The sequence below is a fragment of the Streptomyces sp. LARHCF249 genome (assembly GCF_052871255.1).
This window is the reverse complement of sequence record NZ_JBIXJQ010000013.1, coordinates 115097-170504: the sequence shown is the minus strand read 5'-3', so window position 1 is coordinate 170504 and position 55408 is coordinate 115097. Positions and strand designations below refer to the sequence as shown.

Here is a 55408-nt window from a genome sequence, read left to right as displayed (position 1 = left end):
ACAGGTCCCCGGGCTCCAGGTCCCCGTCGAGGAACCGGCCGGCGACGAAGCCGATGGCGCCGAGCGCCGCCACCAGCAGGAAGGCTCCGAAGCCGCCGAAGTACCCGGCGAACGCCAGGGCCATGCCGGCGAACAGGCCGGCGATCGCCATGCTCATTGCGTGGCTCCTCTCGGCTACTGGAGCCGGGGCTCCGGCTCCTCGTCGGGCTCGTCGGGCAGCTTGACGTCGCTGACCGCGATGTTGACCTCGACGACCTCCAGGCCGGTCATCCGCTCGACCGCCGAGATGACGTTCTCACGGACGGCCCGGGCCACGTCCCTGATCGACACGCCGTAGTCGACGACGATCTCCAGGTCGAGGGCGGTCTGGACCTCGCCGACCTCCGCCTTGACTCCCCGGCTGACGGAGGCCTTCCCGCTGCCGCCGGGGACGCGGTCGCGGACCGCGCCGAAGGTGCGGGAGAGCCCGCTGCCGCTGCCCATGGCGTGCACGCCGACCACCTCGCGCGCGGCGAGCCCGGCGATCTTCTCGACCACTCCGTCCGCGATGGTGGTGCGGCCCCGGTCGGCGGGCGCCTTGCCGGGGCTGCCCGATGCGGATTCGGTCATCGCATGTCCCTTCGCGCGTGCGGACTCACTCCGACACCACGGTAAGCGCGCGACGCCGCCTGCGCCCTGGGACTGGCCCGACGGGGCTGAAAGAACGGGGCTCCGCCCCGGACCCCGCGCCTCAAACGCCGGCGGGGCTGGTTTTTGGCTGAGCTGCGGCACTACATGAGCCGCGCCGGGCAGGCGGCATCAGCCACGTCCAGCCCCGCCAAGGCGCCGCGGGTCAGTCCGAGAGGCCCGCCAGGTCGCGCAGGCGGCGGGCCTGGGCGGCGCGCTCGGCGGCGCGCTGCTCGTCGTACGGGCGCGACTGCGCACCCCGCAGCAGCGCCTTGGTCTCGATCACCGCGTCGCGCGGCGGCGCCAACAGGGCCGTGGCGAGGTCCTGGACGGCCGCGTCCAGCTCGTCCGCCGGGACCACTAGGTTGGCCAGGCCCACCCGCTCCGCCTCCTCGGCATGCACGAAGCGGCCCGTGGCGCAGATCTCCAGCGCGCGGGCATAGCCGACCAGCGAGGTCAGCGGCTGGGTGCCGGTCAGGTCGGGCACCAGGCCCAGGCTGGTCTCGCGCATGGCGAACTGCACGTCGTCGGCGACGACGCGCAGGTCGCACGCGAGCGCGAGCTGGAAGCCGGCGCCGATCGCGTGCCCCTGCACCGCAGCGACGGAGATGATGTCGTTACGCCGCCACCAGGTGAACGCCTCCTGGTACTCGGCGATCGTGGAGTCGAGCAGTTCGTCCGAACCGCGTGCCAGGTCGAGGAAGGACGGCTCGCCCTCGAAACCCTCGGGGGTGAACGCCTGCCGGTCGAGCCCGGCGGAGAAGGACTTGCCCTCGCCGCGCAGCACGACGACCCGGACGGTGCCCGGCAACGACCTTCCGGCCTCCGCCAAAGCCCGCCAGAGCGCGGGGGATTGAGCGTTTCGCTTGGCCGGATTGGTCAGTGTCACCGTGGCGAGCGTGTCGTCGACGGTGAGTCGTACGCCGTCCTTGTCGAGCAGAGTCATCTGATGCCTCCGGTGTGCAGTCGGCCGCAAAGCCAGCCTAAGTGACTGCACAGTAACCACCCAGTCGACCTGGCGGTCGACCGGGGGTCACCGGAGGAATCGTCGGACCATGTGGAGCCTGTGGAACGTTCGAGCGTTGGAACCGATGGGACCAGGGTCAGGCCGTAGCCGCCTTCTTGCCCCGCGTCGCGCCACCGCGACCGCGCAGCGAAACCCCGGACTCACTGAGCATCCGGTGGACGAATCCGTAGGACCGGCCGGTCTCCTCGGCCAGCGCCCGGATACTCGCCCCGGAGTCGTACTTCTTCTTCAGGTCTGCCGCGAGCTTGTCGCGCGCGGCGCCGGTTACCCGGCTGCCCTTCTTCAGAGTCTCGGCCACCCGTGCCTCCTCATGGGAAGTGCGCTCTGGACTTCTCATGATCACCCCTCCCACGCTTCCTGGCCACCCATTCCGCAAGGTCGGTACGGCCGCATTTCTCGAGGGGTGGACACCCGAGCAGAACGGAATCTTCTCTTCCGCCACATGACCTCCGTCACACCCTGTCGCCCTCATCGGGAATCACCAGGTCAGGGGCGGGACGCGAGCAGACGAACGGCCCCGGTCGCGCACTCTTGCGAGCGCGGCCGGGGCCGTCGTACGACGCGCAACGGTACGAGACCGTCTCACTCAGATGATGGATCACCCCTGAGCCGAATGATCCATAAGGAATTGGATCAGGCGAGAGAGACCAGATCCCGGTAGTCCGGGCCCCACAGGTCCTCGACGCCGTCCGGGAGCAGGATGATCCGCTCCGGCTCCAGCGCCTCGACCGCGCCCTCGTCGTGCGTGACCAGGATGACCGCGCCCTTGTACGTGCGCAGGGCGCCCAGGATCTCCTCGCGGCTGGCCGGGTCGAGGTTGTTCGTGGGCTCGTCGAGCAGCAGCACGTTCGCCGAGGAGACGACCAGCGTGGCCAGGGCCAGACGGGTCTTCTCGCCGCCGGAGAGCACGCCGGCGGGCTTGTCCACGTCGTCCCCGGAGAAGAGGAAGGAGCCGAGCGTCTTGCGTACGGCGACCAGGTCCAGGTCGGGCGCGGAGGAGCGCATGTTCTCCAGGACCGTGCGCTCCGGGTCCAGGGTCTCGTGCTCCTGGGCGTAGTAGCCGAGCTTGAGGCCGTGGCCGGGGGTGACGACGCCCGTGTCGGGCTTCTCGGTGCCCGACAGCAGGCGCAGCAGGGTGGTCTTGCCGGCGCCGTTGAGGCCGAGGATGACGACGCGGGAGCCCTTGTCGATGGCCAGGTCGACGTCGGTGAAGATCTCCAGCGAGCCGTAGGACTTCGACAGGCCCTCGGCGGTCAGCGGGGTCTTGCCGCAGGGCGCCGGGTCCGGGAAGCGCAGCTTGGCGACCTTGTCGGAGACGCGGACGGCCTCCAGGCCGGACAGCAGCCGCTCGGCGCGCTTGGCCATGTTCTGCGCGGCGACGGTCTTGGTGGCCTTGGCGCGCATCTTGTCGGCCTGCGAGTTCAGGGCCGCGGCCTTCTTCTCGGCGTTCTGGCGCTCGCGCTTGCGGCGCTTCTCGTCGGCCTCGCGCTGCTGCTGGTAGAGCTTCCAGCCCATGTTGTAGACGTCGATCTGGGAGCGGTTGGCGTCCAGGTAGAAGACCTTGTTGACGACGGTCTCGACCAGGTCGACGTCGTGGGAGATCACGACGAAGCCGCCCCGGTAGTTCTTCAGGTAGTCGCGCAGCCAGACGATCGAGTCGGCGTCGAGGTGGTTCGTCGGCTCGTCGAGGAGCAGGGTGTCGGCGTCCGAGAAGAGGATCCGGGCGAGCTCGACGCGGCGCCGCTGACCGCCGGAGAGGGTGTGCAGCGGCTGGCCCAGGACCCGGTCCGGGAGGCTGAGGGCGGCCGAGATGGTCGCGGCCTCGGACTCGGCGGCGTACCCGCCCTTGGTGAGGAACTCGGTCTCCTGGCGCTCGTACTGCTTGAGCGCCTTCTCGCGGGTGGCCCCGGCGCCGGTGGCGATGCGCTCCTCGTTCATCCGCATCTTCTTGATCAGGACGTCGAGACCGCGGGCGGACAGGATCCGGTCGCGGGCCAGGACGTCGAGGTCGCCGGTGCGCGGGTCCTGCGGGAGGTAGCCGACCTCGCCCGAGCGGGCGATGGAGCCGGCGGCGGGCTGGCCCTCGCCCGCGAGGCACTTGGTGAGGGTGGTCTTGCCCGCTCCGTTGCGGCCGACCAGGCCGATGCGGTCGCCCTTGGCGATGCGGAAGGAAGCGGACTCGAGGAGGATGCGGGCGCCGGCGCGCAGCTCGATACCGGTGGCGGTGATCACGGAAATGCTCCAGGGCGGTCGGGACGGCGGAAGGGGGGCAGGACGCGAAGCTTCGACGCCGCTAATCCGCGAGGAGATTTGCCATGAGAGACATTCTACCGGGGGTGTGCAACTGGTTTCGGGGCCGGCGGGCGCCCCGGGCGCCCACCTCCGTGTCCCCCGTTCGGCTCATCGGCCGCACCGCGGGCCGGGGCGCGCATCCGGATGAACGGGCTGATACTCGCCGCAGGGGCGGCCACGCGGTCCCGCTGGTCCCACACGTGGAGGGCGGTGCGGCATGCAGTTCGACGACGACGCCGATCTGGACACTTCCGAAGTCCAGGACGTGCGCGGCAGCCGCGTCCCGGGCGGGAGGGCCACGATCGGCGGCGGCATCGTCGGACTGATCGCGCTGGTCATGGGCCTGCTGTTCGGTGTGGGGCCCGAGCAGCTGGGGCTGTCCTCCGGGGACCCGGAGCCGGCGCCCGCCGCGTCCTCCGTCAGCCAGGTCGAGCAGACCTGCAGGAAGGGGCGGGACGCGAACGCCCGGGAGGACTGCCGGCTGGTCGCCGTGGTCAACAGCACACAGGACTTCTGGAGGCAGGAGTTCACCAGGCGCGGCGGTACGTACAGCCCGGCGACCACGTTCTTCTTCAAGGACCGGGTGAACACCGCCTGTGGTGCGGCCACCTCGGCGGTCGGGCCCTTCTACTGCCCCGCCGACCGGCGGGTCTACCTGGACCTGGCGTTCTACGACGAACTGCGCACGAAGTTCGGCGCGAGCGGCGGCCCCTTCGCCCAGGCGTACGTCATCGCCCACGAGTACGGGCACCACATCCAGAACCTGACCGGGACGCTCCAGCGGGCCCAGGACGGGCAGCAGGGCGCGGCCAGCAACGCCGTCAAGGTCGAGCTCCAGGCGGACTGCTACGCCGGGGTGTGGGCGCACAACGCGACGAGGACCCCGGACGAGTCCACCGGCCGGCCACTGATCACCTCGCTCACCGACGCGGACATCAGGGACGGGCTGGACGCGGCGGCCGCGGTCGGCGACGACCGGATCCAGGAGAAGATCCAGGGCCGGGTCACCCCGGAGTCGTGGACGCACGGGTCGGCCGAGCAGCGCCAGCAGTGGTTCTACCAGGGCTACCGCACGGGCGACATGGCCCAGTGCAACACCTTCCGCTGACTGTCGGCGGCGCCTGCCATGCTGTGACGTGGGTCACCGTCACGAGAGGGAGTGATCGTCATGGCAGGCGTTCCGTCCATCTGCCCCACGCTGGTCTACCGCGACGCCAAGGCAGCCATCAAGCTGCTGACCGAGGCCTTCGGCTTCAGCCAGGTCGCGGTGTACGAGGGTGAGAACGGCTCGGTGGTGCACGCGGAGCTGGCCTACGGCAACGGCGTGGTGATGCTGGGCAGCAAGGGCACCGGCGGGGTCTTCGACCAGGCCATGGGCGATGCCGGGCCCTCGGGGGTCTATGTCGTGGTCGAGGACGTCGACGCCCACCACCGGCGGGCCGTGGAGCACGGTGCGGAAGTCCTGATGGAGCCCACCGACCAGAACTACGGCTCCCGTGACTACATGGCCCGGGACGGCGAGGGCAACATCTGGAGCTTCGGGACGTACGCGCCGCAGGTCTGAGACCCGCGGCGGGTACGCCCCCGCCTTCGCCGCCGTCCTCGTCCCCGCTCCTACGGGGCTACGCGCCGCCGGTGTGGACCTGGAAGGCGGCCCGGCGGACCGCCTTGGCCAGGGCCGGGTCGGGGTGGGCGGCCGCCAGTGCGACCAGGACCTGCACGGTGCGCGGGTGGCCGACCGCGCGGACCTCGTCCAGCAGCCTCGGCACGGTGGTCCGGACGGCGGAGTCGAGGTGGCGGGCCAGCAGGTCCGCTTCGCCGTGGTCCGCGATGGCGGCCGCGGTGTCCACCCAGAGCCAGGTCGACTCCTCGCGGGTGAGGACGTCCTGCGCCTCGTCGGGGTCGACCCCGTCGTGCTCGGCGAGCCAGAGCAGGGCGTAGGGGCGCAGGGCGGGCTCCCGTACGGCGGCGCGCACCTCGGGTTCGGCGGGGGCGCCGACCACGCGCAGCGCCTCGAAGGCGAGGCCGCGCAGCAGGGCGTCCTCGCCGCGGGCGGCGTTCAGGAGCTCGCCGACGGCGTGCCGGACGGGCCGGGCGGCGAGCCAGGCGCGGTACTCGGCCCGGGCCGGGCCGGGGGTGAGCCGGGCGCAGCCGTGCAGCATGGCGGCGGCGGACTGCTCGATGTTCCCCGCGGGGCTCTGCGCGGCCACGCAGATCTGTTCCAGCTTGACCCAGACCGCCCAACTGCCCAGCGGGGTGAGGGCGGCGCGTGCGGGGCCGAGGGTGACCGCGTCCACGGCGGCGAGTCCGCCGAGCGCCCAGCGCAGCAGCCGGGCGAGCGGAACGGGCCGGTTCTCGGCGGAGCCGGCGGCCCCGGCCGCGGGCTCCGCGTCGTAGGGGACCTCGCACCGCTCGTCGCGCAGTTCGGTGACGCGCTGCCCGAGCAGGTCGAGGAGGTCGGGGACGGTCACCGGCCCGGCGGACAGCTGGAGCAGGGACAGGAGCTGGGGCATCGCCTCGACGACCTCGGCGACGGCCGCGGGGGCGATGTCGGCGGGGGCGGGGTGCACGAGGGACCAGGCGTCGAAGAGGGCGACCCAGCCGCGCAGTACGGCGGTGTCGTCCCGGTCCCAGGCGCGCAGGCGCCAGCCGGGCCGGGCATGGCCCCCGTGCACCTCGACGAGACCGGCGAGCCGGGCGCGGTCCCAGCCGACTCTGATCTGGCCGTGCGTCAGGTTCAGCTCTCCGGCGGCGCGTTCGACGTCCTCGGCGCGCAGGGCGCCCGTGAGGGCGGGCCGGCCGCTGTCGCCGGCACCGAGGTTGAGTTCGGCCCAGCGGGTCAGGCGTACGGCGTCTGCGAGCGAGGCCCGGGCGCGGTTCGCGAGGTCGGCCGTGGCGGGTGTACCCGCCGGGGGCCTCGGAGCGGGCCGGGTACGTCGGTCCGTCACCGCCTTGCGGGCCGCGGCGACGGAACGCGGAGAGACGAGTCGGAGTCTGGAGTCGCGAGCCAACTGCTCATCAGGCTTTCGGGACGTCACGGAAGCAGTCTCGCCCGTCACTGGCCGAAAGCCCAAACGGAACCAGCCGTTTCCGAGGAGGGCCCGAGGTGCAGACCGGGGCAACTCACCCGCAGGACTCCCGCCGCCACATCCCCTTCACACAAACGGTCACATCAGGGAGGTCAGAAAGCGGCGCAGGGCCTCCTCGTACCTGGCCGGATCGGCGTTCCACATCGCGCCGTGGCCCGCCTGGCGCACGGTGTGCAGGCTGACGAGGTCGGGGCGGGCCGCCGCGAGCCGCCGCGAGGGCTCCCAGGGGGCGAGGGTGTCGTCCGGGCCGTGGAAGATCAGTACGGGGACGCGCAGCGCGCCCGGGTCCGCCAGGGGCGGCCGGTGGTCGGCGCGCAGTCCCGCGCGGCCCTCGGCGGCCCGGACCGCGAGCGGGAGCACGGGGGCCGGGGTGCGGCGCGCCGCCGCGAGCGCGCGCAGGGTCGCGTGCCAGTCGAGTACGGGAGAGTCCAGCACCAGCCCGGAGATCCGGCCGGCCAGCGCCGAGCGCTCGGCGGCGCGCAGGGCCATGGCGGCGCCGGTGGACCAGCCGTGCAGGATGACGCGGCGGGCGCCGTAGCGCAGGGCGTAGCGGATGGCGGCGTCCAGGTCGCGCCACTCCGACTCGCCGAGGTGGCCGAGGCCGTCCGGGGAGGCGGGGGCGCCGAGGTCGCCGCGGTAGGCCAGGTCCAGGACGGGCAGCCGGTGCCGGTGCAGGAAGGGCATGACCACCATCGGGTGCTCCCGGCTGGTGCCGAGCCCGTGCACGGTGATGACCCAGGTGTCGCGGGCCGCGGGCACGAACCAGGCGGGCAGGGCGCCGAGCTCCCCGGGGACGTCCACGTCGGCGTGGTCGAGCCCGAGGGCGGTACGCGGGTTCCCGAGGTGGACCTGGGGGGTCAGGGTGACCCGGATGCCGGGGTCGAGGCTGCCGTGGGTGACGGCGAGCAGGCGGCGTACGACGGCGTCGGGGTCGTGCTCGGCGTCGGGGAGCACGGGCCCGACCACGGCGTGCACCCCGGGGGCGTCGAGTCCGTACGTACCGGGGCGCAGGGAGCCGAGCGAGCGGGTGAGCACGACCCGGCCGGCGGCGGTGGAGTGGACGCTCAGGCGAGGGCTGCCGGGCAGCGGGCGCCCGGGCTCGGGCCGCAGGGCCGCGTCGGCGGCGTACCGGCCGGCCGCGACCGCGGCCACGCCGGCGCCCAGGAGGGTCGTGGTGACGGCCGCTGCCGTCGCTGTCGCGGTACGCACCGCTCCAGTGTCGGGGCGCGGGCTTCGGCGGGCCACCGGAGGGAATCGTTCCGGCGGGCGCCGAAACCGAGGTGATCTAGCTCTCTTTCGCTGTCGCGGACGAGTGGGCCGACAGGCCGGAGGTCTCCCGCGGAGGGGTGCGTTCACCCCGCTTTGACGTGCATTTATCGAGATACCTACGCCAGAATCGGGACGAATGGCCCGATCACTCCCCTCACGGAGACACCATTAGGCCCGCGGTAGTTCACCTTCCGTTCATCCAGGTTGCCTACGGTCGCCGAGCCACTGACGTCAAACAGAAGCCTGGGTAAATGGAGCACATAACGCTTCTCCTCGGGATCGTGATCATCACCGCTCTCGTGTTCGACTTCACGAACGGTTTCCACGACACAGCCAACGCGATGGCTACCACCATCTCGACCGGCGCCCTCAAGCCCAAGACGGCGGTGGCCATGTCCGCCGTGCTCAACCTCGTCGGAGCTTTCCTGTCCGTGGAGGTCGCCAAGACGATCTCCAAGGGCCTGGTCAACGAGGAAGGCATCCAGCCAGAGGTGATCTTCGCCGCCCTGGTCGGCGCGATCCTCTGGAACCTCCTCACCTGGCTGGTCGGCCTCCCCTCCAGCTCTTCGCACGCCCTGATGGGCGGCCTGATCGGTGCCGCGGTCGCCTCGGCCGGCCTCGGCGCGGTCAACGGCGACACGCTCGTCACCAAGGTGCTGATCCCGGCGATCGCGGCCCCGCTCGTCGCCGGTTTGGCGGCGATGCTGGCCACGAAGGTCACGTACAAGTTCGGCAACAAGGTCGGCGAGAAGACCTCGGCCAAGGGCTACCGCGCCGGTCAGATCGCCTCGGCCGGACTCGTCTCCCTCGCGCACGGCACCAACGACGCGCAGAAGACGATGGGCATCATCACCCTGGCGCTCATCGCGGGCGGCGCGATCGCGCCCGACGCGAACCCGCCGGTGTGGGTCATCCTCTCCGCCGGTCTCGCGATCGCGCTCGGCACCTACCTGGGCGGCTGGCGCATCATCCGCACCATGGGCAAGGGCCTGACCGACCTGCAGCCGCAGCAGGGCTTCGCCGCCCAGACCTCGGCCGCCACGGTCATCCTGGCCTCCTCGAACCTCGGCTTCTCGCTCTCCACCACCCACTCGTGCTCCGGCGCGGTCATGGGTGCGGGCCTGGGCCGCAAGGGCGGTGTGGTCCGCTGGTCCACCGCGACCCGCATGTTCATCGCCTGGGGCCTGACCCTGCCGGCCGCCGCCCTCGTCTCGGCGGGCGCCGAGCTGGTCATGCGCACCGGTGACGTCGGCATCGCCGCCGTCACGGTCTTCCTGGTCGGCTCCTGCCTCGCCATCTGGTTCATCTCGCGCCGCCAGGTCATCGACCACACCAACGTCAACGACGTGCCGGCGGCCGGCACCGAGGAGCCGGGTGTCGTCACCACGGCGATCGCGGCCGTCACCGTCCCGCCGACCGTCGCCGCGGCCGGTACGACCGCCGCCGTGACCGACGAGGACCTCAAGGCCACCATCCCGGCCTCGACCGCGACGCCTGCGGCTCCGGCCGCGGCGGTCTGACCCCGAGAACGACAGAGGAATCAGCGGTATGAAGATCGACTGGGAAGCACTCGGCTCCGTGTTCGGAGTCAGCCTCTCCGCCACCGTCGCCCTCGTGGCCCTGTTCACCCTCGGCCTGGTGGGCCTGTCCAAGCACGAGGCCGCCACCGAGCAGGGCGGCGCGGCCACCCTGGCCCGCAGCGGCGCGTACGCCTGCTTCGCGCTCTGCGCGGCGGCCGTGGCGTACGGGATCTACCTGATCGTCGTCTGAGACGTCACGCGTGAAGGCTCCCCCCGGGTTTCTCCCGGGGGGAGCTTTCGCGTACCCCGCCGCCTCCCGGCCGCCGCACCGCCGCAGGTCAACGGCGAGTTGACGGGCATTCGCGGTGCGTGGTGGACTGCCCGAGCCAACACGGCGGCATGGAGAGGAAGTCCGGTGCGAATCCGGCGCGGTCCCGCCACTGTCACCGGGGCACTCGGCCGAGTGCGACCCGGGAGCCAGGAACTCTCGCCACCGGACACGTCGAACCAGGGCGCGGACCCTGAGTGAGGACATACCTGCCACCATGCGTGCCGATCGCGTCTTCGCGTACGGCGTCACGGCGGGCCTGATCGGCGACCGGATCCTGGGGGATCCGCGCCGAGGGCACCCCGTGGCCGCCTTCGGACGAGCCGCCGCCGCAGTCGAACGCGCCCTGTGGCGCGACGACCGCGCCCGCGGCCTCCTGCACACCCTGGTCTGCGCCGGGGGCGCGGCCGCCGCCGGCGCGCTGGGCGCCCGCGCCGTGCGCTCCCGGCCCGCGGCCGCCCGTATCGCCCTGACCGCCGCCGCCACCTGGGCCGTCGTCGGCGGCACTTCGCTGGGCCGCGAGGCCCGCGCCATCGGCGGCGCGCTGGCCGCCGGGGACGCCGAGGTGGCCCGGGAGCGGCTGCCGCACCTGTGCGGGCGCGACCCGCACGCCCTGGACGAGCAGCAGATGGCCCGCGCCGTCGTGGAGTCGGTCGCGGAGAACACCTCCGACGCGGTGGTCGGTGCCCTGGTGTGGGGCGCCGTCGCCGGGGTCCCCGGACTGCTGGCCTTCCGCGCCGTGAACACCCTGGACGCGATGGTCGGCCACAAGTCCCCCCGCTACCTTCGCTACGGCTGGGCCTCGGCCCGGCTCGACGACCTGGCTGGCTGGCCGGGCGCCCGGCTGACCGCGCTGGCCGCCGTACTGGCCGGTCCCGACCGGCGGGGAGCCGTACGGGCCTGGCGTGCGGACGCCGCCGAGCACCCGAGCCCGAACGCCGGCCCCGTGGAGGCATCCTTCGCGGGGGCGCTCGGCGTACGGCTGGGCGGCACCCTGGCGTACGGGGGGCGGGTCGAGCACCGGGCGGTGCTGAACGGCGAGGCGGGGCGGCCGGTGGAGGTCGCGGACATCGAGCGGGCGGTACGGCTGTCGCGGCAGGTGACCTGGCTGGCGCTCGGGGCCTGTGTGGCGGCCCGGACGCTGGTCTCGCGTACATCACGGAGGGGGCGCGCATGAGCGGCGCGAAGCGCGGCGGCGGACTGCTGGTCGCGGGAACCACATCGGACGCGGGCAAGAGCGTGGTCACGGCGGGCATCTGCCGCTGGCTGGCCCGCCAGGGCGTGAAGGTGGCGCCCTTCAAGGCGCAGAACATGTCGCTGAACTCCTTCGTGACCCTGGAGGGCGCCGAGATCGGCCGCGCCCAGGCCATGCAGGCCCAGGCGGCCGGCGTGGAGCCGACCGCGCTGATGAACCCGGTCCTGCTCAAGCCGGGCAGCGACCGCAGCAGCCAGGTGGTGCTGCTGGGCAGGCCGGTGGGCGAGATGAGCGCCCGCGGCTACCACGGGGGCAGGCAGGAGCAGTTGCTCGGCATCGTCACGGACTGCCTGGAGCAGCTGCGGGGCACGTATGACGCCGTGATCTGCGAAGGGGCGGGGAGTCCGGCCGAGATCAACCTGCGCCGGACCGACATCGTGAACATGGGCATCGCGCGGGCCGCGCGGTTCCCGGTGGTCGTGGTCGGGGACATCGACCGGGGCGGGGTCTTCGCCTCCTTCTTCGGTACGACGGCTCTGCTGTCGGCGCAGGACCAGTCGCTGATCGCCGGATACCTGGTCAACAAGTTCCGCGGTGACGTCACGCTGCTGGAGCCGGGCATGGAGATGCTGCGCGGCCTGACCGGGCGGGCCACGTACGGGGTCCTGCCGTTCCAGCACGGGCTGGGCATCGACGAGGAGGACGGGCTCCGGGTCTCCCTGCGGGGAGCGGTACGGGAGTCCGTGGTGGCGCCGCCCGTGGGCGAGGACGTGCTGCGGGTCGCGGTGTGCGCGGTGCCGCTGATGTCGAACTTCACGGACGTCGACGCGCTCGCGGCGGAGCCGGGGGTGGTCGTGCGGTTCGTGGACCGGGCCGAGGAACTGGCCGACGCGGACCTCGTCGTCGTGCCGGGGACGCGCGGGACGGTCAGGGCGCTGGAGTGGCTGCGGGAGCGCGGGCTCGCGGACGCGCTGCTGCGGCGGGCCGCCGAGGGGCGGCCGGTGCTGGGCATCTGCGGCGGGTTCCAGGTCCTCGGCGAGCACATCGAGGACGAGGTCGAATCGCGGGCCGGGTCGGTGGACGGGCTCGGGCTGCTGCCGGTGCGCGTCCGCTTCGACCGGGAGAAGACCCTGGCGCGGCCGGCGGGTTCGGCGCTGGGCGAGGAGGTCTCCGGCTACGAGATCCACCACGGGGTGGCCGAAGTCCTGGGCGGGTCCCCCTTCCTGGACGGCTGCCGGGTCGGGTCGGTGTGGGGGACGCACTGGCACGGGTCGCTGGAGTCGGACGGCTTCCGCCGGGCGTTCCTCCGCGAGGTGGCCTCGGCTGCGGGCCGCCGCTTCGTCCCGGCCCCGGACACCTCGTTCGCCGCCCTGCGGGAGGAGCAGCTGGACCTGCTGGGCGACCTGATCGAGGAGCACGCCGACACCGCTGCGCTGCTGAGCCTGATCGAGGGCGGTGCCCCTGCCGGCCTCCCCTTCCTCCCCCCGGGCGCGCCGTGAGGGGCCGGGCCCTGCGGGGCTCTCCCCCACCCCGCCCCTTCCCGCAGTACCGATGTGCGGCTTCGCCGCGGGCGGGCGCTGCCCGGACCCGCGCCTCAAACGCCGGCGCGGCTGAGATGGCGCTGCGCGCCGTCCAGCCGCGCCGGGCAGGCGGCATCAGCCACATCCAGCCCCGCCGGCGTTTGGGGCGCGGGGTCCGGGGCGGAGCCCCGGGAACGGTCCGCAGCTTCGAAGGAGTGAGCAACGCATGAGCACGCCCTATCCGTTCACCGCAGTGGTCGGTCAGACCGACCTGCGGCTGGCGCTCCTGCTCAACGCCGTGAGCCCGGCGGTCGGCGGTGTGCTCGTGCGCGGCGAGAAGGGCACCGCCAAGTCCACGGCCGTGCGCGCGCTGTCGGCGCTGCTGCCGCAGGTCGACGTGGTTCCCGGATGCCGGTTCTCGTGCGCCCCGGCCGCGCCCGACCCGGCCTGCCCGGACGGCCCGCACGAGCCCGGACCCGGCGCCGCCCGGCCCGCCCGCGTGGTGGAGCTGCCCGTCGGGGCCTCCGAGGACCGCCTCGTCGGGGCACTCGACATCGAACGGGCCCTGGCGGAAGGCGTGAAGGCCTTCGAGCCCGGCCTGCTCGCCGACGCGCACCGCGGGATCCTGTACGTCGATGAAGTGAACCTCCTCCATGACCACTTGGTGGACGTTCTCCTTGACGCCGCCGCGATGGGCGCCTCGTATGTGGAGCGCGAGGGCGTCTCCGTCCGCCACGCCGCACGGTTCCTGCTCGTCGGCACGATGAACCCCGAGGAGGGCGAGCTGCGGCCGCAGCTCCTGGACCGCTTCGGGCTCACCGTCGAGGTCGCCGCCTCCCGCGAGCCCGCCCAGCGCGTCGAGGTCGTGCGCCGCAGGCTCGCCTACGAGGACGACCCGGCCGGTTTCGCGACCCGCTGGGCCGATGACGAACACGAGGTGCGCGCCCGGGTGGTGGCGGCGCGGGCGCTGCTCCCGCAGGTCCGGCTCGGGGACACCGCGCTGCTCCGGATCGCCGCGACCTGCGCCGGCTTCGAGGTCGACGGCATGCGGGCGGACATCGTGATGGCCCGGACCGCGACCGCGCTGGCCGCCTGGGCCGGGCGGACCGACGTACTGAAGGAGGACGTACGGCAGGCCGCTCTGCTGGCGCTCCCCCACCGGCGGCGGCGCAACCCCTTCGACGCGCCGGGGCTGGACGAGGACAAGCTGGACGAGATCCTCGACCGGTTCCCGGACGAGGAGCCGGAGAACGAGCCCGAGCCGGACCCGGAGCCCGACGGTCCCGACGGCGGTGGCGGCCCGGACGGCGGCGGGCAGGACGGCGGCGGGGTGCCCCCGCAGGGTTCCGGCCCCGAGTCCGAGGCCGCGGCCCCGCCGGAGACCACCGAGACCACCGGGGCGCCGGAGGCCCCCGCGGACGCCCCCGAGGCCCCGCAGCCCTCCGCCCAGGGGGCCGGCGGGCCCGAACAGGCCGCCGTACGGGCCGCGGAGCCGTTCCGCACGAAGATGCTGAGCGTGCCCGGCCTCGGCGAGGGCGCCGCCGGGCGGCGTTCGCGCGCCCGTACCGCCCACGGCCGGACCACGGGCGCGCACCGCCCCAGCGGCCAGCTGACGAAGCTTCACCTGGCGGCCACCGTGCACGCGGCCGCCCCGCACCAGAAGGCGCGCGGCCGCGCCGGGCGCGGCCTGGTGATCCGCAAGGACGATCTGCGCCAGGCGAGGCGGGAGGGCCGCGAGGGCAACCTCGTCCTCTTCGTCGTGGACGCCTCGGGCTCGATGGCCGCCCGGCAGCGGATGAGCGCGGTCAAGGGCGCCGTGCTGTCACTGCTCCTGGACGCCTACCAGCGCCGGGACAAGGTCGGCCTGATCACCTTCCGCGGGGCCACGGCCGAGCTGGCACTGCCGCCCACCTCCTCGGTGGACGCGGCCGCGGCCCGGCTGGAGCAGCTGCCGACCGGCGGCCGCACCCCGCTCGCCGCCGGGCTGCTGAAGGCCCAGGAGGTGCTGCGGATCGAGCGGCTCCGGGACCCGTCGCGACGGCCGCTGCTCGTGGTCGTCACCGACGGGCGGGCCACCTCGGCCGGCGCCCTCGGCGGGGACCCGCGGGAGCTGTCGGGGCGCAGCGCCCGGCTGCTCCAGGCCGCGGGCGTGGCGTCCGTGGTCGTGGACTGCGAGACCGGGCCGGTCCGGCTGGGGCTGGCCGGGGTACTGGCCGCCGATCTCGGGGGGCCGGCCGTCACCCTCGACGGGCTGCGGGCCGACTCGCTGGCCGGGCTCGTGAAAAGCGTACGTACCGCAGTGACATCTTCCGCTTCCGACACCAACAGGAGGGCCGCGTAATGCCGCAGGGACAGCCGACCGTCGTTCCGGACGACGGGCTCACGACGCGCCAGCGCCGCAACCGTCCGCTCGTCTTCGTCCACACCGGCCCCGGCAAGGGCAAGTCCACGGCGGCCTTCGGGCTGGCGCTGCGCGCCTGGAACCAGGGCTGGCCGATCGGGGTGTTCCAGTTCGTCAAGTCTGCGAAGTGGAAGGTCGGCGAGGAGAACGCGCTCAAGGTGCTCGGCGCCTCCGGCGAGGGCGGCTCCGTCGTCTGGCACAAGATGGGCGAGGGCTGGTCCTGGGTCCAGCGGGACGCGCAGCTCGACAACGAGCAGGCGGCCAAGGAGGGCTGGGAGCAGGTCAAGAGGGACCTGGCGGCCGAGACGCACAAGCTGTACGTGCTCGACGAGTTCGCGTACCCGATGCACTGGGGCTGGATCGACGTCGACGAGGTCATCGAGGTGCTGCGGGACCGTCCCGGTACCCAGCACGTGGTGATCACGGGCCGCAACGCGCCGGAGAAGCTGCTGGAGTTCGCGGATCTCGTCACCGAGATGACCAAGGTCAAGCACCCGATGGACGCCGGCCAGAAGGGCCAGAGGGGCATCGAGTGGTGAGTTCGTCCGTGAACGTCCCGCGGCTGGTCATCGCCGCGCCCTCGTCGGGCAGCGGCAAGACCACCGTGGCGACGGGGCTGATGGCGGCCTTCTCGGAGCGCGGCCTCGCCGTGTCCCCGCACAAGGCCGGGCCGGACTACATCGACCCCGGCTACCACGCGCTGGCCACCGGCCGTCCGGGCCGCAACCTCGATGCCTTCATGTGCGGGCCGGAGCTGGTCGCTCCGCTGTTCGCGCACGGGGCGGCCGGGTGCGACCTCGCGGTGGTGGAGGGCGTGATGGGCCTCTACGACGGGGCCGCGGGCCGGGGTGAACTGGCGTCGACGGCGCACGTGGCGAAGCTGCTGCGGGCGCCGGTGGTGCTGGTCGTCGACGCCTCCTCGCAGTCGCGGTCGGTGGCGGCGCTGGTGCACGGCTTCGCGTCCTTCGATCCGCAGGTGCGGCTGGGGGGCGTGATCCTGAACAAGGTCGGCTCCGACCGGCACGAGGCGATGCTGCGGGAGGCGCTGGAGGAGGCGGGCATGCCGGTGCTCGGCGTGCTGCGGCGGGCTCCGCAGGTGGCCGCGCCGTCCCGGCACCTGGGCCTGGTGCCGGTCGCCGAGCGGCGGGCCGATGCGCTTGCCGCTGTCGCGGCGCTCGCCGACCAGGTGCGGGCCGGGTGCGACCTGGACGCCCTGGTGGCTCTGGCCCGCACGGCCCCGGCCCTGCCGTGCGAGGCCTGGTCCCCGGCAAGTGCGCTGGCGCGCACCTGGGGCTCCGCCCCGGGCCGCGTGCCTCAAACGCCGGCGGGACTGGAAGTGCCCCCGGGGCCTGGTCCGGGGCAGGGCCCCGGCAGACGGCCCGTCATCGCCGTGGCCGGCGGGGCGGCGTTCACGTTCTCGTACGCCGAGCACGCGGAGCTGCTCACGGCGGCAGGGGCGCAGGTCGTCACCTTCGACCCGCTCAGGGACGAGGCGCTGCCCGAGGGAGCCGCCGGCCTGGTGATCGGCGGCGGCTTCCCCGAGGTGTACGCGCCCGAGCTGTCGGCCAACGAGCCGCTGCGCGCGGCCGTCGCCGCCTTCGCCGCGGCCGGCGGCCCGGTGGCCGCCGAGTGCGCCGGGCTGCTCTACCTCGCCCGGTCCCTGGACGGGAAGCCCATGTGCGGGGTGCTCGACGCCGACGCCCGGATGTCGGAGCGCCTCACCCTCGGCTACCGGGAGGCGGTGGCGGTGTCCGACAGCGCCCTCGCGGCCGCCGGGACCCGGCTGCGCGGGCACGAGTTCCACCGGACGGTGCTCGAGCCCGGCGCCGGCCCGGCCCCGGCCTGGGGGTTCACGCATCCGGAACGCCGCGTCGAGGGCTTCGTACAGCAGGGCGTGCACGCCAGCTACCTGCACACGCACTGGGCGGCCGAGCCCTCCGTCGCCCAGCGCTTCGCCGAGTCGGCGGCAACGGCAGCGGTGGCGGCGGCCCGGCCGTGAGATCACTCCGCGAGGCCCACCACGAGCCAGATCCCGGCCACCCCGCCCACCGTGCACATCAGCGTGGACAGGGCGGGGTGTTCGTGGTGCGCCTCGGGCAGGATCTCGGCGGCCGCCAGGTACAGCAGGACCCCGCCGAAGAAGCCGAGGTACGCGCCGAGCGGTTCCTCCGGAAGGGTGAACAGCAGAGTGGACGCCGCGCCCGCGACGGGGGCCGCGGCGTCCGCGAAGAGCATCATCAGCGCCTTGCGGCGGGCGTTTCCGTACAGGCGGGTGAGCGTGTACGTGTTGAACCCGTCGGCGAAGTCGTGGGTGATGACGGCCAGCGCCACGGCCACGCCCATCCCCCCGCCGACCTGGAACGCGGCCCCCAGGGCCACCCCGTCGGCGAGGCTGTGGCCGACCATCGCGGCGGCCGCGGTGAGCCCGACCTGCGGGACCCGGGCGCCGTCCTGCGCTCCGTGCGCGGCCCGGCGTACGGCGAGGAGCCGTTCCACGACGTGCGCGACCAGGAATCCGGCGACGAAGAGCAGCAGGGCGAGCGGGACGCCGAAGACCTCCCCGCCCGCCGCGTGCAGGGCCTCCGGAAGCAGGTCGAGGCCGACGACGCCGAGCATCAGCCCGCCTGCCAGGCCCAGCACGAGGTGGCGGCGGTCGGTGACGCGCTGCGCCGTCCATCCGCCCGCCAGGGTCATCAGGAACGCGCCCAGTGCCACGATCACGGCCATGTGCCCCTGAATACCGATTTCCCGGCCCGCGCGCACTTCTGTGCCCGGGTGGCGGGCGGCGGACTGTTGACGGTGACTACGGAGGGAGGGCCCCGGTGGGCGAGTACGTGAGGCAGCTGGTGGTCGGGGTCGGCGGACGCGCGGGGGTTTCCGTGGCGGAGGTCTGCGCCCTGGTCGAGGAGACGCTGCGGGGGGCCGGGCTGGCCTCGGGGGCGGTGACGGCGCTGGCCACGGTGGACTCGAAGGCGGAGGAGGAGGGGATAGCGGGCGCGGCGAAACGATTCGGCGTACCCCTCATCGGCTACCCCGCCGACCAGCTGGCCGCGATCACCGTGCCGCATCCTTCGGAGGCGACGCGCGCCGCCGCCGGGACCCCTTCGGTGGCGGAGGCCGCGGCGCTCGCGGGCGGCGGTGAACTCCTCGTGCCGAAGCGGCGGTCGGTGGCCGCGACCTGCGCGGTGGCCACGGCGCAGGCGCACGACCTGCGCCACCACGGCGACGCGGAGGTCATCGACGCGGGCTCCGGCCTGGTGGACCTCGCGGTCAACGTACGGGCGGACACGCCCCCGGAGTGGCTCAAGCAGCGGATCGCCGCCTCCCTCGGGGACCTCGCCGCCTACCCCGACGGCCGGGCCGCCCGCGCCGCGGTGGCGGACCGGCACGGGCTGCCGGTCGAGCGGGTGCTGTTGACGGCCGGGGCCGCGGAGGCCTTCGTACTGATCGCCCGGGCGCTGGACGCCGTACGGCCGGTCGTGGTGCATCCGCAGTTCACCGAGCCGGAGGCGGCCCTGCGGGACGCGGGCCACCGGGTGGACCGGGTGGTGCTGCGCGCGGCCGACGGGTTCCGGCTGGACCCGGCGGCGGTGCCCGAGGAAGCGGACCTGGTGGTGGTCGGCAACCCGACCAACCCGACGTCGGTCCTGCACCCGGCGGCGACGCTGGCCGCGCTGGCCCGGCCGGGCCGGATCCTGGTGGTGGACGAGGCGTTCATGGACGCGGTCCCGGGCGAACGGGAGGCGCTGGCCGGCCGGATGGACCTCCCCGGGCTGGTCGTGCTGCGGAGCCTGACGAAGACCTGGGGTCTGGCGGGGCTGCGGATCGGCTACGTGCTGGCCGAGCCGGAGGTGATCGCGAAGCTGGCGGCGGCGCAGCCGCTGTGGCCGGTGTCCACCCCGGCGCTGGTGGCGGCCGAGGCCTGCGTGGCTCCGGCGGCACTGGCCGAGGCCGAGGAGGCCGCGCGGCGGATCGCGGTGGACCGGGCCCATCTGCTGGCCGGGCTCGCCGAGTTCGACGAGGTCACGGTGGCGGGGGTGGCGCAGGGGCCGTTCGTCCTGATCCGGGTGGCGGGCGGCGCGGAGGTCCGTACCCGGCTGCGCGCGCTGGGCTTCGCCGTCCGCCGCGGGGACACCTTCCCGGGGCTGGACGGGTCCTGGCTCCGGCTGGCGGTCCGCGACCGGGCGACGACGGGCCGGCTGCTCCAGGCCCTGGACCACGCGCTGGCGCTGGCTGCGCGCTGACGGAGGGCGGGGGGCGGGGCCGGGGGCGCGCAGCGGACCCTCCCGTAGCCGCCGCGCCTGGCGGAGGGTGCGCGCCTACGATGACGGCACAGGCGTGGAGACGGGGGGCGGCACATGAGGGTGGCGGCGCGGATAGGCATCGGCCTGGCGGGGCTGGCGATGGTCGGCGGCGGGGCGGTCCTTGCCGTACCGAGGCTCATGGACAACGATGCGGCCGCCCCCGAGCAGCGGCTCCGGGGCGAGCCCGCTCCGGCGGCGAGCGCCACGTCCCCCGCTCCCGCCCGGCCGGGACAGGGACAGGGACGGCCGTTCACCCTGGTGGCGACCGGCGACATCATCCCGTACCCGTCGGTCATCCAGCGGTCCGCGGACGATGCCGGCGCGGCCGGCGAGTACGACTTCCGGAAGATACTCGCCGGGGTCGAACCCCTGGTGTCCGCCGCCGACCTGGCGATATGCCATCACGAGATACCGTACGGGCGCCCCGGCGGCCCCTACACCGGCTACCCGCTCTTCAAGGCCCCGCACCAGCTGGCCGACGCCCTGAAGGACACCGGGTACGACAGTTGCTCCACCGCCTCGAACCACACGCTGGACGACGGTGCCGAGGGCCTCGCGCGGACGCTCGAGCACCTCGACCGGGTCGGCATCCGGCACGTCGGCTCCGGCCGCAGCGCGGAGGAGGGCAAGGCCCCGGCCCTGATGTCGGCCGGCGGCGCGAAGGTCGCCCAGCTGGCCTACACGTACGGCACGAACGGCATCCCCCTCCCCGAGGGCGAGCCGTGGGCCGTCAACCTGATCGACGAGGACAGGATCCTGGCCGACGCCCGCGCCGCCCGGGCCGGCGGCGCGAACGTGGTGGTGCTGAGCGTCCACTGGGGCACCGAGTGGCAGACCGCGCCCGATGAGCAGCAGCGCGAGCTGGCGCAGGCGCTGACCGCCTCCCGCGGGGCCGACGGACTCCCCGACATCGATCTGGTCATCGGTACGCACAACCACGTGCCGCAGCCCTACGAGAAGATCAACGGCACCTGGGTGGTCTTCGGCATGGGTGACCAGGTGGCCAGCTTCGTACCTGCCGACAAGCTGCGCGGGAACCAGTCCTCGGTCCCCCGGTTCACCTTCGCTCCGGCGGCGGCCCACGCGGGCCGCTGGGAGGTGGTGAAGGCCGAGTTCCTCACTCAGTTCTCGGACATGGGGCCGCCGTTCCGCGTCGTCTGCGCCTCCTGCGCGGCCTCCGACACCACGCTCCCCGCCGGCAAGCGGAGCGAGTACGCCCGGATCGACCGGCAGGTCACCGAGGCCGTGCTGTCCCGCGGCGCGGCCGGCCAGGGCCTGGAGCACGCCACCCGCTGAGCCCGCCGCCCGGCTGAGCCCGCCGCCCGCCGCCCGCCGCCCGCCGCCCGCCGAACACTCCCCTCCGGGTGCTCCGCGGACGGCGGCCCGTGCGGCGGCGCGACGCTACGAGGTCCGGCCCCGCCGGGTCACGAGGAGCGCGCCCCCGCCGATCCCGAGCAGGACCAGCGCGCTGCCCGCGACGTACGGGGTCAGTGAACCGCCGCCGGTCTCCGCCAGGTTGGCGTCGGTGGTGAGGGCCGACCCGGTACCGGAGCCGGCGCCCGCCCCCGTCTGGGGCTTGACGTCGGGCTTCGCGGACGGGGCGGGAGCCGGGGCCGTCGGGGACTCGCAGTGCGCCTCGGCTAGCACGATCTCGCCCTCCACCTCGGCCACGTTCAGCTTGAGCGGGTTCACCGACACCTTCAGGCGGAGCGCGGCCGCGGCGGCGGTCGTGGAGGTGGTCTGCGTGCCGGAGAGTTCCAGGCTGACCAGGCCCACGCCCGGCACCTCGACCTTGGTGGGGCCGCCCGCCGACAGGGTGATCTTCTTGCCGAGCGCGGTCACCGTCCCGAGGACGTTCGAGGTGGCCACCGGCTGCTTGCCCGCCTCGCAGACGGCCTTGGACGTGACCTTCTCGACCTCGATGAGCGAGAGCGCCGGCAGACCCGGCACGTGCACGCGGGCCTTGGCGAGGTTGGCCTCCGCCTCGGCCCGCGTCGTGTCGGCGGTCGCCTTGGAGGTGGCCACGTCGGCGCGGAGCACACTGACCGGCGTACCGCCCTCGACGCCGTCCAGGGTGACCGTCAGCGCGGTCTTCTCGGCCGTCGCGGGGGCGTTGACCTCGTTGAGGGTCGCCTTCAGCGGAATGTGCACGGTCTTGTTGAGCAGGCCCACGTCCAGTCCGGTGCGCAGGACGACCGCGCCGGCCTTGCCCGCGCCCCCGGCGCCGCCGCCTCCCGTGGCGAAAGCGGGCGGAGCGGTGAGCAGGGCTACCGCTCCCGTGGCGAGCAGGACGGCCGCGGGCATGCGGAAGGTGTTGCTGTTCAAGGTGGTGGAACCCCCAGGGAGATGGGTGCCGTCGCGCCGCCAATGGGGGACATCGCGCGCCGACGGCCTCGTCCCGGGAATCTTTACGCACTGTGAGTGAACGGGCAGCCACCTGGCGTGAGTTCACCCCAAAGGGTGGTTTCCATGCACGTATTCGAATTTCAGCGCCTCAGGAGGAACGCGAGTTCCCTCCCGTCACAGAGATGCGCTGAACGCGACCACTCATAACGACCTCTCGACGGCAGACGTCACGCGGCGTCAACGCACCGCTCAAGCAAGGGCCTTGCCGTTCACCACGACCCGCAGGGGCTGCGCGAGCGCCCGTACGTCGGCCCGCGGGTCCGCGGCGTAGACCACGAGGTCCGCGGGCGCCCCCTCGGTCAGCCCGGGCCTGCCGAGCCACTCACGGGCCGCCCAGGTCGTCGCCGAGAGGGCGTCCAGCGCCGGGATCCCCGCCTTCACCAGCTCCTCGACCTCCGCCGCGACCAGGCCGTGCGGCAGAGAACCCCCCGCGTCCGTGCCGACGTACACCTTGATGCCCGCGTCGTAGGCGGCCCGGACGGTGTCGTAGCGCCGCTCGTGGAGCCTTCGCATGTGCGCAGACCAGCGCGGGAACTTCGCCTCGCCGCCCGCCGCCATCTTCGGGAAGGTGGCGATGTTCACGAGGGTCGGGACGATCGCGACCCCGCGCTCCGCGAAGAGCGGGATGGTGTCCTCGGTGAGGCCGGTGGCGTGTTCGATGCAGTCGATGCCCGCCTCGACCAGGTCGCGCAGCGAGTCCTCGGCGAAGCAGTGCGCCGTGACCCGGGCACCGAGCCGGTGCGCCTCGGCGATGGCCGCCTCCACCTCGGCGCGCGGCCAGCAGGCCGTCAGGTCCCCGGCCTCGCGGTCGATCCAGTCGCCGACCAGCTTGACCCAGCCGTCGCCGCGCACCGCCTCGCGGCCGACGTAGGCGACGAGGTCGGCGGGCTCGATCTCGTGCGCGTAGTTGCGGATGTAGCGGCGGGTGCGCGCGATGTGCCGGCCCGCCCGGATGATCTTCGGCAGGTCCTCGCGGTCATCGATCCAGCGGGTGTCGGAGGGGGATCCGGCATCGCGGATGAGGAGGGTCCCGGCGTCGCGGTCGGTCAGGGCCTGGCGCTCGGCGGTCGCGGCGTCGACCGGGCCGTGGGAGTCCAGCCCGACGTGGCAGTGCGCGTCGACCAGCCCGGGCAGGGCCCAGCCGGACACCGTGGTGATCTCCCGGGCGGCGCGCGGCCGCTCGTACGAGATCCGCCCGCCGACCACCCAGAGCTCGTCGCGGACCTCGTCGGGTCCGACCAGGACCCGCCCCTTCACGTGCAGCACGTCGCTCACATCGCTCATGTCGGCACTGTACGTGCGTGCTCGATGCGCTCTGCCGGTAGCCCCGGACGAAGGGAGCACCACCGTGTTCGACACGGCGGTGACGGCCGGCCGGGTGGCGCGGGCTCCGGCCGGGCGCCCGGAGATCGGATCGACGGCGGGTGCGGGCCCTGCCGCACGCTCCGGCGCAGCTGGAGATGCCGACCCGGACCCGGCCCTCGGGGCGGGCTCAGGACAGGACGTCCAGCAGCCGGTCGACGTCCGCCTCCGTGTTGTAGAGGTGGAACGAGGCCCGCAGGGCGCCCGCGCGGGCGGCGGTGGCGATGCCTGCCGCCTGCAGGGCTGCCTGCCGGTCGGCGAGGCCGGGCACCGAGACGATGGCGGCGTCGCCGGGCACGGGCTCGTGGCCGAGGCGGGCGAGACCGGCCCGGTAGCGGGCGGCCAGGGCCGTGTTGTGGGCGTGGACGGCCTCGACGCCGATCCGCTCCAGCAGGGCCAGCGAGGCCTCGGCCGCGTGGTAGGCGAGGAAGGCGGGGGACTCGTCGAACCGCCGGGCTCCGTGGGCCAGTTCCGGCATGGGGCCGTAGGTGGCCTCCCACATGGACTCGGCCGCCACCCACCCGGCGTGCAGCGGGGTCAGGGTGTGCTGGGCCTCCTGCGACACGGTCAGGTACGAGGCCCCGCGGGCGCTGAGCAGCCACTTGTATCCGGCCGTGACCGTGTACTCGTACGGCGAGGCGTCGAAGGGCAGCCAGCCGGCCGCCTGCGTCGCGTCCACCAGCATGCGGGCGCCGTGCGCGGTGGTGGCGGCGCGTACCGCGGCCAGGTCGGCCGTCCGCCCGTCGGCGGACTGTACGGCGCTCAGCGCGACCAGTGCGGTCTCCGGGCCGACGCCTTCGGCGAGGGATTCCAGCGGCGCGAAGCGCACCTTGAGGTCCCCGCGCACCACGAAGGGGTTGATGACGGACGCGAACTCGCCCTCCGGACAGAGGACTTCGGCCCCGGCCGGCAGGGACGCGGCGACCAGGCCGACGTGGGTGGCCACGGCCGAGCCGACGGCCACCCGTTCGACGTCGACCCCGACCAGCCGGGCGAAGGCGGCCCGGGCCCGGTTCACGCGGTCGAAGTCGCCGAACCCGTCGGGGATCCCGGCGCCCGCCGCCTCGGCCAGGTCGCGTACGGCCGCGACGGCGGAACGCGGGAGGATCCCGCAGGTGGCGGTGTTGAGGTAGGCGGTGGAGTGGGCGAACTCGGCGCGGACCGCTTCGGCGGTGGGAAGATCCATGGGTCCACTCTGCGCCGGGATCGACCCAAAGTCCATCGCCTTGTTTTATGCGCCACCCTCAAGGAATGCTTATACCTGCGGGACGGCGCACGCCCCGGCGGGCTCGCACGCCTCGGCGCCGGCCGCCGGCTCCTCGGCCTCGCGCCCGGCCCACGCCTGCTCCAGCGCGCGGGTGAACACCTCGGCCGGCTGCCCGCCGGAGATGCCGTAGCGGCGGTCGAGGACGAAGAACGGCACGGCGTTCGCGCCCAATTCGGCGGCCTCGCGCTCGTCCGCGCGGACCTCGGCGGCGTAGGCGGAGTCGTCGGCGAGGACGGCGCGCGCCTCGGCCTCGTCCAGCCCGGCCTCCACGGCGAGGGCGACCAGCACCTCGGGGTCGAAGACGGTGCGCTCCTCGCCGAAGTGGGCGCGGAAGGCGAGGTCGAGCAGCTCCTCCTGGCGGCCGCGCGCGGCGGCCAGGTGCAGCAGGCGGTGGATGTCGAAGGTGTTCCCGTGGTCGCGCCCGTCGGTGCGGTACGCCAGCCCCTCGGCGCGGGCACTGGCCGCGACGTGCTCCTCCATGGCGCGCGCCTCGTCGAGGGTGCGGCCGTACTTCTTGGCGAGCATCTCGAGTACGGGCGCGGTGACGCCCTTGGGGCCGTTCGGGTCCAGCTCGAAGGACCGGAAGACGACCTCCACCTCGTCGCGGTGCGCGAACTCGGCCAGCCCCTTGGCGAAACGGGCCTTGCCGATGTAGCACCACGGGCAGGCGATGTCGCTCCAGATCTCGACGCGCATGTTCCTTCTTCTCTCTCCGGGTCGGCTCACGAACAGTTCTGCCTTCAACCACCTGGGGGTGCGTCTCATTCCCCGGACGGTGAGGCCCCGGACGGCCGCGGCACCGTGAGCCAGAGGGTGAGGTGGGAGCCGGCCTGGGCCGGCCGCGGATCGGGGAGCCAGCCGTGGGCGGCGTAGAAGGCCTGGGCGCGCAGGTTGTGCGCGTACACCTCCAGGCGGACCCGCTCGATCCCCGCGCGGCGCCAGGCGTCGAGGCAGGCCGCGTGCAGGGCGGCGCCGGTGCCGCGCCGCCAGTGGACCGGGTCGACGTGGAGCTGGGTGAGGGTGGTTTCGCCGTCCGCGGTGCGGAAGGCCGCGACGCCGGTGACCTCGCCGTCCTGCTCGGCGCACAGGACCCCGCCCTCGCCGGCGGGGCGCGCGACGGCCCGGGACCACGCCTCGCGGGCATGGGCGAGGTGCAGGTCTCCGGCGTAGGTCTCCTCGGGGACGCGTCCGCGGTAGTAGGTGGCGCGGGCCCTGGTGTGGAGGGCGGCTATGGCGTCGAGGTCTGCGGGTCGCGCGGTCCTGATCACGGGAAGGGGAACGCGCCGGGAACCGTGTCGGTTCCCGGCGCGTCCGCCGTGCGCCGCGCGGCTGCTTCGCGCGGCCGCTCCGCGTGGCTACTTCTTGAGCCACGCCTCCATCATCTTCTGGGCGATGGGGGCGGCCAGCTTGCCGCCGCCGATCTCGGACCGGTCGGTGTCGGAGTTCTCGATCACGACGGCGACGGCGATCTGCTTGCCGTTCGCCTTTCCGTACGAGGTGAACCAGGCCAGCGGCGGCAGGCTGTTGTTCACACCGCGCTGGGCCGTACCGGTCTTGCCGCCGACCTCGGCGCCCGACACCTGGGCCGGCTTGCCGCCGCCCTCGGTGGCGACCGTCCGCATGGCGTCGCGGAGCATCGAGGCGGTCTTCTCGCTCATGACCTCCTTGGACTTGGGGTCCTTGAAGCTCTCCAGCACGTCGCCGTTGGCGTCGGTGACCTCGGAGACCATGTGCGGGGCGACGAGCTTGCCGCCGTTCTCGATCGCTGCCGTCACCATCGCCATCTGGAGCGGGGTGGCCTGCACGTCGAACTGGCCGATACCCGTCTGCGCGACCTGGTCGACCGACATCTTCTTCGAGGGGTACTTGCTGGGCGGGTTGGTGCGGACCGGTGTGTCGATCTGCACGTTGAAGCCGAGCTTCTCGGCCATCGCCCGCATCTTGTCCTGGCCCAGCTTGGCGGCGAACTCCGCGTAGACGTTGTTGCAGGAGTAGCGCAGGGCGACGCGCGGCGAGACGTTGTTGCAGGTGGCGTTGTCCACCTCGCTCTTCAGCGGGGTGCGGGTGCCCGGGATGGTGTACTCGCCGGGGATGCCGGTCGGCTGGTCGATGCTGGTGACCAGGCCGTTCTCGATCGCCGCGGCGAGGGTGACCAGCTTGAAGGTGGATCCGGGGGCCTGCGGCTTGCGCAGGGCCACGTTCTCCATCGCCTTGCCCTTGTCGGCGGAGAGTTCCTCCCACGCCTCTTTGTCGTTGGCGCCCGTGATCCGGCCCGGATCGAAGGAGGGGTTGTTGACGACGCCGAGGATCCGGCCCGTCGAGGGGTCGATGGCGACGGCGGCGCCCTGCTTGCCCTGCAGCGCGTCGTACGCGGCCTTCTGCACGTCCGGGTCGATGGTGGTCAGGACGTTGCCCGGGGCGGCCCGCTTGTTGGTGAGCATGTCCATCATGGTCTTCAGCCGGCTGTCGGAGCCGTTGAGGATGTTCTTGTAGACGCCCTCCAGCATGCTCGTGCCGAAGGCCTGGGAGCTGTAGCCGGTGATCGGCGCGTAGAGCGGGCCGTTGGTGTAGGTCCGCTTGTACCCGAAGTCCTTGCCGCCCGTCTTGGTCGAGCCCGTGATCGCCTCGCCGCCCACGATGATGTTGCCCAGCGGGTTCTCGTACTGCCCGATGAGGTTGCGCCGGTTGTTCTTGTCGTCTGCGAGGGCCTGGCCTTGGTATGCCTGCACCCAGGTGACGCGGACCAGCAGGGCCAGCACCAGGAGCAGACAGAAGACCGACGCACGCCTGATCGTCTTGTTCATCCCCCAGAAGGACGTACCAACGGCCCCGGCCGTTCCGCTCTGCCCCGATTGTGGCGGGGTTCTCAGCTTTTCTTCATGAAGCCGCCCTCGTACGCGGCGATGACCGCCTGGGTCCGGTCGCGGGCCCCGGTCTTGGCGAGGACCGAGGCGACGTGGGTCTTGACCGTCTGCGGCCCGACCCCCAGGCGCTCGCTCATCTCGTGGTTGGACAGTCCGGTGGCCATCAGCCGCAGTACGTCTGCCTCGCGGTCGGTGAGCCGGGACACCCAGGGCGCGGCGGGCGCGGCAGCGGGCGTGTGCGCGGCCGCGAGGGAGCGGACGGCGGCCGGGAACAGCAGCGAGTCCCCGCGGGCGACGAGGCGTACGGCGCCGATCAGCTCCTCGGGGTCGGCCCGTTTGAGGAGGAACCCGGCGGCTCCCGCGCGCAGCGCCCCGTACACGTAGGAGTCGTTCTCGAAGGTGGTGACGACCACGATGCGGGGCGGCTCGGCCATGGTCGCGAGGATCTGCTCGGTGGCCCGGATCCCGTCGATCTCGGGCATCCGGACGTCCATCAGCACCACGTCGGGGGCGAGCGAGCGCACCAGCGGGACGGCCTGTGCCCCGGTGGCCGCCTCACCGACGACCTCCAGATCGGCTTCGGCCTCGAGGATGACCCGCAGGGCGGTGCGCACCATCCGCTCGTCGTCGCAGAGCACGATGCGCAGCGGGGGCCGTCCCCCCGGGGCGGACGGCGCGGCGGCCGGCGTGGCGGATGTGCTCGGCGCTGTCATCGGGCGGCCTCCGCGAGCGGCAGGACGGCCCGCAGCCGCCACCGGTCCTCGTGCGGACCGGCCTCGACGCGGCCGCCGAGCAGGGCGGCCCGTTCGGCGGCGCCGCGCAGTCCGCGCCCCCCGGTGGTGCGGGGCGCCTTGCCCTCCGGTGCGGCGGGCGGATTGGTCATGGTGATCTCCAGTTCACGGTGTCCGGTTCCGGCCGCGTCCTGTACGCGGATCCGCAGGTCCACGGGTCCCGCGCCGTGGCGCAGCGCGTTGCTGAGGCCCTCCTGGACGATCCGGTACGCCTCGCGGGAGGCGATCGGCGGCACGTGTGTCCAGTCCCGGGCGGGTCCGGGGTCCTGGTGGGCGGTGACGGGGGTGCCCGAGGCCCGGGTGCGCGCGAGCAGCCCGTCGAGGTCGGCGGCCAGCGTCGGCGCGGGCGCGGTGTCCGGCCCGGCCGGGTCGCCGTCCCGCAGCAGGCCCAGTACGGCGTCCAGCTCGCCCACCGTCCGCCGGGTGGTGTCCTCGATGGCGGCCAGCGCCTCCCGGACGAAGCCGGGGTCGCTGTCGAGCACCCGCCGGGCGGCGACCGCCTGGAGGGTGACGGCGCTCAGCGCGTGCCCGACCGCGTCGTGCAGTTCCCGGGCCAGCCGGTTGCGCACGGCCAGGTCGGCGGCCCGCTCCTCGGCGGCGGCCAGCCGGTCGGCCGCCGTGGGCCCGAGCAGTACGGGCGCCAGCCGGGCCAGCAGCGCCCCGGCCCCGGCGGCGCACAGGGCGAGCCCGCCCAGCATGCCGGTCCCGACCAGCGGGGCGACGTAGGCGTCGGCCCCGGTGCTGAACCAGTCCAGTCCGAGGTCGGTGTCCCGCAGCCCGCTCACGAACGGCAGCGCGATCAGCGCCACCGCCATTGGCGGGACCGCGAGGGTCATCCCGCTGATCACCGCCCCGATCCCCAGGTGCAGGGTCCACCAGGCCGACGTCCGGCCCCGCGCGGCCCAGGACCGCGCCGGCCCTTCTGCCAGCCGCTCCCCCGGCACCGCGCACATGGCCCGGACGGCAGCCGCGGACAGCGGCCGGACCGGCCCGAACACGGCGGTCACCGCGGCCGGCGGGAGGGCCGCCGCGTAGGCGGCGAGGACCAGCGGGAAGGAGCCGAGGGCATTGACCCCGCCGGCCGCCATGCCGACCCCCACCTGGGCGAGCAGGAAGTACGGCATCAGCAGGGCCCCGCCGAGTATCAGGTGGACCCAGCGCAGCCTGGCGCGGGCCCCGAACAGCCGGTTCACGGGGCGCGGCGGGTGGTGAGGAACCGTGTGAGGACGGCGGCCGAGAGCAGTCCGGTGATCATCTGGCCAGCGTAGGCCAACAGGACCGCTCCGGAAGGCCCTTCGCCGCCGTCCAACTCCGGTCCCAGCGCGGCGATCAGGGTCCACGTCCCCCAGCTGAGCGCCGCACCCGAGCCGATCCAGGCGATACCGAGCGGCCACCGCGCCCGGATCTTCCCACCGCGGGCCAGGAGCAGTGCCCCCGCTCCCGCGGCGAGCGCGCACATCCCGTGGACGGCGGACACCACGCCCGTCTCCGCGGAGTACGCGGCCGCCCGCTCGGCGCCCAGCCAGGCCGTACCGCCGAAGGCCCAGTACGCGTACACCGCCGCGACCGCCAGGCCGGCCACCGCCGCGGCTGCCGCCACCACCCCCGTGGATGACGGCAGCCGCACCCCCGCCACGCCCTGCCGGAGCCGGCCCCAGCGCTCCCCCGCATAGGGCACGAACAGCCCCGCCAGGGCGAGTCCTTGAATCGTGAAACCCGTGTAGACGACGTTGAAGACCCAGGGGTCCAGGAAGGGCTCCCGCCCGCTGTCCCCGGCCGGCCCGGCACCGAAGCCGAGCAGGCGTATGAGCAGTTGGCCCGGGAACCCGAGGAGGATCGGGGTCAGCAGCCCGGTCGCGAAGAAGACCGGGACGGTCAGCAGCCAGGACGGCACCCGTATGCCCCAGGGGCGGGTGAGCAGCAGCACGAGCAGGATCACGCAGGCGTCCATGGCCAGCGTGACGGAGTTGGCCACGGTGAAGAACAGCCCCGGCTCGTTCAGTACGCTGCCGGCCGGTATCCCGACCCGGCTCCCGGCCAGCCAGGCGGTCTTGAGCGTCAGATACGGCACGGTGGCGGCCAGCGCCACCACCCGCAGGATCTGCCGTCCGGTTCCCAGGGCGAGGACCGGCGGCTGCGTCGCGTACGTCGCGTGAACGGCTCGTGTGGTCATGGCTCAACGGTCCCGCCCGCGCCGCCCCGCCGCCTCCCCCTCAATGGGGAACCGCCTCCCCCGGCCGGGGGAGGAACCACCCCCTCCGCCGCCGCACCGGCACCCGGACCCGGATCCGCACCGGCACCGGCACGGACACACGCACCCGCGCCCGCGTCACATCCGCCGCGTCACCACCGACAGCCGGTCCCGCGCCTCGAACAGCGCCGCCTTGATGACTTGCTCGTGCTCCGCCGTCAGCCGCGCCACCGGCACCGAGCAGCTCACCGCGTCCCGGGCGGGCGTCCGGTACGGCACCGCCACCCCGAAGCAGCGCAGCCCGAGCGTGTTCTCCTCCCGGTCCACCGCGTAGCCCTGCTCCCGCACCAGCGCCAGCTCCTCGATGAGCCGTTCCCGGTCGGTGACGGTGTGCTCGGTGACCGCCTCCAGCCGCCGCGGCAGCAGGCCCCGTACCTCCTCGTCCGTGTGCGTGGCCAGCAGCGCCTTGCCGAGCGCCGTGGAGTGCACCGGCAGCCGGCGCCCGACCCGGGTGAAGGGCCGCAGGTAGTGGCGGGACGGGCGGGTCGCCAGGTACACCACGCTCGTCCCGTCCAGCCGGGCCAGGTGGATGGTCTCCGTGGTGTCGTCGGAGAGCCGGTCCAGGGTGGGCCGGGCCGCCGCGACCACCTCGTCGCCGTCGATGTACGAGCTGCCGACCAGCAGCGCCCGCACGCCGATGCCGTAGCGCGTGCCCGTCGCGTCCGTCTCCACCCAGCCCAGGTTCACCAGCGTGCGCAGCAGCATGTACAGGCTGGACTTGGGCAGGGAGAGGTCCTGCTGGATGTCGGCGAGGCTGTGCAGCCCCGGCCGCGCCGCGAAGTGCTCCAGCAACAGGACCGTCCGTACCGCCGATTTGACCGGCGACGCCGGGACCGTGCTTCCCGAATCGGTCGTCGTCATGCGCCTGCTTCCCCTCTGGCCGCCTCTTGTCACGCCGAGGACGCGGAAATAGAGTCCACAGCAGATGTGATCATTCATCCACCGGAACGGCGTTCAGAATACTGAACGATCCAGGAGGCAGCGGGTCATGACAACGACACCAGTCTGGAGTGTGGACCCCCGCACCGGGAAGCAGCGCGAACAGGTTGCGGTCGAGGCCACACCCCGGGAGGTGGACGAAACCGTACGGACCGCCCACGCCGCCCGGGGCGCGCTCGCCGACGCCGCCGCCCGCGCCGCCTTCCTGCGCACGGCCGCCGACCTCCTCGACGAGTCCGCCGCACACGTCGTCGAGGCCGCCGACGCCGAGACCGCGCTGGGTCCGGGCCGGCTCACGGGAGAACTGGCCCGCACCACCGGCCAGCTGCGCGCCTTCGCCGACGCCGTCGAGGACGGGTCCTACCTCGACGTCCGGATCGACCGCGCCGACCCCTCCCTCACCCCGCCGCGCCCCGAACTGCGCCGCTACAAGGTGCCGCTGGGCGTGGTCGCGGTCTACGCCGCCTCCAACTTCCCGCTCGCCTTCTCCGTCCCCGGCGGTGACACCGCGAGCGCGCTGGCCGCCGGCTGCCCGGTGGTCGTCAAGGCGCACCCCGACCATCCGGCCACCTCCGAGCTGTGCGCCTCGCTGCTGCGCCGCGCGGCCGTCGCCTCGGGCCTCCCGGCCGAAGTCGTCTCCGTGGTGCACGGGTTCGACGCCGGCCTGGCGCTGATCCGCCACCCCCTGGTGTCCGCCGCCGGATTCACCGGTTCCATCCGGGGCGGGCGCGCCCTCTTCGACGCGGCCGCCGCCCGGCCCGTGCCCATCCCCTTCCACGGCGAGCTGGGTTCCCTCAATCCCGTCGTGGTCACCCCGGCCGCGGCCATCGAGCGCGCCGAGGAGATCGGCAGCGGGCTCGCGGGCTCGGTCACCCTCGGCGTCGGCCAGTTCTGCGTGAAGCCCGGCCTCGTCCTGGTCCCCGAGGGCGCGGCGGGCGACCGCCTCACCGGCGCGCTCACCAAGGCGCTCGGGGAGACCGAGCCGGGGGTGCTGCTCGACCACCGGATGCGGGACAACTTCGTCGCCGGTGTCCGCGAGCGGGCCGCACTGCCGGGCGTCGACGCGCCCGTCACCCCGGGCTCGGGCGGCGACCACACCGTCGGCGCCGGCTACCTGACGGTACGGGCCGCCCGCCTCCTCGACAGCGCCCCGGGCGGGGAGTACGAGGTGCTGCTGGAGGAGTGCTTCGGCCCGGTCACCGTCGTCGTGCGGTACGCCGACCAGCGCGAGGCGGGCGCGGTGCTGGGGCGGCTGGGCGGCAATCTGAGCGCCACCCTCCAGTTGTCGGCCGCCGAGACCGAGGGCGCGCCGGGCCCGGCCTCCGAGCTGATCGGGCAGGTCACGGGGCTGGCGGGCCGGATCGTGGTCAACGGCTGGCCGACCGGGGTGGCGGTGGCCCCGGCCCAGCACCACGGCGGCCCGTACCCGGCGGCGACCTCGCACTCCACCTCGGTCGGCGGGACCGCCATCGAGCGCTGGCTGCGCCCGGTGGCGTACCAGTCCGTCCCGGACGCCCTGCTTCCGCCCGAGCTGCGCGAGGCCAACCCGCTCGGGCTGCCGCGTCGCGTGACGGGCGCCGCCGGAAGCTGACGGGCCCGGCCACGCCCTGCCGGGGGACCTGCCCGGACCTGCCCGGACCTGCCCGGACCTGCCCGGACCTGCCCGGACCTCCCGCGGTACCTGCCTGGACCTGCCGGAACCCCGTAATTCCATTGCCTGCCCCGCCGCCGGCGGGGCAGGCTGCGGCACATGCCGAAACCACACGGATTCTCGTACGAACGCCACCACCGCGACCACTCCGTCGTCATCACCCACCAGGGCCGCACCGCGGCCACCCTGCGCGGGAGCCGGGCGGAGAAGTTCCTGGCCGAGGCGGAGTCCGGCGACGCCCAGCTGGTGATGGCCCGCTGGACCGGCGCGTACAAGTTCGGCAACGAGCGCACGGCGAAGAACCACCCCCGCAACCGGCGCTGAAATCTGCCGAGGGTAAGGGAACGGCAAAGCACCGCCGCTCGTTCTCCGGGCATGACCGCTATGACCCCTGGATCCAACCTGCCGCTCAATGCCGTCCGTGTGACGGTGGACGTGGCTGCGCCGGTACGGCTCGACGTATCGGGCCTGCTCCTGACGGCGGACGGCAAGGTGCGTTCCGACGCCGACTTCATCTTCTACAACCAGCCCTCCGGGCCCGGTGTCAGCTACCGGTCGGGCGGCGGTGCGGCGCCGGACTCCATCACCGTGGACACCTCCGCGCTGCCGCCCGGCATCGAGCGGATCGTGGTCACCGCCAGCCCTGACGCCGCCGGCCAGTCCTTCCAGGGCGTCGAGCCCACCGCCACCGTGCGCAACGCGGACGGCGGAGCGGTGATCGCCAGCTTCACCCCGCCGCAGCTCGGTTCCGAGACGGCGCTCGTCGTCGTCGAGGTGTACCAGCGCGGCGGCGTGTGGAAGGTCCGCGCCGTCGGCCAGGGGTACGCGAACGGCCTCGCCGGCATCGCCACCGATTTCGGCGTCTCCGTGGACGAGGAGCCGGCCGCCGCGCCGACCCCCGTCGCCCCGCCCGCGCCTCCGGCTCCCCCGGCGCCCCCTGCCCCGCCGGCCTCCTACGCGCCCTCCCCCTGGCTCGGCGGTACGACGCCCACGACCCCCAGCGCCCCGGTTCCGCCCGCTCCGCCGGCGGCCCCGGCCCCGCCCGCCGGCGGCAGCGGGAAGGTCAACCTCGACAAGGGCCGGGTCACCCTCCAGAAGAACCAGACCGTCTCCCTGGTCAAGGGCGGCCGCCCGCTGCTCTCCCAGGTCAAGATGGGCCTCGGCTGGGAGCCCGCGTTCCGCGGCCGGGACATCGACCTCGACGCCTCCGTCATCGCGTACGGCCCCCAGCGCAACCACATCGACAGCTGCTACTTCGGCAAGCTGTCGATCCTGGGCGGGTCCGTCAAGCACTCGGGCGACAACCTGACGGGCGAGGGCGCGGGCGACGACGAGGTGATCGTCGTGGACCTCGGCCGGCTCCCCGCCGAAGCCACCGGCCTGGTCTTCACGGTCAATTCCTTCTCCGGCCAGAAGTTCACCGAGGTCGCCAAGGCCTACTGCCGCCTGATCGACGCGGCGAGCGGCGAGGAGCTGGTGCGCTTCGACCTCACCTCCGCCGAACCGCAGACCGGGGTCATGATGGCGAAGCTCATCAAGCAGTTCAGCGGCGAGTGGGAGATGACGGCCATGGGCGACTTTGTGAAGTCCCGCACAGTACGCGGCATGGTCAAGCCGGGCTCGCAGGCCCTCTGAGCAGGTGGGCGGGCACAAGAAGACGCAGGGCGCCACTCGGGCGCCCTGCCGGGTGATGGATGCCACGCGTAATCCGGAGGTGGCTGTCAGTGCCCGCCCGTAGTCTTGAACGCATGTACAAGTCAGTCATCCCCGCGGGGCCCGCCCGCCCGTCCGCCGCAGAGGCGAACGAGGCGATACGGCACCTTGTCGAGACCCGGGTGGACGGCGAGTGGCCCTCGGAGGCGTACGAGTTCCTGCTCACCGAGTGGGCCGCGGCCTCCCACGCGGAGCTGTCCGCGGCCCCGTAGGGCGGGCCGGTCGCGCGGCGGCCGCTCGCGGCCGCCTGCGGCCGTTTGCACCCGCGCTCGCGGCTGCGTCAGTGCGCGGCGGCGCGCCGCCACGGCCCGGTGATGGCCAGCATGACGCCCGGGTCCTGGATGCTGGCGTACAGCGTGCGCCCGTCCGGGGAGAAGCAGACACCGGCGAACTCGGAGTACTCGGGCTCCTCGGCGGTCCCGATGTTCAGCTCGTTGCGCGCCAGCGGATAGGTGCGGCCCGACTCGGTCGCGCCGAACAGGTGCTGGAGGCCCGACCCGTCCTCGGCGAGGACCAGGCCGCCGTACGGCGACACGGTGACGTTGTCCGGGCCGTCGTATCCGCCGCCCGCCGACGGGTCCGCGTTGACCCCGATCAGGACGGTCAGCCGGATCGTGCGCCGCTTGGGGTTGTAGAACCACACCTGGCCGTCGTGCGCCGCACCCGGGCTCTCCGCACGGGCGTAGGAGGACACGAAGTACGCGCCGCCGTCGGCCCACCACATGCCCTCCAGCTTGCGCCCGCGCGTCACGACGCCGTCGGCGAACTGCTTGCGCACCGGCACGGTCCGCGCGTCGCGGTCCGCCACGTCCACCCAGTCGACCCCGTAGACGGTGCCGATCTTCGTGGCGCGCGAGAGGTCGTCGACGAACCGGCCCGAACTGTCGATGCACTTGGCGGCCTGGAGCACGCCCGCGTCGGCGGAGAGGGTACGGAGCATGCCGCGCCCGTGGCGGAACCCGCGGGGCGGGGTCCAGCGGTAGAACAGCCCGTTGGGTCCGGAGGCGTCCTCGGTCAGATAGGCGTGGCCCTGGCGCGGGTCGATGACCACGGCCTCGTGGTCGTACCGTCCGAAGGCCTTGACGGGCTGCGGGTCGCGGTTGGCGCGGCGGTCGTGCGGGTCGACCTCGAAGACGTAGCCGTGGTCCTTGGTCATGCCGTTCTTGCCGGCGAGGTCGGAGTTCTCCTCGCAGGTCAGCCAGGTGTCCCAGGGGGTGGAGCCGCCCGCGCAGTTGGTCGACGTACCGGCGATGCCCACCCATTCGGCGACCTCGCCGCCGCGTCGGACCTCGACGACCGTGCAGCCGCCGGCCGCGGCCGGGTCGTAGACGAGGCCCTCGGCGAGCGGGACGGGGCGGGCCCACTTGTCCCGGGTGCCCTTGAGCTCGTGGTTGTTGACGAGGAGGGTGACCCCGCGGTGACCCTCGAAGGCGGCCGTTCCGTCGTGGTTGGACGGGGTGCTCTCGCCCGACTCCAGGGTGGTGACCCCGCTGTGCGTGAGGACGCGGTACGTGAACCCGGCGGGGAGGGCGAGGATGCCGGCCGGGTCGGCGACGAGCGGGCCGTAGCCGGGCTCGCAGGGCCGTCCGTGCTCGTCGCGGGCGGTGCTGTCGTCGGCCGCCAGGGCGCCCGGGGCGGTGGCGAGGGCGCCGACCGTCCCGGTCAGCGCGACACCCGCGCCGGCGATGACGGTACGTGCGGTGAAGTCTCTGCGGCTGAGCGGCATCGGGTCTCCAGGGGTGGGGAGTGGTGCGCCTGTCGTGCAGTCGTCGGCGCACACGCTCCCGCCCGCACGTGAACGGCGGCTGAACTACCCCGTAAGGGCAACCGACCCCTTGCCCGTGGGCGGAATGGCCAACTCCGGCCGCGAAATTGACGCATTGCCGACGCCCGGCCGCGCCCGGGCACGTCGGCCGCGCCCGGGCACGGCCGTCCCCGCGCCGTCGCCCCGCTCCCCCACCCGCTCCCGGCGGCGCTCAGGACTGCCGCGACCGCGCCTTGAACGCGGCCTTGCGGGCCTCCTTCGCCGCCTTCTTGTCCGGGTGCAGCCGCCCCATCGCCTCCAGGACGAACACGGTCGCCGGGTGCTCCACCCGCCACACCTGCTCGAAGAACCCGGCGTGATGGGCGGTCAGGGTCTCCATCAGCAGCGGCAGCTCCTCGGTCTCCCCGTCGGCGGCGAGCTGCGCCGCGATCGTGTCGACCGTCAGCCAGAACACCATCGTCGCGTCCGGCGCCGGCACGTCGGCCGCGCCGCGCTCGGCCAGCCAGACCCGGGCGAGCCCGCCCAGCTCCCCATCGTCCAGCACCGCGCGCACGGCGGGCTCGGCCTCCGGCCCGGCCGGTGCGAGGGCCTGCTGGCAGCGCAGCCGGCGCAGCGGGGCGCCCTCGTCGTCGCCGCGCGCCGCGGCCAGCAGCTCGGCGACGGCCGTGGGCACGTCGCGGCCGGCCAGCCAGGCCTCGATCTCGGCCTGGGCTGCGCTCTCCGCGTAGTGGGAGACCGCGTCGAGCAGCGCGTCCGCGCCCTTGTCGGCCAGTTCGCCCACGGCGGGGGCCTCGACCCCGGCCTCCAGCATCCGGGCGCGGATGCCGTAGAGGCCGAGCGGGGTCAGGCGGACCATCCCGTAGCGGGAGACGTCCTCGTCGTCGGGGTCGACCCCGCCGGCGGCGGCGATCTGCTCGTCGTCCGCCTCCGCCATCAGCTCCTCGTCGACGGGCCGGAACTCGACCAGTCCGATGGGCTCCAGCTGCCGGAACTGGTCGTCGAGGCGCATCATCGCGTCCGAGACCTGCTCCAGTACGGCGTCGGTCGGCTCGCTCATGTCGTCGGGCACCACCATGGACGCGGCGAGCACCGGCAGCGGAACCGGCCGGTCCGCCGCCCCGCCCTCGGTGACGGTGAGCAGGTAGAGGTTGGCGAGGACCGCGTCGAGGAAGTCCTCCTCGCGCCGCGGGTTCCAGTCCAGCCGCTCGAAGTCGATCTCCCCGCCCGTGTCCATCGCGTCGACGAGGTCGTCCAGGTCGGGCACGGCCGCGTCGGCCAGCACGCTGTCCAGGGCCGCCAGCCACAGGTCGAGTACGTCGCCGGGCGCCCCGCTCGTCACCAGCGCGAGGTCCTCACCGGGTGCCGCGGTGCCGAAGTGCAGCTCCTCCGGGTGTGCTTGCGCCCCGCCGGCTGCGGCTTCCCCGCCCCCCTCCTCCGGCTCGGTCACGTCCACCAGGCCGGTGTCCAGGGCCACCCGCCAGGCCTGGCTCGCGTAGACCGCGCAGTCCGCGTCGGCGGCGTCGAGGCCGAGCGCCGCGGCGGCCTCGGGGAGCTGGTCGGCGACGAGTTCGCCGCCGGCGTCGACGCGGGTGCCGGGTCCGGCCCAGCGCGCCAGCCGTACCGCGCGGGCGAACAGCGGGGCGACGAGGGCGTCGCGGGCCAGCTCCGCATCGGAGTGCAGCCGTACCGGCGGCAGCGTGGGGTGCGGCTCTGCGGACATGGGTCGGTTCTCCTCGCGGATCGCGCAGTGGTGGGGCGGAGTAGGGCGGGCCCGGGCGGGTCGGGGTCGTACCTGCCGTGCGGTAACGGTCGGTTCGTCGGCCGGCCGGCCCGTCCGGCGACCCAGCGTAGACGCATTTCGGGCGGGTCCGGCGGGCCATCGCCTTTGGTTCATCCCACAGTCAGCTGCCGTATTCCCTGGAGCCCTTGACAACGTTGCTGGCCACACAGGAAATTGACGCGCGTAGATGTTTCGGGAGCCGCAAGCCTCCCGCAGAACTCCTGCCGCAATCCCGTCCATCCCTGCCGTCCCCTCATCCCACACCGGAGTTCCCGCTTATGCGCTCCTCGCATCCCCGTTCCGCCGCCGTCGCGGCCCTCGTCGCCACCGCACTGGCCACCGGCCTGCTGGCGGGCTCCGCCGGCGCGGCCGAAGGCTCTGCGACCGACGGTCCGGTACGCATTCACGACATCCAGGGCAGCACCCGGATATCCCCCTTCGCCGGCAAGCAGGTCGCCGACGTCGAGGGCATCGTGACGGGCGTGCGGACGTACGGTTCGCGCGGCTTCTGGATCCAGGACCCGGACGCCGACGACAACGAGGCCACCAGCGAAGGCGTGTTCGTCTTCACCAGCTCGGTGCCGACCGTCGCCGTGGGCGACGCGGTCAAGGTCTCCGGCCTGGTCGGCGAGTACGTCCCCGGCGGCCTCAACTCCGGCAACCAGTCGGTGACCCAGATATCGAAGCCGGTCGTGACGGTCGTCTCCTCCGGCAACGCGCTGCCCGAGGCCGCCGCGATCAACGAGTACACGGTGCCCGCCGCGTACGCCCCGGCCGGCGACCCGGCCGCCGCCGGCAGCATCAACGGCCTGGCCCTGGAGCCCTCGCGCTACGCCCTGGACTTCTACGAGTCCCTCGAGGGCATGAACGTCAAGATCGGCACCTCGCGCGTGGTCGGCGCCACCGACCCGTACGCGGAGCTGTGGGTCACCGTGAAGGGCTGGGAGAACCCCACCAAGCGCGGCGGCACGCTCTACGGCTCCTACGAGTCCCAGAACACCGGCCGCCTCCAGATCCAGCAGCTCGCGCCCTTCGCGCAGCAGCCCTTCCCGGTGGCCAACGTCGGCGACAAGCTGACGGGCACCACCGAGGGCCCGCTGGACTTCAACCAGTTCGGCGGCTACACCCTGGTGGCGCGCACCCTCGGCACCGTCAAGGCGGGCACCCTCGCCCCCGAGAAGACCAAGCCGCAGGCCGAGCACGAGCTCGCGGTGGCCACGTACAACGTCGAGAACCTCGACCCGACGGACCCGCAGGAGAAGTTCGACGCGCTCGCCAAGGCGGTCGTCGAGAACCTGGCCTCCCCCGACATCCTCGCCCTGGAGGAGATCCAGGACGACAACGGCGCCAAGAACGACGGCACCGTGTCCGCCGAGCAGACGCTGACGAAGTTCACCACCGCGATCGCGGCGGCGGGCGGCCCGGCCTACCAGTGGCGGACCGTCAACCCGGAGGACAAGAAGGACGGCGGCGAGCCCGGCGGCAACATCCGCCAGGTGTTCCTCTTCAACCCGGCGCGGGTCTCCTTCACCGAGCGCGCCCCGGGTGACGCGGTGACGGCGACCGGCGTGGTCGAGGAGAACGGCAAGGCCGCCCTGACCCACTCCCCCGGCCGCATCGACCCGGCGAACCCGGCGTGGGCCGACAGCCGCAAGCCCCTCGCGGCCGAGTTCACCTTCCGCGGCAAGACGGTCTTCGTGATCGCCAACCACTTCGGCTCCAAGGGCGGCGACGAGGGCCTGACCTCGCACCACCAGCCGCCGGTGCGCAAGTCGGAGGAGAAGCGACTGCTCCAGGCGCAGGCCGTGAACGGCTTCGTCAAGGAGATCCTGGCGGCCGAGAAGAACGCGAACGTCCTGGTCCTCGGCGACATCAACGACTTCGAGTTCTCGGCGACGACGGACGCGCTGGCCGACGGCGGGGCGCTGTACCCGGCGATCAAGTCGCTGCCGAAGTCCGAGCGGTACTCGTACGTCTTCCAGGGCAACGCCCAGGTGCTGGACCAGATCCTGACCAGCCCGGCGATCAAGAAGTTCACGTACGACAGCGTCCACATCAACGCGGAGTTCGCGGACCAGAACAGCGACCACGACCCGCAGGTGCTGCGCTTCAAGCCGTAGCCCCATGACCGCAGAGGGCCCGCAGGCCGTCCCCTCCGGGCCCTCTGCCACACTCCGGGCATGATCTTCCGTACCGCCACGCGCGCCGATCTGCCCGCCGTACTCGCCCTGCTGGCCGACGAGGACCGGGTCGTGGAGCCGGACGCGGTCGTCGTCGACGAGGCGCGGGAGCGCGCCTTCGCCGCCATCGAAGCGGACGCCCGCAACGAGATGCTCGTCCTCGCGGATGACACGGACGGGGTCGTCCTGGGCTGCCTGCAGTTGACGTACGTACCGGGCCTCGGCCAGGGCGGGCAGGAGCGGGCGCTGGTCGAGGCGGTACGGGTCCGCGCGGACCTGCGGGGCGGCGGGCTGGGCGCGGAGCTGATGAAGCGGGCCGTGGAGCGTGCCCGCGAGCGGGGCTGCGGCCTGGTGCAGCTGACCAGCAACAAGCGGCGGGGCGCCGCCCACCGCTTCTACGAGCGCCTGGGCTTCGCGCGCAGCCACGAGGGCTTCAAGCTGCGCCTCGAGCCGTAAGGGCCCCCGAACAGGCAAGATCATTACGGAGAGGGCGGGGGCGTTGTCGGACAAGTCGGGGACTTTCGACCCTGGCGTGACGCTCGACACATCTCTACCGAATCGAGCGCCCGTGGTGTTGAGTGTCCACACGCCCGATCTTGTACCGCCTTGTACCCCGCACTCCCCGGAGGACCGCGTGTTCCCCTCCATCACCCTCGCCCAGGAAATCGGCCTCGCCGTCCTGTTCGTGGCCGCCCTCGTCTGGGTGGCCGGGCTCGGCCACATGCTGTGGGACAGCCGCTTCCACCACCCGGAGCCAGTCGCCGTCGAGGGCCTCCCGGTGATCCCGGCCCAGCGCAGCCCGGCCTCGCACCCGATGGAGTCGGTGGAGCTGACCGAGGCGGAGCGGCAGGCCTTCGCGGGCCTGATCCGCACGATCCCGCCGCGCTGACCCCGACCACGTGAAAGCGCCCTCCCACCCCGGCCGGGGTGGGAGGGCGCTTTCGGGTACCGGCCCCGCGCGGGTCAGTTGTGGCTGTGCAGGATCTCGTTCAGGCCGCCCCAGGCCGCCTTGTACGGGCGGGCCTCGACGGTGCCGGTGACCGAGTTGCGGCGGAAGAGGATGTTGCTGGCGCCGGAGAGCTCCAGGGCCTTGACGATCTGGCCGTCCGGGAGGGTGACGCGGGTGCCCGCGGTCACGTAGAGGCCGGCCTCTACGACGCACTCGTCGCCGAGCGCGATGCCGACGCCCGCCTCGGCGCCGACCAGGGTGCGCTCGCCGATCGAGATGATCTGCTTGCCGCCGCCCGAGAGGGTGCCCATCGTGGAGGCGCCGCCGCCGATGTCGGAGCCGTCGCCGACCACGACGCCCGCCGAGATGCGGCCCTCGACCATGGAGGTGCCCAGGGTGCCGGCGTTGAAGTTGACGAAGCCCTCGTGCATGACGGTGGTGCCCTCGGCGAGGTGCGCGCCGAGGCGGACGCGGTCCGCGTCGGCGATGCGCACGCCCTTGGGGGCGACGTAGTCCGTCATGCGGGGGAACTTGTCGATCGAGGTGACCTGGAGGTGCAGGCCCTCGGCGCGCGCGTTGAGGCGGACGGTCTCGACCTGGTCGACGGCGACCGGGCCCAGCGAGGTCCAGGCCACGTTGGCGAGCAGGCCGAAGATCCCGTCGAGGCTCTGGCCGTGCGGCTTGACCAGGCGGTGGCTGAGCAGGTGCAGGCGCAGGTACGTGTCGTGCGCGTCCAGCGGCTTGTCCTCCAGGGAGGAGATCACCGTACGGACGGCCACGACCTCGACGCCGCGGATCGCGTCCTGGCGGATCGCCTTCGCCGCGCCGGCGCCCAGCAGTTCCACGGCCTGGTCGGCGGTGAGGCGCTCGGTGCCGGCCGGGCCGGGCTCGGCGACCAGCTCGGGGGCGGGGAACCAGGTGTCGAGGACGGTGCCGTCGGCGGTGAGGGTGGCAAGTCCGGCGGCGACGGCGCCGGTGGTACGCGTAGCAGTCATGCCAGAAACCTAACCGGCGGGCGCCCGAGGTCGCGAACCGGTCTCAAGTGCCGGTCGCAACGTGTCGGCCGGCCCGCCGGTCCGCCCGCAGGTCCGCCCGCGTGTCCTCCCCCAGGTCCGCCCGCAGGCCCGCCCGCCGGCCCGTCCACAGCACCGCCCCGCCCGCCGCCGCCGCGAGCACCGCGCACAGCGGCCACAGCAGGCCCGGCGCGGCCGCGTACAGGGCTCCGCCGAGCGGCGCGGCGAGCACCACCCCGCTGACGGAGACTCCGGCGTACAGGCTCTGGAAGCGGCCGACGGCGTGCTCGGGCGACTGGTCCGCCACGTACGCGGTGGCCGTGGTCTTGTAGAGGATCTCCCCGAGCGTGAGGAGCACCATCATCGCGACGGCGGCGGCGACGCCCGCGCCGAGCACCAGCATCGCGTAGCCGCCGCCCACCAGTACCAGGCCGGTGCCGATGATGTGCAGCGGGGAGCGCCGGCGCAGGGCGAGGGCGGCGGGGATCTCCAGGAGCAGGATGACGCCGCCGTTGATCGCGATGAGGAGTCCGTAGGCGCGGGTGTCCAGGCCGTGCTCGGCGAGGAAGACGGGGAAGGTCGTGTAGTGCTGCCGGTAGACGACGTCGGCGACGACGATCGCGCCGAGCAGGACGAGTACGGCGGGCCGTGCGCGCAGCTCCCGCCACAGCCCTCCGCGGCCCAGACCCCCGTCCGGGGCCGCGGAGGGGACTGCGGCTGCCCCGGCCGGGAGGACCCGGGCGGTCCAGAGGGCGAAGAAGAGCGTGCCGAGGCCTTCCGCGACGAAGAGCCAGTCGTACGAGAGCCCGGTGGCGACCAGGGCGCCGAGCGGAGTGCCCAGCGTGAATCCGCCGTTGGACAGGCAGCGGGTGACGGCGAAGGCCTGGCGCCGGGAGCCCTCGGGCACGGTGACGGCGACCAGCGCGGAGTTGGCGGCCCGGATCACCCCCGACGCGTACTGGGCGAGCGGCAGGGCCGCGTACAGCAGCGCGGTGGACAGGGACGGGAGCGTCATGAGGACGAGACCGCCCAGGGTGGAGGCGGCGAGCAGCACCCGGCGGTGGCCGAAGCGGTCCCCGTACCAGCCTCCGGTGAAGTTCCCGGCGACCAGTCCGACTCCGCCGATGCCGACGATCAGGCCCGCCTGGGCGGCCCCGAGTCCGCGCGGGCCGGTCAGCCAGACGAAGACGAAGACGAACGTGCAGCTGACGACGGCGTTGACGAAGACTCCCGCGGCCAGCAGCCACACCGTCCTCGGTACGTCTCTGAACCCCTGCAGCACACCCGTGTCCCCCGCATCCCTCAACGCCTAAGTTCCTTTTGGGAACGGACTATGTCAGCATGACAGCCTTGGGTCAACGGACAAAGGAGTGCCCATGGCCCAGCGCACACACCTCGGCGACGCGGACTGCTCCATCGCCCAGGCCCTCGACGTGGTGGGCGACTGGTGGACGCTGCTGATCGTCCGCGACACCGCGCGCGGCCTGCACCGCTTCGACGAGCTCCAGCGCGAGCTGGGGATGTCCCGCAAGGTGCTGGCCGAGCGGCTGAAGCTGCTGGTCGAGGCCGGGGTGCTGACGCGCGAGCCGTACCGGGAGCGCCCGGTGCGGCACGAGTACCGGCTGACCCCGCGCGGGCGGGGGCTGCTGCCGGTGCTGGTGGCCCTCCAGGACTGGGGGGACAGCTGGATCCTGGGAGAGGGAGAGATGACGGCGACGACCGCGGAGGCCTCGCGGGAGGCGGAGCGGGTCCACGGGCTGCGCGGCACCCGGCTGCCCGAGCTGCTGCTGCCGGACCGTTTCGGCGAGCTCAGCGACCCGGTGGCGGACACCGCGTTCACGGTCCTGTACTGCTTCCCGGGCGCCTACGCGCGCGCCGAGTCCTACCCGCCCGGCTGGGCCGGGATCCCGGGCGCCAAGGGCTGCACGTTCGAGTCGTGCACCTACCGCGACCAGCTCGCGGAGTTCACCGCGGCGGGTGCCACCGTGCACGGGGTGTCGACGCAGCGCCCGGACGAGCAGCGGGAGTTCGCGGAGCGGGAGCGGCTGCGCTTCCCGCTCCTGTCGGACGCGGAGCTGGCCCTGACGGCGGCGCTGCGGCTGCCGACGTTCCGCGCGGCGGGCGTGACCCGGATCAAGCGGCTGACCCTGGTCCTCGACCGGGACCGCACGGTGCGCGAGGTCTTCTACCCGATCCAGGACATCGAGGCGAGCGTCCAGGCCGCCCTGACCGCCGTCCGCTCCGCCGGCTAGCGCTGTGGCCGCAGGACCCGGCCCAGGATCTCGCGCGCGTACGGTTCGTCGTACTCCGCGTCCGTCAGCAGGACCTGGAGGCTCATGCCGTCCATGACGGCGACCAGCGCCCGGGCCGTCGCCGGATCCGTGCGCGGGGTCAGCGCCGCGGCCACGGACTCGCACCACTCCGCCGCCACCGGCCGCAGCGCCGGGCGCCGCAGGGCCGCGAGGTAGAGCTCGTACTCCAGCTCCACCCGCCCGCGGTCCGCCGCCAGGAATTCGCCGAGCAGACGGGCGAGCGCCTGGGCGAGGTCCGCCCCCGGATCGGCCAGCGCCGGCGCGTCCGCCACCGCCTGCGAGAAGCCCTCGTTGGCCTGGCGCAAAGCCGCGACCAGCAGGTCGTCCAGGGTCTTGAAGTGGTACGTGGTCGACCCGAGCGGTACGTCGGCCTCCGCGGCGGCGCTGCGGTGGCTCAGGCCGGCGATGCCCTTGGCGCCGACCACCCGGATCGCCGCGTCGATGATCCGCTGGCGCCGCTCGGGGTCGTACCTGCGCACGCCGGGGGCCATCAGTGCGCCCCTCCGAGGTTCAGCAGCACCACGCCCCCGATCACCAGCGCGATCCCGGCGATCTTCGCGGCGGTGGCCGCCTCCCCCAGGAACACCATGCCTATGGCCGCGATCGCGGCGGTCCCCACCCCGGCCCATATCGCGTACGCCGTGCCCACCGACATCGTCTTCAGCGTCTGCGCGAGCAGGGTGAAGGCGATGGCGTAGCCGAGCAGCGTGCCCAGCGAGGGCCACAGCTTGGTGAAGCCGTCGCTGTACTTCATGGCGGTGGTCCCGGCGACCTCGGCGGCGATGGCCGCGGCAAGCAGTACGTAGGGCATGTGTACAAGGGTACACAACGTTGTGTACGCCCGTACGCATGCGGTACTCGGGACTCCTGCGGCCCACGGCGCTACCCTGTCCGCCTCCGGCGACAAGGGGGGCCGCGGATGACGCAGCACTGGACCCACCGGGGCGGCGGCTGGCTCCCGCCCCGCTCACCGCGGCCGGGGGTGAGCCGGACAGCCGACAACGGGAAGGGCCCCCGGCACGACAGTGCCGGGGGCCCTCACACGCAGGCGGTCAGACGTTGAAGCCGAGCGCGCGCAGCTGCTCACGGCCGTCGTCCGTGATCTTGTCCGGGCCCCACGGCGGCATCCAGACCCAGTTGATGCGCAGTTCGTTGACGATGCCGTCCGTAGCCGACTTCGCCTGGTCCTCGATGACGTCCGTCAGCGGGCAGGCCGCCGAGGTCAGCGTCATGTCGAGGGTGGCGATGTTCGCGTCGTCGATGTGGATGCCGTAGATCAGGCCCAGGTTGACGACATCGATGCCCAGCTCGGGGTCGACCACGTCGTAGAGGGCCTCGCGGACCTCTTCCTCGGTGGCCGGCTTGGTCGACGCCTCGGGCGTCGCGTTCTCGGTCATGCCGTCTTCCTCTCCGCGTCGCCCAGTGCCTGGGCCGTCGCGTCCTTCCACGCCATCCAGCTCAGCAGAGCACATTTCACACGCGCCGGGTACTTGGAGACGCCGACGAACGCGACCGCGTCCTCCAGCACCTCCTCCATCTCCTCGGTCGGCTCCAGCTTGCCCTTGGACTGCATCAGCTCCAGGAACACGCCCTGGATCTTCTGCGCCTCGGCCAGCTGCTTGCCGACGAGCAGCTCGTTCAGTACGGACGCGCTCGCCTGGCTGATGGAGCAGCCCTGGCCCTCGTACGAGACGTCGGTCAGCGTCTCGCCGTCGTACTTCACGCGCAGCGTGATCTCGTCACCGCACGTCGGGTTGACGTGGTGCACCTCGGCGTCGCCGTCGCGCAGGCCACGCCCGTGCGGGTGCTTGTAGTGGTCCAGGATCAGTTCCTGGTACATCGAATCCAGCTTCACAGCGACTCCGCCATCTTCATCACCCTCGTCTTCCCTGCCTCAGCCGAAGAAGTTCCGTACGTGCTCCAGCCCGTCGATCAGCGCGTCGACGTCCGCCGGAGAGGAGTACAGGTAGAAAGACGCTCGGGTCGTCGCCGGAATTCCGTACCGCAGGCAGACCGGGCGCGCGCAGTGGTGTCCCACGCGGACCGCGATGCCCTGCTCGTCCAGCACCTGGCCGACGTCGTGCGGGTGGATGTCGCCGAGCACGAAGGAGATCGCCGCGCCGCGGTCCTCGGCCGTGGTGGGGCCGATGATCCGCAGGTCGGGCACTTCGGCGAGGCGCTTGATCGCGTACTCGGTGAGCGCGTGCTCGTGCGCGGCGATCTTGTCCATGCCGATCGCGGTCAGGTAGTCCACGGCCGCGCCGAGGCCGACGGCCTGGGCGATCGGGGGCGTACCGGCCTCGAACTTGTGCGGCGCCGGGGCGTACGTCGAGGCGTGCATCGACACGGTCTCGATCATCTCGCCGCCGCCGAGGAACGGGGGCAGGTCCTCCAGGAGCTCCTGGCGGCCCCAGAGCACGCCGATGCCGGTCGGGCCGCACATCTTGTGGCCGGTGAAGGCCACGAAGTCGGCGCCGAGCTCCTGCACGTCCAGCGGCATGTGCGGAGCGGCCTGGGAGGCGTCGATCAGCACGAGCGCGCCGACGTCCTGGGCGCGGCGGACGATCGCCTCGACCGGGTTGACCGTGCCCATGATGTTGGAGACCAGTGTGAAGGAGACGATCTTCGTCTTCTCCGTGATGACCTCTTCGATGGTGGACAGGTCGAGCCGGCCGTCGTCGGTGAGGCCGAACCACTTCAGCTTCGCACCGGTGCGCTGCGAGAGCAGCTGCCACGGCACGATGTTGGAGTGGTGCTCCATCTCCGTGATGACGATCTCGGTTTCGCGGTCGACCCGGTAGGGCTCGTCCGCCCAGCCGAGCATGTTCGCGACCAGGTTGAGCGACTCCGAGGCGTTCTTGGTGAAGATCACCTCGTCGCGGCTCGGTGCGTTGATGAAGGTGGCGACCTTGTCGCGGGCACCCTCGTACAGCGCCGTGGCCTCCTCGGCGAGCACGTGCACGCCACGGTGGACGTTGGCGTTGTGCTGCTCGTAGTACTCGTTCAGCGCGTCGAGCACCTGGCGCGGCTTCTGCGAAGTCGCCGCGTTGTCCAGGTAAACGATCTTCTTCCCGTCGTGGACCACACGATCCAGCAGGGGGAAGTCCTTGCGGATCGCCTCGGTGTCGAGGAGGCCAGGCAGCTGTGTCACGCGGTCGCGCCACCCTTCACGTACTTGTCGTAACCCTCGGCCTCCAGCTGGTCGGCGAGCTCGGCGCCGCCGGACTCGGCGATACGGCCGTTCGCGAACACGTGCACGAAGTCGGGCTTGATGTAGCGCAGGATGCGCGTGTAGTGGGTGATCAGCAGGGTGCCGACCTCACCGGTCTCGCGGACCCGGTTGACGCCCTCCGAGACGATGCGCAGCGCGTCGACGTCCAGGCCGGAGTCGGTCTCGTCGAGGATCGCGATCTTCGGCTTGAGGAGCTCGAGCTGGAGGATCTCGTGGCGCTTCTTCTCGCCGCCGGAGAAGCCCTCGTTGACGTTGCGCTCGGCGAAGGCCGGGTCCATGTGGAGCTGCTCCATCGCGGACTTGACCTCCTTCACCCAGGTACGCAGCTTCGGGGCCTCGCCGCGGATGGCGGTGGCGGAGGTGCGCAGGAAGTTGGAGACCGAGACTCCGGGGACCTCGACCGGGTACTGCATGGCGAGGAAGACGCCGGCGCGGGCGCGCTCGTCGACGGACATCTCCAGGACGTCTTCGCCGTCGAGGGTCACGGTGCCACCGGTGATGGTGTACTTCGGGTGACCGGCCAGCGAGTACGCCAGGGTGGACTTGCCGGAGCCGTTCGGACCCATGATGGCGTGCGTCTCACCCTGCTTGACGGTGAGGTCGACGCCCTTGAGGATCTCGCGGGCGCCGTTCTCGGCCTCGACGGAGACGTGCAGGTCGTGGATTTCAAGCGTTGCCATGGATACCTCAGGACTCCTGGGTGAGGGAGACGAGCACGTCGTCCCCTTCGATCTTTACGGGGTATACGGGTACGGGGCGGGTCGCGGGCAGACCGGAGGGCTTGCCGGTGCGCAGGTCGAAGGCCGACCCGTGCAGCCAGCACTCGATCATGCAGTCCTCGACCTCGCCCTCCGAGAGCGAGACGTTCGCGTGCGAGCAGATGTCGTTGATCGCGAACACCTCGCCCTCGGTGGAGACGATGGACACCGGCGTGCCGTCGAGTTCCACCCTCTTGGGGGTGTTCTCCTCCAGCTCGCTCAGCGTGCAGGCCTTGACGTAATTCATCAGACGGAACCCTGGAGCTCGGTCTCGATCTTGCCGAGCAGGCGCTCCTCGATGTCCGGGACACCGATCTGCTGGACGAGCTCGGCGAAGAAGCCGCGCACGACCAGGCGGCGGGCCTCGTCGGCCGGAATGCCGCGGGCCTGCAGGTAGAACAGCTGCTCGTCGTCGAAGCGGCCGGTCGCCGAGGCGTGGCCGGCGCCGACGATCTCGCCGGTCTCGATCTCCAGGTTCGGCACCGAGTCGACCCGCGCGCCGTCCGTCAGGACGAGGTTGCGGTTCATCTCGTAGGTGTCGGTGCCCTCGGCGGTCTTCTCGATGAGCACGTCACCGATCCAGACCGCGTGGGCGTCCTGGCCCTGGAGCGCACCCTTGTAGACCACGTTCGACTTGCAGTGCGGGGCGTCGTGCGTGACCAGGAGGCGGTGCTCCTGGTGCTGGCCCGCGTCGGTGAAGTACAGGCCGAAGAGCTCGGCCTCGCCGCCGGGGCCGGCGTAGCTCACGCGCGGGTGGAGGCGTACGACGTCGCCGCCGAAGGTGACCACGATCGACTTGAAGGTCGCGTCACGGCCGACCAGCGTGTTGTGCTGGGAGACGTGGACGGCGGTGTCGTCCCAGTCCTGAACCGACACGACGGTGAGCTTGGCGCCGTCGCCGACGAGGAAGTCGACGTTGGCGGCGCGCACGCCGTCACCGGTGTGGTCGATGACGATGACGGCCTCGGCGAAGGCCTGCACGTCGAAGACGGTGTGGCCGAAGGTGGTGCCGCCCTCGCCGTGCAGCGAGACGCGCACGGGCTCGGTCAGGACGGCCTCCTTGGGCACGGTCACGACCGTGGCCTTGGCGAAGGACGTGAACGCCTGCGCGGCGATCCGGTCCACCGGGGTGCCGGCCTTGCCGATGCGCGCGTCGCCGCGCTCCACCGACTCGACGGTGACGCCCTCGGGCGCGTCGATCTGGGCCTTCATGCTGCCGCTGGCGACCGCGGTGCCGTCGTGCAGGCCCTTGAGGCGGGCGAGCGGCGTGAAGCGCCACTCCTCCTCGCGGCCGTGGGGCACGGGGAAGTCCGCCACGTCGAAGGACGGGGGGGCACTCATCCGGGTGGCGACGGTGGACTCGGCGGCCACCGCGATCGCGCCGGCGGTGGTCGAACCCGCCGGAATGTTCTGAGCCTCAGCCATGGCTGTCTTCGTGCTCTCTTCCTACGTCAAAGAATGTCTGCGGGACTCGGGCGGTCGGGACTAGCCGACCGAGCCCTCCATCTGCAGCTCGATCAGCCGGTTCAGCTCCAGCGCGTACTCCATCGGCAGCTCCCGCGCGATCGGCTCGACGAAGCCGCGCACGATCATGGCCATGGCCTCGAACTCCGTCATACCGCGGCTCATCAGGTAGAAGAGCTGGTCGTCGGAGACCTTGGAGACGGTCGCCTCGTGGCCCATGGACACGTCGTCCTCGCGGACGTCCACGTAGGGGTACGTGTCCGAGCGGGAGATCGTGTCGACCAGGAGCGCGTCACACAGCACGTTGGACTTCGAGCCGTGGGCGCCCTCGCCGATCTCGACCAGGCCTCGGTACGAGGTGCGGCCGCCGCCTCGGGCCACCGACTTCGAGACGATGTTCGAGGAGGTGTTCGGCGCCATGTGGACCATCTTGGAGCCGGCGTCCTGGTGCTGGCCCTCGCCCGCGAAGGCGATGGACAGGGTCTCGCCCTTGGCGTGCTCGCCCATCAGGTAGACGGCCGGGTACTTCATGGTGACCTTGGAACCGATGTTGCCGTCGATCCACTCCATGGTCGCGCCCTCGTACGCCACGGCGCGCTTGGTGACCAGGTTGTAGACGTTGTTCGACCAGTTCTGGATCGTCGTGTAGCGGCAGCGGCCGCCCTTCTTCACGATGATCTCGACCACGGCGCTGTGCAGCGAGTCCGAGGAGTAGATCGGGGCGGTGCAGCCCTCGACGTAGTGGACGTAGGCGTCCTCGTCGACGATGATCAGCGTCCGCTCGAACTGGCCCATGTTCTCCGTGTTGATGCGGAAGTAGGCCTGGAGCGGGATGTCGACCTTGACGCCCTTGGGCACGTAGATGAACGAGCCGCCCGACCACACGGCGGTGTTCAGCGACGCGAACTTGTTGTCGCCGACCGGGATGACCGTGCCGAAGTACTCCTGGAAGAGCTCCGGGTGCTCCTTGAGCGCGGTGTCCGTGTCGAGGAAGATGACGCCCTGCTCCTCCAGGTCCTCGCGGATCTGGTGGTAGACGACCTCGGACTCGTACTGTGCCGCGACACCGGCGACGAGGCGCTGCTTCTCCGCCTCCGGGATGCCGAGCTTGTCGTACGTGTTCTTGATGTCCTCGGGCAGGTCCTCCCAGGAAGCGGCCTGCTTCTCGGTGGAGCGCACGAAGTACTTGATGTTGTCGAAGTCGATGCCCGAGAGGTCGGAGCCCCAGTTCGGCATGGGCTTCTTGTCGAACAGCTTGAGGCCCTTGAGGCGGAGCTTCAGCATCCACTCCGGCTCGGACTTCTTCGCCGAGATGTCGCGCACGACATCCTCGGACAGACCCCGCTTGGCAGCGGCGCCGGCCGCGTCGGAGTCGGCCCAGCCGTATTCGTAGGTGCCCAGGCCATCGAGCTCAGGGTGAGCAGTCTCCGTGGTCATGCGGGGTTCCTCCCGGCCGTACTTGCAGATACTGATGTGTCGGTCTGTGTGGCGCTCGCGCTACGCGGAATGAACGTCGTGCACACCCCGTCGCCGTGGGCGATCGTGGCGAGGCGCTGAACGTGCGTCCCGAGCAGGCGGGAGAAGACCTCGGTCTCCGCCTCGCAGAGCTGCGGGAACTGCTCGGCGACGTGTGCGACCGGGCAGTGGTGCTGGCAGAGCTGTTCACCGCTGTGCGGACCGGGAGCGCTCTTCGCCGTAGCAGCGTACCCGTCCGCGGTCAACGCCCTGGCAAGGGCCTCCGCGCGCTCCGCCGGGGCGGCGGCCTCGACGGCCTCCCGGTAGGGCTGCGCCTGCGCTTCCATCCGCGCCCTGGCGAAGGCGGCGACGGCCGCCTCCCCGCGCTCCCCGCCGCCGACGGACTGCGCGATCCAGCGCAGGGCGTCCGCGGCGAGCGTGTCGTAGGACTGGTCGAAGGCATCCCGGCCGCAGTCGGTGAGCGCGAAGACCTTGGCGGGCCGGCCCCGGGTGCGTGCGCCGTACACACGCTGCTCACGGGGTGCGACCACGTCGTCGGCGACGAGCGTGTCGAGGTGGCGGCGGACGGCGGCCTGGGTGAGGCCGAGACGCTGGGCGAGGTCGGCGACGGTGGACGGACCGTGGTCCAGGATGGACCGCGCGACCCGGTTGCGGGTTGACCGCTCCCCGGTCGCGAGCTCCCCCTGGGGGGTCTCGATCTGCCGTTCGCCGTTTTTCACAACGCCATTGTTGCGTAATTAGTCGAGCGCCGACAAGCCGTGACCGAGGCCACTCCTGGTGGCCTCCATCACTAAGGGTTACCTTATTTATCGACGCAGAGTTATGCGGAGGGAAACGCTCCGCACTCTTTCCGGGCGCCCCCGGTACATCGGTACACGGCTCCCACCAGCAATCCCCCGCCGGCGATCGCGTCGGAGACGGTGAACATCGAATTCCGAAAAAGATCACCGAACGACGCTGGGCCATCCAGGATCGCCAAGCCGAAAACAGCCGTGTTTGCGACACAGTGTTCGAATCCGACGGCCGCAAATACCGCCGCCGGCAGCCGCAGGACCGGCCCCGGCGGGCACGAGGCGGGCACGAAAACGTCATCCCCGAGCCGGCCCGTCACCCCGACCCCGGGACCTGGGACCCCTCCCCCCGCTCCGTAGACTCACCCCCCATGAGCAACGACCCCGCCGTGGAGATCCGCGGACTGGTGAAGAGGTACGGCCCCAAAACGGCGGTGGACGGCCTGGACCTCACCGTCCCGAAGGCCTCCGTCACCGCGGTCCTCGGTCCCAACGGCGCGGGCAAGACGACCACGGTGGAAAGCTGCGAGGGCTACCGCCGCCCCGACGCCGGCACCGTCCGCGTCCTCGGCCTCGACCCCGTCGCCCAGGCCGGGGCGCTGCGCCCGCGGATCGGCGTGATGCTCCAGTCCGGAGGCGTCTACTCCGGAGCCCGCGCCGTCGAGATGCTCCGCCACATGGCCGCGCTGTACGCCGACCCGCTCCCGGTGGACACCCTGGTGGAACGCCTCGGCCTCGGCGGCTGCGGCCGCACCGCCTACCGCAGGCTCTCCGGCGGCCAGCAGCAGCGCCTGGCCCTGGCCATGGCCGTGGTGGGCCGCCCCGAGCTGGTCTTCCTCGACGAACCCACCGCCGGCCTGGACCCGCAGGCCCGCCGCGCGACCTGGGACCTCGTGCGGGAGCTGCGCGCCGACGGGGTCACCGTCGTCCTCACCACCCACCACATGGACGAGGCCGAACAGCTCGCCGACGAGGTCGCCATCGTGGACGCGGGCCGGGTCATCGCCCACGGCAGCCCCGAGCGGCTGTGCCGGGGCGGCGCCGAGAACACCCTGCGCTTCACCGGCCGCCCCTCCCTCGACCTCGCCTCCCTGCTGAAGGCGCTGCCCGACGGCACCCAGGCCGCCGAGCTCACCCCCGGCGTCTACCGGGTCACCGGCGACGTCCACCCCCAGCTGCTCGCCACCGTCGCCTCCTGGTGCGCACAGCACGGCGTCATGCCGGACAGCCTCTCGGTGGAGCGGCACACCCTGGAGGACGTTTTTCTGGAGCTCACGGGCAAGGAGCTGCGTTCATGACGCCGATCACCGGCAAGGAGCTGCGCGGATGAGCGCCGGCACGTTCACCCCCAACCCGGGGGCGGCTCCCGTCTCCCGCATGATCCTCGCGCAGACGGCCCTGGAGACCCGGATGCTGCTGCGCAACGGGGAGCAGCTGCTGCTGACCGTGATCATCCCGGCGCTGCTGCTGACCCTCTTCGCGGCCGTGGACATCGTCGATACAGGTGCGCAGAAGTCCGTGGACTTCCTCGCGCCCGGCATCCTGGCGCTCGCCGTGATGTCCACCGCCTTCACCGGCCAGGCCATCGCCACCGGCTTCGACCGGCGCTACGGGGTCCTCAAGCGGCTCGGGGCCTCCCCGCTGCCGCGCTGGGCCCTGATGGCCGCCAAGACCCTGTCCGTGCTGGTCACCGAGGTGCTCCAGATCGCCCTGCTGACGGCGATCGCCTTCGCGCTGGGCTGGTCCCCGCACGGGAACCCGCTGTCGGCGGCCGCGCTGGTCCTGCTCGGCACCGCCGCCTTCTCCGGGCTGGGCCTGCTGATGGCGGGCACCCTCAAGGCCGAGATGACGCTGGCCGCCGCCAACCTGGTGTTCCTGCTGCTGCTGGTCGGCGGCGGGGTGGTCGTGCCGCTGGACAAGTTCCCGGACGCCGTCCAGGCCGTCCTGGGCCTGCTGCCCATCTCGGCCCTGTCCGACGGCCTGCGCGAGGTGCTCCAGCACGGCGGCGCCCTGCCGTGGGGCGACGCGGCCGTGCTGACCGGCTGGGCCGTCCTCGGACTGGGCGGCGCGGCGCGCTGGTTCCGCTGGGAATGACGCCTCACCCTGGCCGGCGGAACCCTTCCACCGGGCCGGTCGTTCCCGTGAAGATGTAGACCTTCACGCATGAAGCCGGGGGGCGGACATGGTGCAGCGGGAGGCCGTTCTACGGCTGGACGAGCAGTGGGCGCGGGTGCGGTCGGGGGCGGCGCACGCGGAACCGCAGGAGCGCGAGCGGCTGCTCGACGAGCTGATCGGGGCCCTGCGCACCCACCCGGACGACCCCGAGTGCGCCGCGCTGCTGGGGCTGCGCCTCGCCGACCGGGCCGCGCTGCGCTTCGCCGACGGGGACCGGGCCTCCGCCCTCGCCCTCATCGAGGAGGGGTTGCGCAGCTCCGAGCGCGCGGCCCCGTACGCCCCCGAGTTCGCCCGGTGGTACGCCCGCGGGCTGATCAACCACGGGGTGTGGCTGGCCTGGCCGCTGAGCGACGGGGACCGGCTGCCGCGGCATCCGCTGGGCCCCGCCGCCGCGGAGGGTCCGACCGCCATGGAGCGGGCGGCCGGGGAGCGCGCCCGTGACCTGACCCGCACCGCGGTCGGGGTGTGGGCGGGCCTGGACCAGCAGGACCCGGTCAACCGCCGGGGTCTGGCCCAGGCGAAGGTGTTCCTCGGGGACCGCCTCGCGGAGCTGGGCTCCGCCGAGGAAGCGGTGGCCTGGGCCGTGGACGCGGAGTCGGACTTCCGGCAGCTGCTGCTGGCGGACCACGGCTCGGAGGAGTCCGCGGAGGCCGAGGAG

Annotated in this window: 53 protein-coding genes, 1 pseudogene and 1 riboswitch (2 of these 55 cut by a window edge); of the genes and pseudogenes, 22 read left to right on the top strand and 32 right to left on the bottom strand. The window is 72.8% G+C overall.

Annotated elements, in window-relative coordinates; translation table 11 throughout:
• The 5 genes from ACIPUC_RS31260 to ACIPUC_RS31240 all read right to left on the bottom strand — a co-directional run.
• On the bottom strand, positions 1 to 157 hold the 5' portion of the coding sequence (locus ACIPUC_RS31260) for a hypothetical protein (protein ID WP_030010792.1). The gene continues 29 nt to the left of window position 1, outside the view; the window shows 157 of its 186 coding nt (coding positions 1-157); the start codon lies at positions 155 to 157; its stop codon lies beyond the left edge, outside the window.
• A 17-nt stretch (positions 158 to 174) separates the two neighbouring features.
• Positions 175 to 609, bottom strand: coding sequence for an Asp23/Gls24 family envelope stress response protein (locus ACIPUC_RS31255; protein ID WP_446593743.1), 435 nt, complete (start codon positions 607 to 609; stop codon positions 175 to 177).
• 223 nt (positions 610 to 832) lie between these two features.
• A complete protein-coding gene (locus ACIPUC_RS31250; protein WP_446593742.1) occupies positions 833 to 1612 on the bottom strand; it encodes an enoyl-CoA hydratase/isomerase family protein in 780 nt (259 codons plus the stop codon).
• A 157-nt stretch (positions 1613 to 1769) separates the two neighbouring features.
• A complete protein-coding gene (locus ACIPUC_RS31245) occupies positions 1770 to 1991 on the bottom strand; it encodes a helix-turn-helix domain-containing protein (protein WP_030010789.1) in 222 nt (73 codons plus the stop codon).
• A 335-nt stretch (positions 1992 to 2326) separates the two neighbouring features.
• Complete coding sequence (locus ACIPUC_RS31240) at positions 2327 to 3925, bottom strand: ABC-F family ATP-binding cassette domain-containing protein (RefSeq protein ID WP_446593741.1); 1599 nt, start codon at positions 3923 to 3925, stop codon at positions 2327 to 2329.
• A 277-nt stretch (positions 3926 to 4202) separates the two neighbouring features.
• On the opposite strand from ACIPUC_RS31240, the gene ypfJ reads away from it, so the two are divergent.
• Both ypfJ and ACIPUC_RS31230 read left to right on the top strand, forming a co-directional pair.
• Positions 4203 to 5093, top strand: a complete 891-nt coding sequence (ypfJ, locus tag ACIPUC_RS31235) for a KPN_02809 family neutral zinc metallopeptidase (protein ID WP_446593740.1) — start codon at positions 4203 to 4205, stop codon at positions 5091 to 5093.
• 60 nt (positions 5094 to 5153) lie between these two features.
• Entirely contained in the window at positions 5154 to 5549 is a 396-nt protein-coding gene (locus tag ACIPUC_RS31230; protein WP_446593739.1) for a VOC family protein, read from the top strand.
• Between the two features lie 58 nt (positions 5550 to 5607).
• On the opposite strand, the gene ACIPUC_RS31225 is transcribed toward ACIPUC_RS31230, so the two are convergent.
• Positions 5608 to 7023 carry a hypothetical protein gene (locus ACIPUC_RS31225; protein ID WP_446593738.1) on the bottom strand — a complete coding sequence of 472 codons (1416 nt, stop codon included), beginning with the start codon at positions 7021 to 7023 and terminating at the stop codon, positions 5608 to 5610.
• 129 nt (positions 7024 to 7152) lie between these two features.
• Entirely contained in the window at positions 7153 to 8283 is a 1131-nt protein-coding gene (locus tag ACIPUC_RS31220) for an alpha/beta hydrolase family protein (RefSeq protein WP_446593737.1), read from the bottom strand.
• Positions 8284 to 8594: 311 nt separating this feature from the next.
• Here ACIPUC_RS31220 and ACIPUC_RS31215 point away from each other — a divergent pair, with 311 nt between their 5' ends.
• The 7 genes and pseudogenes from ACIPUC_RS31215 to ACIPUC_RS31185 all read left to right on the top strand — a co-directional run bounded on the left by ACIPUC_RS31215 (position 8595) and on the right by ACIPUC_RS31185 (position 17306).
• Complete coding sequence (locus ACIPUC_RS31215; RefSeq protein WP_446593736.1) at positions 8595 to 9863, top strand: anion permease; 1269 nt, start codon at positions 8595 to 8597, stop codon at positions 9861 to 9863.
• 28 nt (positions 9864 to 9891) lie between these two features.
• Entirely contained in the window at positions 9892 to 10113 is a 222-nt protein-coding gene (locus tag ACIPUC_RS31210) for a hypothetical protein (protein WP_362583772.1), read from the top strand.
• Between the two features lie 107 nt (positions 10114 to 10220).
• A riboswitch (cobalamin riboswitch) is annotated at positions 10221 to 10371 on the top strand.
• A 37-nt stretch (positions 10372 to 10408) separates the two neighbouring features.
• On the top strand, positions 10409 to 11368 hold the full coding sequence (locus ACIPUC_RS31205; RefSeq protein WP_446593735.1) for a cobalamin biosynthesis protein: 960 nt from the start codon (positions 10409 to 10411) through the stop codon (positions 11366 to 11368).
• Positions 11365 to 13125 (top strand): annotated as a pseudogene (locus tag ACIPUC_RS31200) (cobyric acid synthase). Before ACIPUC_RS31205 ends, ACIPUC_RS31200 begins: the two are co-directional and overlap by 4 nt.
• Positions 13126 to 13132: 7 nt before the next feature.
• Positions 13133 to 15247: a putative cobaltochelatase gene (locus ACIPUC_RS31195; protein ID WP_446593734.1), complete on the top strand. Its 2115-nt coding sequence runs from the start codon at positions 13133 to 13135 to the stop codon at positions 15245 to 15247.
• Positions 15247 to 15846: a cob(I)yrinic acid a,c-diamide adenosyltransferase gene (cobO, locus tag ACIPUC_RS31190; protein WP_361765578.1), complete on the top strand. Its 600-nt coding sequence runs from the start codon at positions 15247 to 15249 to the stop codon at positions 15844 to 15846. Before ACIPUC_RS31195 ends, cobO begins: the two co-directional genes overlap by 1 nt.
• An 8-nt stretch (positions 15847 to 15854) precedes the next feature.
• On the top strand, positions 15855 to 17306 hold the full coding sequence (locus tag ACIPUC_RS31185) for a cobyrinate a,c-diamide synthase (RefSeq protein ID WP_446593796.1): 1452 nt from the start codon (positions 15855 to 15857) through the stop codon (positions 17304 to 17306).
• A 2-nt stretch (positions 17307 to 17308) separates the two neighbouring features.
• Here the strand turns inward: ACIPUC_RS31185 and ACIPUC_RS31180 are convergent, their stop codons facing one another.
• The gene (locus tag ACIPUC_RS31180) at positions 17309 to 18034 is read right to left on the bottom strand and encodes a ZIP family metal transporter (protein ID WP_446593733.1); all 726 of its coding nucleotides are present in this window, start codon (positions 18032 to 18034) and stop codon (positions 17309 to 17311) included.
• Positions 18035 to 18129: 95 nt separating this feature from the next.
• On the opposite strand from ACIPUC_RS31180, the gene cobC reads away from it, so the two are divergent.
• Both cobC and ACIPUC_RS31170 read left to right on the top strand, forming a co-directional pair.
• Positions 18130 to 19551, top strand: coding sequence for an Rv2231c family pyridoxal phosphate-dependent protein CobC (gene cobC / locus ACIPUC_RS31175; protein ID WP_446593732.1), 1422 nt, complete (start codon positions 18130 to 18132; stop codon positions 19549 to 19551).
• Between the two features lie 114 nt (positions 19552 to 19665).
• The gene (locus ACIPUC_RS31170; RefSeq protein WP_446593731.1) at positions 19666 to 20907 is read left to right on the top strand and encodes a CapA family protein; all 1242 of its coding nucleotides are present in this window, start codon (positions 19666 to 19668) and stop codon (positions 20905 to 20907) included.
• Between the two features lie 105 nt (positions 20908 to 21012).
• Here ACIPUC_RS31170 and ACIPUC_RS31165 read toward each other — a convergent pair whose 3' ends face one another.
• From ACIPUC_RS31165 to ACIPUC_RS31120, 10 genes are all read right to left on the bottom strand, one after another.
• Entirely contained in the window at positions 21013 to 21936 is a 924-nt protein-coding gene (locus ACIPUC_RS31165; protein WP_446593730.1) for an SCO1860 family LAETG-anchored protein, read from the bottom strand.
• 270 nt (positions 21937 to 22206) lie between these two features.
• The gene (locus ACIPUC_RS31160) at positions 22207 to 23301 is read right to left on the bottom strand and encodes an amidohydrolase family protein (RefSeq protein ID WP_446593729.1); all 1095 of its coding nucleotides are present in this window, start codon (positions 23299 to 23301) and stop codon (positions 22207 to 22209) included.
• 208 nt (positions 23302 to 23509) lie between these two features.
• On the bottom strand, positions 23510 to 24565 hold the full coding sequence (locus ACIPUC_RS31155; RefSeq protein WP_446593728.1) for an aminotransferase class V-fold PLP-dependent enzyme: 1056 nt from the start codon (positions 24563 to 24565) through the stop codon (positions 23510 to 23512).
• Positions 24566 to 24634: 69 nt separating this feature from the next.
• Positions 24635 to 25342: a DsbA family oxidoreductase gene (locus ACIPUC_RS31150; RefSeq protein WP_446593727.1), complete on the bottom strand. Its 708-nt coding sequence runs from the start codon at positions 25340 to 25342 to the stop codon at positions 24635 to 24637.
• Between the two features lie 65 nt (positions 25343 to 25407).
• Positions 25408 to 25914 carry an N-acetyltransferase family protein gene (locus tag ACIPUC_RS31145; protein WP_446593726.1) on the bottom strand — a complete coding sequence of 169 codons (507 nt, stop codon included), beginning with the start codon at positions 25912 to 25914 and terminating at the stop codon, positions 25408 to 25410.
• Between the two features lie 87 nt (positions 25915 to 26001).
• Positions 26002 to 27450, bottom strand: coding sequence for a peptidoglycan D,D-transpeptidase FtsI family protein (locus ACIPUC_RS31140; protein ID WP_446593725.1), 1449 nt, complete (start codon positions 27448 to 27450; stop codon positions 26002 to 26004).
• 62 nt (positions 27451 to 27512) lie between these two features.
• Positions 27513 to 28223, bottom strand: a complete 711-nt coding sequence (locus ACIPUC_RS31135) for a response regulator (RefSeq protein WP_446593724.1) — start codon at positions 28221 to 28223, stop codon at positions 27513 to 27515.
• Complete coding sequence (locus ACIPUC_RS31130; protein ID WP_446593723.1) at positions 28220 to 29494, bottom strand: sensor histidine kinase; 1275 nt, start codon at positions 29492 to 29494, stop codon at positions 28220 to 28222. The genes ACIPUC_RS31135 and ACIPUC_RS31130 overlap by 4 nt, the downstream gene beginning before the upstream one ends.
• Positions 29491 to 30474, bottom strand: a complete 984-nt coding sequence (locus ACIPUC_RS31125) for a hypothetical protein (protein ID WP_446593722.1) — start codon at positions 30472 to 30474, stop codon at positions 29491 to 29493. Before ACIPUC_RS31125 ends, ACIPUC_RS31130 begins: the two co-directional genes overlap by 4 nt.
• Positions 30475 to 30630: 156 nt before the next feature.
• The gene (locus ACIPUC_RS31120) at positions 30631 to 31413 is read right to left on the bottom strand and encodes an IclR family transcriptional regulator (protein WP_446593721.1); all 783 of its coding nucleotides are present in this window, start codon (positions 31411 to 31413) and stop codon (positions 30631 to 30633) included.
• Between the two features lie 127 nt (positions 31414 to 31540).
• Here ACIPUC_RS31120 and ACIPUC_RS31115 point away from each other — a divergent pair, with 127 nt between their 5' ends.
• From ACIPUC_RS31115 to ACIPUC_RS31100, 4 genes are all read left to right on the top strand, one after another.
• Positions 31541 to 33082 (top strand): aldehyde dehydrogenase (NADP(+)), encoded by a 1542-nt coding sequence (locus ACIPUC_RS31115; RefSeq protein WP_446593720.1) that lies wholly within the window; start codon positions 31541 to 31543, stop codon positions 33080 to 33082.
• A gap of 159 nt (positions 33083 to 33241) precedes the next feature.
• Positions 33242 to 33466 (top strand): hypothetical protein, encoded by a 225-nt coding sequence (locus ACIPUC_RS31110; protein ID WP_446593719.1) that lies wholly within the window; start codon positions 33242 to 33244, stop codon positions 33464 to 33466.
• Between the two features lie 60 nt (positions 33467 to 33526).
• Positions 33527 to 34777, top strand: coding sequence for a TerD family protein (locus tag ACIPUC_RS31105; RefSeq protein ID WP_446593718.1), 1251 nt, complete (start codon positions 33527 to 33529; stop codon positions 34775 to 34777).
• A gap of 113 nt (positions 34778 to 34890) precedes the next feature.
• On the top strand, positions 34891 to 35067 hold the full coding sequence (locus ACIPUC_RS31100) for a hypothetical protein (RefSeq protein ID WP_446593717.1): 177 nt from the start codon (positions 34891 to 34893) through the stop codon (positions 35065 to 35067).
• A gap of 68 nt (positions 35068 to 35135) precedes the next feature.
• Here ACIPUC_RS31100 and ACIPUC_RS31095 read toward each other — a convergent pair whose 3' ends face one another.
• Complete coding sequence (locus tag ACIPUC_RS31095) at positions 35136 to 36581, bottom strand: alkaline phosphatase PhoX (protein ID WP_446593716.1); 1446 nt, start codon at positions 36579 to 36581, stop codon at positions 35136 to 35138.
• A 250-nt stretch (positions 36582 to 36831) separates the two neighbouring features.
• Positions 36832 to 38340 (bottom strand): hypothetical protein, encoded by a 1509-nt coding sequence (locus ACIPUC_RS31090; RefSeq protein WP_446593715.1) that lies wholly within the window; start codon positions 38338 to 38340, stop codon positions 36832 to 36834.
• A 338-nt stretch (positions 38341 to 38678) separates the two neighbouring features.
• On the opposite strand from ACIPUC_RS31090, the gene ACIPUC_RS31085 reads away from it, so the two are divergent.
• From ACIPUC_RS31085 to ACIPUC_RS31075, 3 genes are all read left to right on the top strand, one after another.
• Positions 38679 to 40520: an endonuclease/exonuclease/phosphatase family protein gene (locus ACIPUC_RS31085; protein ID WP_446593714.1), complete on the top strand. Its 1842-nt coding sequence runs from the start codon at positions 38679 to 38681 to the stop codon at positions 40518 to 40520.
• 60 nt (positions 40521 to 40580) lie between these two features.
• Positions 40581 to 41036, top strand: coding sequence for an N-acetyltransferase family protein (locus ACIPUC_RS31080; protein ID WP_446593713.1), 456 nt, complete (start codon positions 40581 to 40583; stop codon positions 41034 to 41036).
• A gap of 178 nt (positions 41037 to 41214) precedes the next feature.
• Complete coding sequence (locus ACIPUC_RS31075; RefSeq protein WP_446593712.1) at positions 41215 to 41469, top strand: hypothetical protein; 255 nt, start codon at positions 41215 to 41217, stop codon at positions 41467 to 41469.
• A gap of 74 nt (positions 41470 to 41543) precedes the next feature.
• Here ACIPUC_RS31075 and dapD read toward each other — a convergent pair whose 3' ends face one another.
• Together dapD and ACIPUC_RS31065 are read right to left on the bottom strand one after the other, a co-directional pair.
• The gene (dapD, locus tag ACIPUC_RS31070) at positions 41544 to 42524 is read right to left on the bottom strand and encodes a 2,3,4,5-tetrahydropyridine-2,6-dicarboxylate N-succinyltransferase (RefSeq protein WP_446593711.1); all 981 of its coding nucleotides are present in this window, start codon (positions 42522 to 42524) and stop codon (positions 41544 to 41546) included.
• Positions 42525 to 42567: 43 nt separating this feature from the next.
• Positions 42568 to 43848: an MFS transporter gene (locus tag ACIPUC_RS31065; protein WP_446593710.1), complete on the bottom strand. Its 1281-nt coding sequence runs from the start codon at positions 43846 to 43848 to the stop codon at positions 42568 to 42570.
• 70 nt (positions 43849 to 43918) lie between these two features.
• Here ACIPUC_RS31065 and ACIPUC_RS31060 point away from each other — a divergent pair, with 70 nt between their 5' ends.
• Complete coding sequence (locus ACIPUC_RS31060) at positions 43919 to 44794, top strand: winged helix-turn-helix transcriptional regulator (protein WP_446593709.1); 876 nt, start codon at positions 43919 to 43921, stop codon at positions 44792 to 44794.
• On the opposite strand, the gene ACIPUC_RS31055 is transcribed toward ACIPUC_RS31060, so the two are convergent.
• The 10 genes from ACIPUC_RS31055 to ACIPUC_RS31010 all read right to left on the bottom strand — a co-directional run bounded on the left by ACIPUC_RS31055 (position 44791) and on the right by ACIPUC_RS31010 (position 52503).
• Positions 44791 to 45345 carry a TetR/AcrR family transcriptional regulator gene (locus ACIPUC_RS31055; RefSeq protein ID WP_446593708.1) on the bottom strand — a complete coding sequence of 185 codons (555 nt, stop codon included), beginning with the start codon at positions 45343 to 45345 and terminating at the stop codon, positions 44791 to 44793. The two genes, ACIPUC_RS31060 and ACIPUC_RS31055, sit on opposite strands and share 4 nt — an antisense overlap.
• On the bottom strand, positions 45345 to 45665 hold the full coding sequence (locus ACIPUC_RS31050; protein WP_030846229.1) for a DMT family transporter: 321 nt from the start codon (positions 45663 to 45665) through the stop codon (positions 45345 to 45347). Before ACIPUC_RS31050 ends, ACIPUC_RS31055 begins: the two co-directional genes overlap by 1 nt.
• A gap of 241 nt (positions 45666 to 45906) precedes the next feature.
• Positions 45907 to 46251 (bottom strand): metal-sulfur cluster assembly factor, encoded by a 345-nt coding sequence (locus tag ACIPUC_RS31045; RefSeq protein ID WP_030027092.1) that lies wholly within the window; start codon positions 46249 to 46251, stop codon positions 45907 to 45909.
• A complete protein-coding gene (sufU, locus tag ACIPUC_RS31040; protein ID WP_362389978.1) occupies positions 46248 to 46709 on the bottom strand; it encodes a Fe-S cluster assembly sulfur transfer protein SufU in 462 nt (153 codons plus the stop codon). Before sufU ends, ACIPUC_RS31045 begins: the two co-directional genes overlap by 4 nt.
• A gap of 39 nt (positions 46710 to 46748) precedes the next feature.
• The gene (locus ACIPUC_RS31035; RefSeq protein ID WP_446593707.1) at positions 46749 to 48005 is read right to left on the bottom strand and encodes a cysteine desulfurase; all 1257 of its coding nucleotides are present in this window, start codon (positions 48003 to 48005) and stop codon (positions 46749 to 46751) included.
• On the bottom strand, positions 48002 to 48766 hold the full coding sequence (gene sufC, locus ACIPUC_RS31030) for a Fe-S cluster assembly ATPase SufC (protein WP_351291360.1): 765 nt from the start codon (positions 48764 to 48766) through the stop codon (positions 48002 to 48004). The genes ACIPUC_RS31035 and sufC overlap by 4 nt, the downstream gene beginning before the upstream one ends.
• Positions 48767 to 48773: 7 nt before the next feature.
• A complete protein-coding gene (locus ACIPUC_RS31025) occupies positions 48774 to 49091 on the bottom strand; it encodes a bifunctional 3-phenylpropionate/cinnamic acid dioxygenase ferredoxin subunit (RefSeq protein ID WP_362302161.1) in 318 nt (105 codons plus the stop codon).
• Positions 49091 to 50269 (bottom strand): Fe-S cluster assembly protein SufD, encoded by a 1179-nt coding sequence (sufD, locus tag ACIPUC_RS31020; protein ID WP_446593706.1) that lies wholly within the window; start codon positions 50267 to 50269, stop codon positions 49091 to 49093. The genes ACIPUC_RS31025 and sufD overlap by 1 nt, the downstream gene beginning before the upstream one ends.
• A gap of 60 nt (positions 50270 to 50329) precedes the next feature.
• Positions 50330 to 51745 (bottom strand): Fe-S cluster assembly protein SufB, encoded by a 1416-nt coding sequence (gene sufB / locus ACIPUC_RS31015; protein ID WP_030707002.1) that lies wholly within the window; start codon positions 51743 to 51745, stop codon positions 50330 to 50332.
• Positions 51742 to 52503 carry a helix-turn-helix transcriptional regulator gene (locus tag ACIPUC_RS31010; protein WP_446593705.1) on the bottom strand — a complete coding sequence of 254 codons (762 nt, stop codon included), beginning with the start codon at positions 52501 to 52503 and terminating at the stop codon, positions 51742 to 51744. The genes sufB and ACIPUC_RS31010 overlap by 4 nt, the downstream gene beginning before the upstream one ends.
• A 443-nt stretch (positions 52504 to 52946) precedes the next feature.
• Here ACIPUC_RS31010 and ACIPUC_RS31005 point away from each other — a divergent pair, with 443 nt between their 5' ends.
• The 3 genes from ACIPUC_RS31005 to ACIPUC_RS30995 form a co-directional block, all read left to right on the top strand.
• Positions 52947 to 53873 carry an ABC transporter ATP-binding protein gene (locus ACIPUC_RS31005; protein WP_446593704.1) on the top strand — a complete coding sequence of 309 codons (927 nt, stop codon included), beginning with the start codon at positions 52947 to 52949 and terminating at the stop codon, positions 53871 to 53873.
• 28 nt (positions 53874 to 53901) lie between these two features.
• The gene (locus ACIPUC_RS31000; RefSeq protein ID WP_446593703.1) at positions 53902 to 54669 is read left to right on the top strand and encodes an ABC transporter permease; all 768 of its coding nucleotides are present in this window, start codon (positions 53902 to 53904) and stop codon (positions 54667 to 54669) included.
• Positions 54670 to 54757: 88 nt separating this feature from the next.
• On the top strand, positions 54758 to 55408 hold the 5' portion of the coding sequence (locus ACIPUC_RS30995) for a hypothetical protein (RefSeq protein ID WP_446593702.1). The gene runs 483 nt beyond the window's last position; the window shows 651 of its 1134 coding nt (coding positions 1-651); it begins with the start codon at positions 54758 to 54760; its stop codon lies beyond the right edge, outside the window.

Coding starts and splice junctions, on each gene's coding strand:
- cobO (WP_361765578.1), top strand. CDS start 15,247: ATGCCGCAGGGACAGCCGACCGTCGTTCCGGACGACGGGCTCACGACG.
- ACIPUC_RS31150 (WP_446593727.1), bottom strand. CDS start 25,342: ATGCGCGTCGAGATCTGGAGCGACATCGCCTGCCCGTGGTGCTACATC.
- ACIPUC_RS31025 (WP_362302161.1), bottom strand. CDS start 49,091: ATGAATTACGTCAAGGCCTGCACGCTGAGCGAGCTGGAGGAGAACACC.
- ACIPUC_RS31210 (WP_362583772.1), top strand. CDS start 9,892: ATGAAGATCGACTGGGAAGCACTCGGCTCCGTGTTCGGAGTCAGCCTC.
- ACIPUC_RS31000 (WP_446593703.1), top strand. CDS start 53,902: ATGAGCGCCGGCACGTTCACCCCCAACCCGGGGGCGGCTCCCGTCTCC.
- ACIPUC_RS31050 (WP_030846229.1), bottom strand. CDS start 45,665: ATGCCCTACGTACTGCTTGCCGCGGCCATCGCCGCCGAGGTCGCCGGG.
- ACIPUC_RS31005 (WP_446593704.1), top strand. CDS start 52,947: ATGAGCAACGACCCCGCCGTGGAGATCCGCGGACTGGTGAAGAGGTAC.
- ACIPUC_RS31135 (WP_446593724.1), bottom strand. CDS start 28,223: ATGACAGCGCCGAGCACATCCGCCACGCCGGCCGCCGCGCCGTCCGCC.
- sufC (WP_351291360.1), bottom strand. CDS start 48,766: ATGGCAACGCTTGAAATCCACGACCTGCACGTCTCCGTCGAGGCCGAG.
- ACIPUC_RS31170 (WP_446593731.1), top strand. CDS start 19,666: ATGAGGGTGGCGGCGCGGATAGGCATCGGCCTGGCGGGGCTGGCGATG.
- ACIPUC_RS31125 (WP_446593722.1), bottom strand. CDS start 30,474: ATGACCACACGAGCCGTTCACGCGACGTACGCGACGCAGCCGCCGGTC.
- ACIPUC_RS31115 (WP_446593720.1), top strand. CDS start 31,541: ATGACAACGACACCAGTCTGGAGTGTGGACCCCCGCACCGGGAAGCAG.
- ACIPUC_RS31045 (WP_030027092.1), bottom strand. CDS start 46,251: ATGACCGAGAACGCGACGCCCGAGGCGTCGACCAAGCCGGCCACCGAG.
- ACIPUC_RS31140 (WP_446593725.1), bottom strand. CDS start 27,450: ATGAACAAGACGATCAGGCGTGCGTCGGTCTTCTGTCTGCTCCTGGTG.
- ACIPUC_RS31060 (WP_446593709.1), top strand. CDS start 43,919: ATGGCCCAGCGCACACACCTCGGCGACGCGGACTGCTCCATCGCCCAG.
- ACIPUC_RS31250 (WP_446593742.1), bottom strand. CDS start 1,612: ATGACTCTGCTCGACAAGGACGGCGTACGACTCACCGTCGACGACACG.
- ACIPUC_RS31180 (WP_446593733.1), bottom strand. CDS start 18,034: ATGGCCGTGATCGTGGCACTGGGCGCGTTCCTGATGACCCTGGCGGGC.
- ACIPUC_RS31085 (WP_446593714.1), top strand. CDS start 38,679: ATGCGCTCCTCGCATCCCCGTTCCGCCGCCGTCGCGGCCCTCGTCGCC.
- ACIPUC_RS31205 (WP_446593735.1), top strand. CDS start 10,409: ATGCGTGCCGATCGCGTCTTCGCGTACGGCGTCACGGCGGGCCTGATC.
- ACIPUC_RS31095 (WP_446593716.1), bottom strand. CDS start 36,581: ATGCCGCTCAGCCGCAGAGACTTCACCGCACGTACCGTCATCGCCGGC.
- sufB (WP_030707002.1), bottom strand. CDS start 51,745: ATGACCACGGAGACTGCTCACCCTGAGCTCGATGGCCTGGGCACCTAC.
- ACIPUC_RS31155 (WP_446593728.1), bottom strand. CDS start 24,565: ATGGATCTTCCCACCGCCGAAGCGGTCCGCGCCGAGTTCGCCCACTCC.
- ACIPUC_RS31215 (WP_446593736.1), top strand. CDS start 8,595: ATGGAGCACATAACGCTTCTCCTCGGGATCGTGATCATCACCGCTCTC.
- dapD (WP_446593711.1), bottom strand. CDS start 42,524: ATGACTGCTACGCGTACCACCGGCGCCGTCGCCGCCGGACTTGCCACC.
- ACIPUC_RS31230 (WP_446593739.1), top strand. CDS start 5,154: ATGGCAGGCGTTCCGTCCATCTGCCCCACGCTGGTCTACCGCGACGCC.
- ACIPUC_RS31100 (WP_446593717.1), top strand. CDS start 34,891: ATGTACAAGTCAGTCATCCCCGCGGGGCCCGCCCGCCCGTCCGCCGCA.
- ACIPUC_RS31160 (WP_446593729.1), bottom strand. CDS start 23,301: ATGAGCGATGTGAGCGACGTGCTGCACGTGAAGGGGCGGGTCCTGGTC.
- ACIPUC_RS31080 (WP_446593713.1), top strand. CDS start 40,581: ATGATCTTCCGTACCGCCACGCGCGCCGATCTGCCCGCCGTACTCGCC.
- ACIPUC_RS31090 (WP_446593715.1), bottom strand. CDS start 38,340: ATGTCCGCAGAGCCGCACCCCACGCTGCCGCCGGTACGGCTGCACTCC.
- ACIPUC_RS31110 (WP_446593719.1), top strand. CDS start 33,242: ATGCCGAAACCACACGGATTCTCGTACGAACGCCACCACCGCGACCAC.
- sufD (WP_446593706.1), bottom strand. CDS start 50,269: ATGGCTGAGGCTCAGAACATTCCGGCGGGTTCGACCACCGCCGGCGCG.
- ACIPUC_RS31195 (WP_446593734.1), top strand. CDS start 13,133: ATGAGCACGCCCTATCCGTTCACCGCAGTGGTCGGTCAGACCGACCTG.
- ACIPUC_RS31055 (WP_446593708.1), bottom strand. CDS start 45,345: ATGGCCCCCGGCGTGCGCAGGTACGACCCCGAGCGGCGCCAGCGGATC.
- ACIPUC_RS31120 (WP_446593721.1), bottom strand. CDS start 31,413: ATGACGACGACCGATTCGGGAAGCACGGTCCCGGCGTCGCCGGTCAAA.
- ypfJ (WP_446593740.1), top strand. CDS start 4,203: ATGCAGTTCGACGACGACGCCGATCTGGACACTTCCGAAGTCCAGGAC.
- ACIPUC_RS31255 (WP_446593743.1), bottom strand. CDS start 609: ATGACCGAATCCGCATCGGGCAGCCCCGGCAAGGCGCCCGCCGACCGG.
- ACIPUC_RS31105 (WP_446593718.1), top strand. CDS start 33,527: ATGACCCCTGGATCCAACCTGCCGCTCAATGCCGTCCGTGTGACGGTG.